The organism is Streptomyces sp. NPDC004721 (assembly GCF_053601495.1).
The window spans coordinates 113887-170308 of record NZ_JBSGBZ010000005.1 but is presented as its reverse complement, the minus strand read 5'-3'; the positions used below and the strand labels follow the sequence as shown (position 1 = coordinate 170308).

The 56422-nt window shown below is 71.2% G+C and carries 49 protein-coding genes, 1 pseudogene and 1 riboswitch (2 of these 51 running past the window's edge); of the genes and pseudogenes, 17 read left to right on the top strand and 33 right to left on the bottom strand.

All coding sequences use genetic code 11. The features are described 5' to 3' along the window. The 3 genes in view from ACWEK3_RS06295 to ACWEK3_RS06285 are tightly spaced (each overlapping or abutting the next) and all read right to left on the bottom strand, a layout consistent with a single transcriptional unit that may run on beyond the window. Positions 1-1484, bottom strand: partial view of an NADH-quinone oxidoreductase subunit C gene (locus tag ACWEK3_RS06295; protein WP_453249063.1) — the 5' portion only. The gene continues 145 nt to the left of window position 1, outside the view; the window shows 1484 of its 1629 coding nt (coding positions 1-1484); the start codon lies at positions 1482-1484; its stop codon lies beyond the left edge, outside the window. Then, positions 1481-2098, bottom strand: coding sequence for an NADH-quinone oxidoreductase subunit B (locus tag ACWEK3_RS06290; protein ID WP_453249062.1), 618 nt, complete (start codon positions 2096-2098; stop codon positions 1481-1483). Before ACWEK3_RS06290 ends, ACWEK3_RS06295 begins: the two co-directional genes overlap by 4 nt. Then, on the bottom strand, positions 2089-2496 hold the full coding sequence (locus tag ACWEK3_RS06285; RefSeq protein WP_390725174.1) for an NADH-quinone oxidoreductase subunit A: 408 nt from the start codon (positions 2494-2496) through the stop codon (positions 2089-2091). Before ACWEK3_RS06285 ends, ACWEK3_RS06290 begins: the two co-directional genes overlap by 10 nt. A gap of 216 nt (positions 2497-2712) precedes the next feature. Between ACWEK3_RS06285 and ACWEK3_RS06280 the strand changes: the two genes are divergently transcribed. From ACWEK3_RS06280 to ACWEK3_RS06260, 5 genes are all read left to right on the top strand, one after another. After that, complete coding sequence (locus tag ACWEK3_RS06280) at positions 2713-3960, top strand: sensor histidine kinase (RefSeq protein WP_453249061.1); 1248 nt, start codon at positions 2713-2715, stop codon at positions 3958-3960. Positions 3961-4080: 120 nt separating this feature from the next. Beyond that, positions 4081-5448, top strand: coding sequence for a sensor histidine kinase (locus tag ACWEK3_RS06275; protein WP_365774588.1), 1368 nt, complete (start codon positions 4081-4083; stop codon positions 5446-5448). A 184-nt stretch (positions 5449-5632) separates the two neighbouring features. Then, a complete protein-coding gene (locus ACWEK3_RS06270) occupies positions 5633-6304 on the top strand; it encodes a LuxR C-terminal-related transcriptional regulator (protein WP_141359434.1) in 672 nt (223 codons plus the stop codon). Positions 6305-6461: 157 nt separating this feature from the next. After that, complete coding sequence (locus ACWEK3_RS06265; protein WP_450545140.1) at positions 6462-8390, top strand: 2-oxoacid:acceptor oxidoreductase subunit alpha; 1929 nt, start codon at positions 6462-6464, stop codon at positions 8388-8390. Continuing rightward, on the top strand, positions 8383-9462 hold the full coding sequence (locus ACWEK3_RS06260) for a 2-oxoacid:ferredoxin oxidoreductase subunit beta (protein ID WP_450545138.1): 1080 nt from the start codon (positions 8383-8385) through the stop codon (positions 9460-9462). The genes ACWEK3_RS06265 and ACWEK3_RS06260 overlap by 8 nt, the downstream gene beginning before the upstream one ends. Positions 9463-9477: 15 nt before the next feature. Here the strand turns inward: ACWEK3_RS06260 and ACWEK3_RS06255 are convergent, their stop codons facing one another. After that, positions 9478-9936 carry a winged helix-turn-helix transcriptional regulator gene (locus ACWEK3_RS06255; RefSeq protein ID WP_453249060.1) on the bottom strand — a complete coding sequence of 153 codons (459 nt, stop codon included), beginning with the start codon at positions 9934-9936 and terminating at the stop codon, positions 9478-9480. Between the two features lie 90 nt (positions 9937-10026). Between ACWEK3_RS06255 and ACWEK3_RS06250 the strand changes: the two genes are divergently transcribed. From ACWEK3_RS06250 to ACWEK3_RS06240, 3 genes are all read left to right on the top strand, one after another. Then, positions 10027-10881, top strand: a complete 855-nt coding sequence (locus ACWEK3_RS06250) for an SDR family oxidoreductase (protein WP_453249059.1) — start codon at positions 10027-10029, stop codon at positions 10879-10881. A gap of 194 nt (positions 10882-11075) precedes the next feature. Next, positions 11076-11975 carry an EamA family transporter RarD gene (gene rarD / locus ACWEK3_RS06245; RefSeq protein ID WP_450545165.1) on the top strand — a complete coding sequence of 300 codons (900 nt, stop codon included), beginning with the start codon at positions 11076-11078 and terminating at the stop codon, positions 11973-11975. Positions 11976-12068: 93 nt separating this feature from the next. Then, positions 12069-12548 carry a VOC family protein gene (locus ACWEK3_RS06240; RefSeq protein ID WP_376401909.1) on the top strand — a complete coding sequence of 160 codons (480 nt, stop codon included), beginning with the start codon at positions 12069-12071 and terminating at the stop codon, positions 12546-12548. 9 nt (positions 12549-12557) lie between these two features. Here ACWEK3_RS06240 and ACWEK3_RS06235 read toward each other — a convergent pair whose 3' ends face one another. Continuing rightward, on the bottom strand, positions 12558-14300 hold the full coding sequence (locus ACWEK3_RS06235; RefSeq protein WP_453249058.1) for a tetratricopeptide repeat protein: 1743 nt from the start codon (positions 14298-14300) through the stop codon (positions 12558-12560). Positions 14301-14477: 177 nt separating this feature from the next. Here ACWEK3_RS06235 and ACWEK3_RS06230 point away from each other — a divergent pair, with 177 nt between their 5' ends. After that, complete coding sequence (locus tag ACWEK3_RS06230) at positions 14478-15026, top strand: DUF6668 family protein (RefSeq protein WP_450545131.1); 549 nt, start codon at positions 14478-14480, stop codon at positions 15024-15026. On the opposite strand, the gene ACWEK3_RS06225 is transcribed toward ACWEK3_RS06230, so the two are convergent. The 4 genes from ACWEK3_RS06225 to ACWEK3_RS06210 form a co-directional block, all read right to left on the bottom strand. After that, positions 15016-15912, bottom strand: a complete 897-nt coding sequence (locus ACWEK3_RS06225) for an ABC transporter permease (RefSeq protein ID WP_450545129.1) — start codon at positions 15910-15912, stop codon at positions 15016-15018. The genes ACWEK3_RS06230 and ACWEK3_RS06225 overlap by 11 nt on opposite strands. Next, complete coding sequence (locus ACWEK3_RS06220) at positions 15899-16843, bottom strand: ABC transporter ATP-binding protein (RefSeq protein ID WP_450545128.1); 945 nt, start codon at positions 16841-16843, stop codon at positions 15899-15901. Before ACWEK3_RS06220 ends, ACWEK3_RS06225 begins: the two co-directional genes overlap by 14 nt. 33 nt (positions 16844-16876) lie before the next feature. Beyond that, a complete protein-coding gene (locus ACWEK3_RS06215; RefSeq protein ID WP_450545126.1) occupies positions 16877-18091 on the bottom strand; it encodes a LolA family protein in 1215 nt (404 codons plus the stop codon). Positions 18092-18377: 286 nt separating this feature from the next. Further along, positions 18378-19388, bottom strand: a complete 1011-nt coding sequence (locus ACWEK3_RS06210; RefSeq protein ID WP_361424071.1) for a polyprenyl synthetase family protein — start codon at positions 19386-19388, stop codon at positions 18378-18380. A 484-nt stretch (positions 19389-19872) separates the two neighbouring features. After that, positions 19873-20059, top strand: a riboswitch (cyclic di-AMP (ydaO/yuaA leader). Positions 20060-20064: 5 nt separating this feature from the next. Between ACWEK3_RS06210 and ACWEK3_RS06205 the strand changes: the two genes are divergently transcribed. Then, complete coding sequence (locus ACWEK3_RS06205) at positions 20065-20550, top strand: transglycosylase SLT domain-containing protein (RefSeq protein WP_390725187.1); 486 nt, start codon at positions 20065-20067, stop codon at positions 20548-20550. Positions 20551-20633: 83 nt separating this feature from the next. On the opposite strand, the gene ACWEK3_RS06200 is transcribed toward ACWEK3_RS06205, so the two are convergent. The 3 genes from ACWEK3_RS06200 to ACWEK3_RS06190 all read right to left on the bottom strand — a co-directional run bounded on the left by ACWEK3_RS06200 (position 20634) and on the right by ACWEK3_RS06190 (position 24100). Beyond that, positions 20634-21437: an HAD family hydrolase gene (locus tag ACWEK3_RS06200; RefSeq protein WP_453249057.1), complete on the bottom strand. Its 804-nt coding sequence runs from the start codon at positions 21435-21437 to the stop codon at positions 20634-20636. Positions 21438-21572: 135 nt separating this feature from the next. Beyond that, positions 21573-22775 (bottom strand): FAD-dependent oxidoreductase, encoded by a 1203-nt coding sequence (locus ACWEK3_RS06195; protein ID WP_450540666.1) that lies wholly within the window; start codon positions 22773-22775, stop codon positions 21573-21575. Between the two features lie 86 nt (positions 22776-22861). Next, positions 22862-24100 (bottom strand): carboxylate--amine ligase, encoded by a 1239-nt coding sequence (locus ACWEK3_RS06190; protein ID WP_453249056.1) that lies wholly within the window; start codon positions 24098-24100, stop codon positions 22862-22864. Between the two features lie 214 nt (positions 24101-24314). On the opposite strand from ACWEK3_RS06190, the gene fahA reads away from it, so the two are divergent. Together fahA and ACWEK3_RS06180 are read left to right on the top strand one after the other, a co-directional pair. Then, positions 24315-25526: a fumarylacetoacetase gene (gene fahA / locus ACWEK3_RS06185; RefSeq protein ID WP_450540663.1), complete on the top strand. Its 1212-nt coding sequence runs from the start codon at positions 24315-24317 to the stop codon at positions 25524-25526. A 186-nt stretch (positions 25527-25712) separates the two neighbouring features. Next, positions 25713-26651 carry a M56 family metallopeptidase gene (locus ACWEK3_RS06180; protein WP_384432385.1) on the top strand — a complete coding sequence of 313 codons (939 nt, stop codon included), beginning with the start codon at positions 25713-25715 and terminating at the stop codon, positions 26649-26651. A 35-nt stretch (positions 26652-26686) separates the two neighbouring features. Here ACWEK3_RS06180 and recQ read toward each other — a convergent pair whose 3' ends face one another. Beyond that, entirely contained in the window at positions 26687-28687 is a 2001-nt protein-coding gene (gene recQ, locus ACWEK3_RS06175) for a DNA helicase RecQ (protein WP_453249081.1), read from the bottom strand. A gap of 195 nt (positions 28688-28882) precedes the next feature. Here recQ and ACWEK3_RS06170 point away from each other — a divergent pair, with 195 nt between their 5' ends. Then, on the top strand, positions 28883-29485 hold the full coding sequence (locus ACWEK3_RS06170; protein ID WP_450540661.1) for a Uma2 family endonuclease: 603 nt from the start codon (positions 28883-28885) through the stop codon (positions 29483-29485). Positions 29486-29550: 65 nt separating this feature from the next. Here ACWEK3_RS06170 and nuoN read toward each other — a convergent pair whose 3' ends face one another. From nuoN to ACWEK3_RS06100, 14 genes are read right to left on the bottom strand one after another with little or no spacing between them, the layout of a single operon-like run. Beyond that, complete coding sequence (gene nuoN / locus ACWEK3_RS06165) at positions 29551-31200, bottom strand: NADH-quinone oxidoreductase subunit NuoN (RefSeq protein ID WP_453249055.1); 1650 nt, start codon at positions 31198-31200, stop codon at positions 29551-29553. After that, positions 31197-32768 carry an NADH-quinone oxidoreductase subunit M gene (locus tag ACWEK3_RS06160; protein ID WP_453249054.1) on the bottom strand — a complete coding sequence of 524 codons (1572 nt, stop codon included), beginning with the start codon at positions 32766-32768 and terminating at the stop codon, positions 31197-31199. The genes nuoN and ACWEK3_RS06160 overlap by 4 nt, the downstream gene beginning before the upstream one ends. Positions 32769-32773: 5 nt before the next feature. Continuing rightward, on the bottom strand, positions 32774-34687 hold the full coding sequence (gene nuoL / locus ACWEK3_RS06155; RefSeq protein ID WP_384428753.1) for an NADH-quinone oxidoreductase subunit L: 1914 nt from the start codon (positions 34685-34687) through the stop codon (positions 32774-32776). A 15-nt stretch (positions 34688-34702) separates the two neighbouring features. Beyond that, positions 34703-35002 carry an NADH-quinone oxidoreductase subunit NuoK gene (nuoK, locus tag ACWEK3_RS06150; RefSeq protein WP_100569676.1) on the bottom strand — a complete coding sequence of 100 codons (300 nt, stop codon included), beginning with the start codon at positions 35000-35002 and terminating at the stop codon, positions 34703-34705. Continuing rightward, on the bottom strand, positions 34999-35841 hold the full coding sequence (locus ACWEK3_RS06145) for an NADH-quinone oxidoreductase subunit J (RefSeq protein ID WP_450540656.1): 843 nt from the start codon (positions 35839-35841) through the stop codon (positions 34999-35001). Before ACWEK3_RS06145 ends, nuoK begins: the two co-directional genes overlap by 4 nt. Then, positions 35838-36467: an NADH-quinone oxidoreductase subunit NuoI gene (gene nuoI, locus ACWEK3_RS06140; protein ID WP_453249053.1), complete on the bottom strand. Its 630-nt coding sequence runs from the start codon at positions 36465-36467 to the stop codon at positions 35838-35840. Before nuoI ends, ACWEK3_RS06145 begins: the two co-directional genes overlap by 4 nt. Continuing rightward, entirely contained in the window at positions 36460-37824 is a 1365-nt protein-coding gene (gene nuoH / locus ACWEK3_RS06135; RefSeq protein ID WP_361418133.1) for an NADH-quinone oxidoreductase subunit NuoH, read from the bottom strand. Before nuoH ends, nuoI begins: the two co-directional genes overlap by 8 nt. Next, complete coding sequence (locus ACWEK3_RS06130) at positions 37821-40325, bottom strand: NADH-quinone oxidoreductase subunit G (RefSeq protein WP_450540651.1); 2505 nt, start codon at positions 40323-40325, stop codon at positions 37821-37823. Before ACWEK3_RS06130 ends, nuoH begins: the two co-directional genes overlap by 4 nt. Continuing rightward, a complete protein-coding gene (nuoF, locus tag ACWEK3_RS06125; protein WP_361418139.1) occupies positions 40322-41668 on the bottom strand; it encodes an NADH-quinone oxidoreductase subunit NuoF in 1347 nt (448 codons plus the stop codon). Before nuoF ends, ACWEK3_RS06130 begins: the two co-directional genes overlap by 4 nt. Further along, the gene (gene nuoE, locus ACWEK3_RS06120) at positions 41665-42537 is read right to left on the bottom strand and encodes an NADH-quinone oxidoreductase subunit NuoE (RefSeq protein WP_450540649.1); all 873 of its coding nucleotides are present in this window, start codon (positions 42535-42537) and stop codon (positions 41665-41667) included. The genes nuoF and nuoE overlap by 4 nt, the downstream gene beginning before the upstream one ends. Continuing rightward, complete coding sequence (locus ACWEK3_RS06115; RefSeq protein ID WP_361418145.1) at positions 42534-43865, bottom strand: NADH-quinone oxidoreductase subunit D; 1332 nt, start codon at positions 43863-43865, stop codon at positions 42534-42536. The genes nuoE and ACWEK3_RS06115 overlap by 4 nt, the downstream gene beginning before the upstream one ends. After that, positions 43862-44632, bottom strand: a complete 771-nt coding sequence (locus ACWEK3_RS06110; protein ID WP_361418147.1) for an NADH-quinone oxidoreductase subunit C — start codon at positions 44630-44632, stop codon at positions 43862-43864. Before ACWEK3_RS06110 ends, ACWEK3_RS06115 begins: the two co-directional genes overlap by 4 nt. After that, positions 44629-45183 carry a NuoB/complex I 20 kDa subunit family protein gene (locus tag ACWEK3_RS06105; RefSeq protein ID WP_009190037.1) on the bottom strand — a complete coding sequence of 185 codons (555 nt, stop codon included), beginning with the start codon at positions 45181-45183 and terminating at the stop codon, positions 44629-44631. The genes ACWEK3_RS06110 and ACWEK3_RS06105 overlap by 4 nt, the downstream gene beginning before the upstream one ends. Before the next feature lie 15 nt (positions 45184-45198). Then, positions 45199-45558, bottom strand: coding sequence for an NADH-quinone oxidoreductase subunit A (locus tag ACWEK3_RS06100; RefSeq protein WP_100569667.1), 360 nt, complete (start codon positions 45556-45558; stop codon positions 45199-45201). 803 nt (positions 45559-46361) lie between these two features. On the opposite strand from ACWEK3_RS06100, the gene ACWEK3_RS06095 reads away from it, so the two are divergent. Then, positions 46362-47198: a C40 family peptidase gene (locus ACWEK3_RS06095; RefSeq protein WP_450540646.1), complete on the top strand. Its 837-nt coding sequence runs from the start codon at positions 46362-46364 to the stop codon at positions 47196-47198. 153 nt (positions 47199-47351) lie between these two features. Here ACWEK3_RS06095 and ACWEK3_RS06090 read toward each other — a convergent pair whose 3' ends face one another. After that, the gene (locus ACWEK3_RS06090) at positions 47352-48692 is read right to left on the bottom strand and encodes a geranylgeranyl reductase family protein (protein WP_361418153.1); all 1341 of its coding nucleotides are present in this window, start codon (positions 48690-48692) and stop codon (positions 47352-47354) included. A 47-nt stretch (positions 48693-48739) separates the two neighbouring features. On the opposite strand from ACWEK3_RS06090, the gene ACWEK3_RS06085 reads away from it, so the two are divergent. Then, positions 48740-49246, top strand: coding sequence for a GNAT family N-acetyltransferase (locus tag ACWEK3_RS06085; protein WP_365416646.1), 507 nt, complete (start codon positions 48740-48742; stop codon positions 49244-49246). Between the two features lie 106 nt (positions 49247-49352). Then, entirely contained in the window at positions 49353-49688 is a 336-nt protein-coding gene (locus tag ACWEK3_RS06080) for a PASTA domain-containing protein (RefSeq protein WP_450540644.1), read from the top strand. Positions 49689-49703: 15 nt separating this feature from the next. Here the strand turns inward: ACWEK3_RS06080 and ACWEK3_RS06075 are convergent, their stop codons facing one another. Then, positions 49704-50396: a demethylmenaquinone methyltransferase gene (locus ACWEK3_RS06075; protein ID WP_376551064.1), complete on the bottom strand. Its 693-nt coding sequence runs from the start codon at positions 50394-50396 to the stop codon at positions 49704-49706. Between the two features lie 170 nt (positions 50397-50566). On the opposite strand from ACWEK3_RS06075, the gene ACWEK3_RS06070 reads away from it, so the two are divergent. Beyond that, on the top strand, positions 50567-51562 hold the full coding sequence (locus ACWEK3_RS06070) for a chitinase (RefSeq protein ID WP_450540642.1): 996 nt from the start codon (positions 50567-50569) through the stop codon (positions 51560-51562). A 51-nt stretch (positions 51563-51613) separates the two neighbouring features. Here the strand turns inward: ACWEK3_RS06070 and ACWEK3_RS06065 are convergent, their stop codons facing one another. The 4 genes and pseudogenes from ACWEK3_RS06065 to ACWEK3_RS06050 form a co-directional block, all read right to left on the bottom strand. Continuing rightward, positions 51614-52060 carry an imidazolonepropionase-like domain-containing protein gene (locus ACWEK3_RS06065; RefSeq protein WP_361418166.1) on the bottom strand — a complete coding sequence of 149 codons (447 nt, stop codon included), beginning with the start codon at positions 52058-52060 and terminating at the stop codon, positions 51614-51616. 7 nt (positions 52061-52067) lie between these two features. Beyond that, positions 52068-53282: a cyclic dehypoxanthinyl futalosine synthase gene (mqnC, locus tag ACWEK3_RS06060; protein WP_361418169.1), complete on the bottom strand. Its 1215-nt coding sequence runs from the start codon at positions 53280-53282 to the stop codon at positions 52068-52070. 79 nt (positions 53283-53361) lie between these two features. Continuing rightward, positions 53362-53907: pseudogene (locus tag ACWEK3_RS06055) on the bottom strand (prepilin peptidase); the annotation flags it as partial. A 620-nt stretch (positions 53908-54527) separates the two neighbouring features. Further along, on the bottom strand, positions 54528-56422 hold the 3' portion of the coding sequence (locus ACWEK3_RS06050) for a BTAD domain-containing putative transcriptional regulator (RefSeq protein ID WP_450540639.1). The gene runs 1075 nt beyond the window's last position; 1895 of the gene's 2970 nt are visible here — the last part of the coding sequence; the start codon falls outside the window, past its right edge; the stop codon is at positions 54528-54530.

The window sequence follows — 56422 nt, the reverse complement described above, 5'->3', positions numbered from 1 at the left end:
GGCGCCGTGGGTGGCTTCGGGTCCGCTGCCTGCCCGCGCTGGGACGCCGAGCCCTCGCTCGCACTCCGCGCACGGCGAGACCCTGTGGCCCCCGCCCGCTGCGACGCCGCCCCCTCGGCCGCACGCCGACCTCCCGCGGCGGGCGCGACCGGAACGTCCGCAGCCGGCCCTTCGGCCTCCGGGGCCTGCGCTGCCGTTCCTCCGGCTGCGGCCCCCGTGCCCTCTGCGGCATCCTCGTCGGCTACAGCCCCGTCCCGCCCAGGCACGCCCTCGGCACCGACCGAAACCTCCGCCTCGGCAGCCCCGTCGCCGCGCGCCATCCGGCTCGCGCCCCGAGTCTGGCCAGCCTGCTCCGACGTCACCGCGCCCTCGGCCGTCGCCCGGCGCCGGCCGGCGTCTTCAGACGTGCTCTCAGCCCTTGCCCGCGTGTCCTCTGCGGCACTTTCGCCCGCTGCGGCCCCGGCACGCCGAGGCGCGCCTTCGGCGCGGGCCGAAACGTCCGCCGCCGCACCCTCGGGCGCAGCCGCGGATTCCGCCGCCGTACCTTCCGTGCGCTCTGCCGTCTCGCTTTCGCGCCGCGTCACCGCGCCTTCGGCCGTCGGCCGGCCGGCGTCTCCAGGCGTGCCCTCGGCGGCCGTCCCGGCCTTCGGCACCGCACCCTCCGGCGCAGCCGTCCCCTGAGACGCAGCCGCAGAGCCCGGCGCCCCCTCGTCTCGGTGAGCCGTCTGGCTTGTCGAACCCTCGCTTGCGCTGCGCATCCGGCGGGGCCGGGCGGTGGGGGCCGCGGGCTGCTCGGTTGCGGGAGTGGTCGTCGCCTGGCCGGACGAGCCCTCCGCCGCCGTGCGCGTGCGGCGGGCCGGGCGGTCGCCCGCCGCCCGGGCCGCGCCCCGCGCCGGGCGGGACGGGGCGGGCGGGAGCTGGCCCTTCTGGGGGCCCCACTCGTTGGGGTCGGGCACGCCCGGTGGCAGCATCTGGCGGCGCTTGGGACCGCCGTGGTCCGAGTCGCCCGGCTCCTTGGCCCCCGGCCAGGCCTTGGCGACGCGGGCCGCGAGGACGAAGTCCTTGCGGAGGGGGTGGCCCTCGAAGGTCTCCGGCAGGAGGAGGTGGTCCAGGCCGGGGTGGTTCTGGAAGGAGACGCCGAACATCTCGTGCGTCTCGCGTTCGTGCCAGGCCGCGCCCGCGTAGACGTCCACCGCGGTGGGCAGGACGGGCGCCTCGTGCGGAACCGTCGTACGCACCAGCAGGCGCCGTACCGGGGCGAGGGCGACGACGTGGGCCGAGACGCGGAAGCCCGTGCCCGGCTCGTCGACGGCGCTCAGCCAGTCGAAATACGTGCAGCCCAGCTCGTCGCGGGCGGTCAGCAGCGCGGAGATCCACGCGTCCGGCGGCACGTCCACCGTCAGGACCTCGTAGGACTCCTCCGCCGTGGCGCCGGTCCCGAAGAGTTCCCCGACGGGCGCGGGCAGCCAGCCGGTCCCACTCATCGCGGGTCCCCCTCGCCGGTGGCCGCAGTGGCCGGCGGCCGTACGAGCCCGCTCTGCAGCGCCGCCGTCGACGGACGGGCCGTCCCGGTGGCGTACCGCTCCCCCAGCGACTCGCGCGCGATCTTCTCCTGGAGTTTCAGGATTCCCTGGAGCAGCGCCTCGGGACGCGGCGGGCAGCCGGGAACGTAGACGTCCACCGGGATGATCTGGTCGACGCCCTTGGTGACGGAGTACGAGTCCCAGTACGGGCCGCCGCAGTTGGAGCAGGCGCCGAAGGAGATGACGTACTTGGGCTCGGGCATCTGCTCGTACAGCCGCTTGATCGCCGGGGCCATCTTGTCCGTGACCGTGCCGGACACCACCATCAGGTCGGCCTGGCGGGGCCCGGGCGCGAACGGGATCACGCCGAGGCGGATGAAGTCGTGCCGGGCCATCGACGCGGCGATGAACTCGATCGCGCAGCAGGCGAGGCCGAAGTTGAAGACCCAGAGCGAGTAGCGCCGGCCCCAGTTCAGGACGACCTTCATCGGCTCCGGGGCGAGCCGGGCGAGCGTGCCCAGCCGCTTCGGCTCCGGCAGCCGTACTGGTTCGGGGGTGATGGGGGTCACGTCCATGCCAGGACGCCCTTCTTGTATGCGTACAGCAGGCCCACGGCCAGGAAGCCGAGGAAGATGAACATCTCCACGAGCGTCGTCGCGCCGTAGCCGGGGGCGGCGAAGACCGTCGCCCAGGGGAACAGGAAGATCGAGTCGACGGCGAAGATCACGTACAGGAACGCGTACACGTAGTAGCGGACCTGGGTGTGCGCCCAGCCCTCGCCGACGGGGTCGACGCCGCACTCGTACGTCAGCAGTTTCTCCGGGGTGGGGACCACCGGGCGCAGCAGGCGCCCCGCACCGAAGGCGACGGCGACGAACAGCACGCCGACGAAGGCGAGCACTCCGACGACCGAATAGGACTGGAAGTAGTCCGCCGCGACGACGGCGGTCGACCCCCGCAACGTCTCCCGCACCGTCCGTTCCTCACTCCCTGGTCCTGTCGGACCTGTTTTTCCCCGGCCCCGTGCTGTTCGGCTGTTCGACGATCTGTACGCACGGGAGTCTAGGCCCTGATAAAGGGCGGGTAAGCAGCCCGTCACACCCTGGGGCGCGAAGGTGGGGTTTTCCCCAGGGGGTGAGGGCGGCCCACCTCATGGCGCCGTCGGCCGCCGCACGGCACGCTGGCCCCTATGACCGCTCGCATCCCCGCCGCCGATCCCGCGGCAGCAGGCGCCGAGGACCGGCTGCCGCCGGCCCGTTTCGCCTACGACCTGCCCACCTGGAGGGAGATCACGCATCTACTGGTGAACCTCCCAGTATCGCTGTTCGGCTTCGTCTATGTGGTGACGGTGCTGCTGACCGGCAGCGCGCTGACGCTCAACGTGATCGGCTTCCCGCTGCTGGCGGTCGGGCTGATGGGCTCGCGGGTGCTGGGCCGGCTGGAGCGGGCGCGGGCGCTGCTCGGGGTGCGGATCGACGAGCCGAGCCCGCTGTCGCTGCACGGCGCGAAGGGACTGCCCGGCCGGCTCTGGGCGGCGCTGAAGGACCCGGTGGGCTGGCGCTCGGCGCTGTACCACTTCATACGGCTGCCCTGGGGCGTGCTCACCTTCACGGTGACGCTGACCTCGCTGTTCGTGCTCTGGCCGGTGCTGCCCTTCCTCGCCCGGGGCCTGGCGAACGTGGACCGGGCGATGGTGCGCGGCCTGCTGTCGCCGTCCGACGAGCTGGAGCGGCGGATCGCCGAGCTGGAGTCGGACCGGGGGGTCGTGGTCGACACGGCGGCGGCGGATCTGCGGCGCATCGAGCGGGACCTGCACGACGGGGCGCAGGCCCGGCTGGTCAATCTGGCCATGGGCCTGGGCCTGGCCAAGGAGAAACTGCTGGAGGGCCGGTCCGACGAGCACGTCGCCGCGATGGTCGAGGAGGCGCACGGCGAGGTGAAGCTCGCGCTCCAGGAGCTGCGCGACCTGGCCCGCGGCATCCATCCCGCCGTGCTGACCGACCGCGGCCTGGACGCGGCGCTGTCGGCGGTGGCCTCGCGGTGCACGGTGCCGGTGCAGGTGACGGTCGACCTGGAGTCGCGTCCGGCCGCGGCCATCGAGGGCATCGCCTATTTCACGGTCTCCGAGCTGCTCCAGAACGTCAGCAAGCACAGCGGGGCGAGGTCCGCCTCCGTCGACGTCTGGCGGTCCGACGGCCGGCTGCTGATCCAGGTGGGGGACGACGGCCGCGGCGGTGCCCGGTTGGACGGCGGAACGGGCATGCGCGGTCTGGCCGAGCGGCTGGACGCGGTCGACGGCCTGTTCGTGGTCGAGTCGCCGCCGGGCGGCCCGACGGCCATCACGGCGGAGCTGCCGTGGCGGGACCGTACGGACGGCGCCGGTCCGGCCGGGTCCGGGGTGGCCGCCTCCGGCCGGGGCGCCCCCGGCACGAGGTAGGGAAAACCCCCCGCGCAAGACGCCGACGTGCTCCATGGTTCCGCCATCCGCGGCCGAGGACGCTGGGAGTACGGCGGGACAGCCGTAGAAGACACGGAACGAGGGGACGGGACGACGCCGATGGCCACCCAGTACCGATCGCAGGACGCACCGGGGTACGGGCCCTACAGCGCGGGCGGGTTCCACGACGGTGGCACCGGCCGGGAACGGCACCTGCTGCCGGCCGGGCTGCGGGCGCCGTTCGAGGCCCGCAGCTGGCGCGAGTTCGGGTACGTGCTGCTGAACCTGCCGATCGGCATCATGCTGTTCACGTACGCGGTGACGATGGTGTCGCTGGGCGCGGGCCTGCTGGTGACGTTCCTGGGCGTCCCGGTGCTCGCGGCGGCGCTGGGCGGCTGCCGCCTGTTCGGCGTGCTGGAGCGGGCGCGGGCGCGCCGTCTGCTCGGCCTGGAGGTCGCCGAGCCGCAGCCACTGCGGACGACGAAACCGGGCGTCCTGGCCTGGACGGGAGCCCTGCTGAAGAGCGGCGCCTCCTGGCGGGCCCTGCTTTACGCGATCCTGCACTTCCCGTGGGCGGTGTTCTCCTTCTCGGTCTCGCTGGTCTTCTGGACGCTGGGCTGGAGCCTGCTGACGTATCCGCTGTGGTTCTGGGTGTTCCCGATGTGGGCCGGCCAGGGCGGGCTCCAGCTCTACGGCGACGGTCAGCACGGCATCTATCTGGACAATCCGTTCGAGATCACGGTGACCGCGCTGGTGGGGCTGCTGTTCACGCTGGCCACGCCGTGGATCGTGCGGGCGCTGACGATGGTCGACCGGGTGCTGGTGTACGGGCTGCTGGGGCCGTCGCGGCTGTCGGCGCGGGTGGTGGAGCTGGAGTCGGACCGGGGGGTCGTGGTCGACACGGCCGCCGCGGATCTGCGGCGCATCGAGCGGGACCTGCACGACGGGGCGCAGGCCCGGCTGGTGGCGCTGGCGATGGATCTGGGGCTGGCGAAGGAGAAGCTGACGGAGGATCCGCAGGCGGCGGCGCGGATGGTGGACGAGGCGCACGGCGAGGTGAAGACCGCGTTGCAGGAGCTGCGGGACCTGGCGCGGGGGATCCACCCGGCGGTCCTGACGGACCGCGGCCTGGACGCGGCCCTGTCGGCGGTGGCCTCGCGCTGCACGGTGCCGGTGCGGGTGGAGGTCGATCTGGCCGAGCGGCCGGCGGCGGCCATCGAGGGGATCGCGTACTTCACGGTCTCCGAGCTGCTCCAGAACGTCAGCAAGCACAGCGGGGCGCGGTCCGCCTCCGTCGACGTCTGGCGGGTGGAGGACCGGCTGATGCTCCAGGTCGAGGACGACGGGGTCGGCAACGCGGACGTGTCCAAGGGGTCGGGCCTCGCCGGGCTGGCCGAGCGGTTGGACGCGGTGGACGGGATCCTCATCGTGGACTCGCCGTCCGGGGGCCCCACCCGGGTGACGGCGGAGCTGCCCTGGCGGCGCTGAGCGCGCCCGAAATCCCCTGATGGCGGCCTGCCGGCCGCGGCCACACCGGTCGCGGCGGCAGGCCGAAACATGTGGTCGCCTCCCTGCACTTCCCCTGGCCCGGGCGCGGCGCGGTCCGAATACTGGAATGCTGGACCGTGTCGCGCGGAAGGCCGTGGGGCGAGGCTGTGGGGGGCCGAGGATCATGGAGGACAGGGTGCGGGTGGTCATCGCCGAGGATTCAGTGCTGCTCAGGGAGGGCCTGACCCGGCTGCTGACCGACCGCGGACACGAGGTCGTGGCGGGTGTCGGGGACGCCCAGGCGCTGATCAAGACCATCACGGAGCTGCACGACCAGCAGGCGCTGCCGGACGTCGTCGTGGCGGACGTGCGGATGCCGCCGACGCACACCGACGAGGGGGTCCGGGCCGCGGTGCAACTGCGCAAGGCGCACCCGGCGCTGGGCGTGCTCGTGCTCTCGCAGTACGTGGAGGAGCGGTACGCCACCGAACTGCTGGCCGGTTCCAGCCGCGGGGTCGGCTATCTGCTCAAGGACCGCGTGGCCGAGGTGCGCGAGTTCGTGGACGCGGTGGTGCGGGTGGCCGAGGGCGGTACGGCCCTGGACCCGGAGGTCGTCGCGCAGCTGCTCGGCCGCAGCCGCAAGCAGGACGTGCTGGCCGGGCTCACCCCGCGGGAGCGGGAGGTGCTGGGGCTGATGGCCGAGGGGCGGACGAACTCGGCGATCGCCCGGCAGCTGGTGGTGAGCGACGGCGCGGTCGAGAAGCACGTCAGCAACATCTTCCTCAAGCTCGGACTGTCCCAAAGTGATGGGGATCACCGGCGTGTTCTGGCCGTGCTCACCTATCTGAACTCGTGATCGTCCGACACTGTGACGGACCGTGCGAACCGTCTCATCGGTGCGTCCAGCATGCGAACGATGCAGGGAAGGCGACCCTCACGGTCGTAGGGTTGAAGCCGGGAAGGTCTTCGGGAAGGCCGCTCCCACACAGCAGCCTCGAAGGAGGTCCAGTTCAGTGACCAGCCAGGTCAGCAGTCCAGCGGAGCAGGCCGACGGAGCCGTCGTAGGAGAGCAGCGCAGGGCGGCCGGGACGAAGGACGTCCGCCGTTTGGACCGGGTGATCATCCGGTTCGCGGGTGACTCGGGTGACGGTATGCAACTCACCGGTGACCGCTTCACCTCGGAGACGGCGTCGTTCGGGAACGATCTGTCGACGCTGCCGAACTTCCCGGCCGAGATCCGGGCCCCCGCAGGAACCCTGCCGGGTGTGTCCTCCTTCCAGCTGCACTTCGCCGACCACGACATCCTCACCCCCGGGGACGCGCCGAACGTGCTGGTCGCGATGAACCCGGCCGCGCTGAAGGCGAACGTCGGCGACCTGCCGCGCGGCGCGGAGATCATCGTCAACACCGACGAGTTCACCAAGCGCGCGATGCAGAAGGTCGGCTACGACGCCTCCCCGCTGGAGGACGGCTCGCTGGACGGCTACCACCTGCACCCGGTGCCGCTGACCACCCTGACGGTCGAGGCCCTCAAAGAGTTCGACCTGTCCCGCAAGGAGGCCGAGCGCAGCAAGAACATGTTCGCGCTGGGCCTGCTGAGCTGGATGTACCACCGGCCCACGGAGGGCACGGAGAAGTTCCTGCGGACGAAGTTCGCCCGGAAGCCGGACATCGCGGCAGCGAACATCACCGCGTTCCGCGCGGGCTGGAACTTCGGTGAGACGACGGAGGACTTCGCGGTCTCCTACGAGGTCGCCCCGGCCGCCAAGGCCTTCCCTGTCGGCACGTACCGCAACATCTCCGGGAACCTGGCCCTGTCCTACGGCCTGGTGGCGGCGTCCCGCCAGGCGGACCTGCCGCTGTTCCTGGGCTCGTACCCGATCACCCCGGCCTCGGACATCCTGCACGAGCTGTCCAAGCACAAGAACTTCGGTGTGCGGACCTTCCAGGCCGAGGACGAGATCGCCGGCATCGGCGCCGCTCTCGGGGCCGCCTTCGGCGGGTCGCTCGCGGTGACGACGACGTCCGGCCCGGGCGTGGCGCTCAAGAGCGAGACGATCGGCCTGGCGGTGTCGCTGGAGCTGCCGCTGGTGGTGGTGGACATCCAGCGCGGCGGGCCGTCCACCGGCCTGCCGACCAAGACCGAGCAGGCCGATCTGCTGCAGGCGATGTACGGCCGCAACGGCGAGGCCCCGGTCCCGGTCGTCGCCCCGTGCACCCCGGCGGACTGCTTCGACGCCGCTCTGGAGGCGGCCCGGATCGCGCTGACCTACCGCACCCCGGTGTTCCTGCTCTCCGACGGCTACCTCGCCAACGGCTCCGAGCCCTGGCGCATCCCCGATCTGGACGAACTGCCCGACCTGAGCGTGCAGTTCGCGCAGGGCCCCAACCACACGACGGCCGACGGCACCGAAGTGTTCTGGCCCTACAAGCGCGACCCCAAGACCCTGGCCCGCCCGTGGGCGATCCCGGGCACGCCCGGCCTGGAGCACCGCGTCGGCGGCATCGAGAAGCAGGACGGCACCGGCAACATCTCCTACGAACCCGCCAACCACGACTTCATGGTCCGCACCCGGCAGGCCAAGATCGACGGCATCGAGGTCCCCGACGTCGAGGTCGACGACCCGAATGGGGCACGCACCCTCGTCCTGGGCTGGGGCTCCACCTACGGGCCCATCACGGCGGCCGTGCGCCGGCTGCGCGCGGCCGGGGAGTCCATCGCGCAGGCCCACCTGCGCCACCTCAACCCCTTCCCGAAGAACCTCGGCGCGGTCCTGAAGCATTACGACAAGGTGGTGATCCCCGAGATGAACCTCGGCCAGCTCGCCACCCTGGTGCGAGCGAAGTACCTGGTGGACGCGCACTCGTACAACCAGGTCAACGGCATGCCGTTCAAGGCGGAGCAGCTCGCCACGGCTCTCAAGGAGGCCATCGATGGCTGAGACGTCCACGGAAGGCACGGGCACGGCCGAGGCGCTCTCCCTGGTGCCGAAGGCCCAGGCCCGGCAGTCCATGAAGGACTTCAAGTCCGACCAGGAAGTGCGCTGGTGCCCCGGCTGCGGCGACTACGCGATCCTCGCGGCCGTCCAGGGCTTCATGCCGGAGCTGGGGCTGGCCAGGGAGAACATCGTCTTCGTCTCCGGCATCGGCTGCTCCTCCCGCTTCCCGTACTACATGAACACCTACGGGATGCACTCCATCCACGGCCGCGCCCCCGCCATCGCCACCGGCCTGGCCACCTCGCGGCGCGACCTGTCGGTGTGGGTCGTCACCGGTGACGGCGACGCGCTGTCCATCGGCGGCAACCACCTCATCCATGCCCTGCGCCGCAACGTCAACCTCAAGATCCTGCTGTTCAACAACCGGATCTACGGCCTGACCAAGGGTCAGTACAGCCCGACCTCCGAGATCGGCAAGATCACCAAGTCGACGCCGATGGGCTCCCTCGACGCCCCCTTCAACCCGGTCTCCCTCGCCATCGGCGCCGAGGCGTCGTTCGTGGCCCGCACCATCGACTCCGACCGCAGGCACCTCACCGAGGTGCTGCGCCAGGCCGCCGCCCACCCCGGCACCGCGCTGATCGAGATCTACCAGAACTGCAACATCTTCAATGACGGTGCCTTCGACGCCCTCAAGGACCGCACCCAGGCCCAGGAGGCGCTGATCCGCCTGGAGCACGGGCAGCCGATCCGCTTCGGCGCCGACGGCGAGCGCGGTGTCGTCCGGGACGCGCGCACCGGCGACCTGTCCGTCGTGGACGTCACCCCGGACAACGAGTCCGAGATCCTCGTCCACGACGCGCACGCGGCCTCCCCGACCATGGCGTTCGCGCTGTCCCGGCTGGCCGACCCCGACACCCTCCACCACACCCCGATCGGCGTCTTCCGGTCCGTGGACCGCCCGGTCTACGACACCGCGATGGCCGACCAGCTCGACGCGGCGATCGAGCAGCGGGGCAAGGGCGACCTGGCCGCGCTGCTGGCCGGCGGGGACACCTGGACGGTCGTCGGCTGAGCGGCCTGCTCCGCCTCACGAGGCCCGGGTCCGTGCGGCCCGGGCCTCGTCGTATGTCCGGCGGACCTCGCCTTGTGCCCGGTGGGCCTCGTCGTACGTCCGCCGGGCCTGCTCCACGTCCGCCATGCGCTCCTGGGTCCACAGCGCGAGCGTCCGTACCTGTTCGGCGGCCTCCCGGCCGAGGCCGGTGAGGGAGTAGTCGACCCGGGGCGGGATCACGGGCTTGGCGTCACGGTGCACCAGTCCGTCGCGCTCCAGGGTCCGCAGCGTCTGGGCGAGCATCTTCTCGCTGACGCCTCGTTCGCTGGCCCGGCCGACGGCGCGACGCAGTTCGCTGAAGCGGTGGGGCCGCTCCAGCAGCTCGATCAGGACGAGGACGCCCCACCGGCTGGTGACGTGCTCCAGGACCAGGCGGTACGGGCACATCGCCGCTTCGACGACGTCCCTTGCCGCTCCTCCAGCGCTTACTGCCATGCCAGTACCTTACTTCAAAGTGGGTACTTTCGAAGAGTTAGCGCATCTCCTAGCGTTAGTGCACAGGCACCCCACAAGGAGACTTCCGTCATGAGCATCGTCGTCACCGGAGCCACCGGACACCTCGGCCGCCACGTCGTGGAACAGCTGCTGGAGAAGGTCCCGGCCGACCAGGTCACCGCCGTCGTACGCACCCCGGAGAAGGCCGCCGGCCTCGCCGAGCGCGGGGTGCGGATCGCGGTCGCCGACTACAACGCGCCCGAGACCTTCGACGGCTTGTTCTCGGCCGGCGACAAGGTCCTGCTGATCTCCGGCAACGAGTTCGACAAGGGCCGGGTCCGGCAGCACCGGGTCGTCATCGACGCGGCTCGCGCCGCCGGTGTCGCGCTGCTCGCCTACACCAGCGCCCCCGGCACCCTGAAGGCCGCCCTCGCCGACGACCACCACGGCACCGAGGAGGCCCTGCTGGCCTCCGGGGTGCCCTACGTACTGCTGCGCAACGGCTGGTACCACGAGAACTACACCGAGCAGCTCGCCCCCGTCCTGGAGCACGGCGCCGTCGTCCACGCCGCCGGCGAGGGCCGTATCTCCTCCGCCCCGCGCGCCGAATACGCGGCCGCCGCCGTCGCCGTCCTGACCGGCGAGGGCCACGAGAACAAGACGTACGAGCTGGGCGGGGACGAGGCGTGGAGCCTCGCCGAGTACGCCGCCGAGCTGAGCCGGCAGACCGGCCGGCGGATCACGTCCAACCCGGTCACCGTCGAGGAGTACGCGGGCATCCTGACCGGCGCCGGTCTCCCCGGGCCGCTCGCCGCGATCCTGGCGGGCGTGGACGCCTCCATCGAGAAGGGCGAGCTGGTCATCACCTCCGGCGATCTGTCCCGCCTGATCGGGCACTCCACCAGCCCGGTCTCGGAGGCGATCGCCGCCGCGCTCGGGGCCTGAGCGACACCGGGGAAACCGTCACCCGCCCGTCATGACCGTTTGACCATACGGACATGACAGGCGGGGGCGCGTGGCGCTACCTTCTTTGATGCCCGCCGCACGGTACGCGGCCGGGCACGAAGGAGGAACCAGTGAGCGAGCAGCCGAGGGGTGAGCGGCGCACAGGACTGCTGAACGGTGTCGCCGCCTACGGGATGTGGGGCCTCGTCCCCATCTTCTGGCCGCTGCTCAAACCCGCCGGGGCGGTCGAGATCCTCGCCCACCGCATGGTGTGGTCCCTCGCCTTCGTCGCCGTCGCCCTGCTCGTCGTACGCCGCTGGGCCTGGGCCGGCGAACTGCTGCGCCAGCCGCGCAGGCTGGCCCTCGTCGTGATCGCCGCCGCGGTGATCACCGTCAACTGGGGCGTATACATCTGGTCCGTCAACAGCGGGCACGTGGTGGAGGCCTCCCTCGGCTACTTCATCAACCCGCTGGTCACCATCGCGATGGGCGTACTGCTCCTCAAGGAGCGGCTGCGGCCCGTGCAGTGGGCGGCGGTCGGCACCGGCGCCGCCGCCGTCGTCGTGCTCACCATCGGCTACGGCCGCCCGCCGTGGATCTCCCTCTGCCTCGCCTTCTCCTTCGCCACCTACGGCCTGGTGAAGAAGAAGGTCAACCTGGGCGGCATCGAGTCGCTGACCGCCGAGACCGCGGTCCAGTTCCTGCCCGCTCTGGGCTATCTGCTGTGGATGGGCGCCCACGGCACCTCGACGTTCGCCGCCGAGGGCGCCGGGCACGCCGCCCTGCTCGCCTCCACCGGCATCGTCACCGCGCTGCCGCTGGTCTGCTTCGGCGCGGCCGCGATACGCGTGCCGCTGTCCACCCTGGGCCTGCTCCAGTACATGGCCCCGGTCTTCCAGTTCCTGCTCGGCGTCGCCTACTTCCACGAGTCCATGCCGGCCGAGCGCTGGGCCGGCTTCGCCCTGGTCTGGCTGGCCCTGACCCTGCTGACCTGGGACGGGCTGCGCACGGCCCGACGGGCGGCACAGCTCAGGGCCCGGCTCGCCTCCCCCAGGACCGCGACGGCGGCGAAGGCCGACCCCGTGGACGCGTAGCCGCTGCCGCGGGTGGTGCGGGCGCGGTGTGCTCGCGCCTCCTCCTTGGTGAAGTTCCAGCCCCGGGGCGAGCCCGCGCATATAACTGGTTGCATGACTCCGACACCCACGGGCGCCGCGCCCGCTCCGCTGCACTGGAAGCTCGTCATCGACGCCGCCGACCCGCACGCGCAGGCCGACTTCTGGGCCGCCGCGCTGCACTACGAGGTGGAGGACAACAGCGCGTTGGTCGAACGGCTGCTGAAGCTCGGGGCGCTGCCGGGCGAGGCCACCGTCGAGTTCCACGGCCGCCCGGCCTTCCGGGATCTGATCGGCGTGCGGCATCCCGACGACCCGTACGACGAGGAACGCGGCACCGGTCTGGGGCGGCGGCTGCTGTTCCAGCGGGTGCCGGAGGCCAAGTCCGGCAAGAACCGGCTCCACCTCGACCTGCACCCCGGCGAGGGCCGGCGCGCGGACGAGGTGGAGCGGCTGAAGGGGCTCGGAGCGCGCGTGCTGCGGCATGTGCGGGAGCACGGCGGGGAGTGGATGGTGATGGAGGACCCGGAGGGCAACGTGTTCTGCGTGGCGTAGGACGCCGGGTCAGCTCGGGAGCGGCGGGGTGGCGTCGCGGGCCCGTTCGGCCAGGCGACCCATGCGGGCGCGGGCGGACTCCAGTTGTTCGATGTCGTCGGCGGCGGGGCCGTCCTCGGCGGTGAGTTCGGTCCACAGGTCGATCAGGTCGCGGCCGAGCCGCAGGCCCTGCTCGGGGTCGCGGACCGCGCGCCAGGCGGCGGCCGCGCTCTGCACGTCGCCGTAGGCCGCCGCCGCGTCACCGGCGCGGCGGCGGATGCGGGCGAGGCCGAGCGAGATACCGAAGGAACGGAGCGGATCGCCCGCCAAGTAGGCGATGTATGCGGTGAGTTCGCGCACCCGCAGCACCTCGGGGTGCTCTGGGCCGAGCGTGCCGGACGCGTCCACGACGGTGCGTTCGGCCAGGGCCGCCGCCTCCTCGATCCGGCCCTCCTTCACCGCCTCGTTGACCCGCGCCAGGGGTTCGGCGAGCAGAACGGCGCCCGCTTCACCGGCCGCGGTCCTGGGATCCTCCCCGAGCACCGCCTCGGCCACGGCGTCGAACCCGCGGGCGGGGGTGGGGGTGGGCTTGGGCTCGGGATCGTCCAGGCCGAGGTCGGCCGGGTCGGGGTCGGCCGGGTCGGGGTCGGCCGGGTCGGGGTCCGGGCGCTGGTGCTGGTGCGAAGTCGCGGCGGACGCGGGGGCGCCGGGCGCGGGGGCGTGGTCGCCAGGCGCTGGGGCACGCTCGGCGGGCGCGGGCGGTTCCGGCCACGCGTTCACGTCGGCCGGTCCCGCGTCCATCACCGGTGGCGGGCCGAACACTCCCGTGGGGGCGACAGCCGTACCGAGGGGCGTGTCACCCACCGGTTCCGGCAGCGCCCGCAGCGCGAACGTAGGCGCCACCTCACTGAACGGCGCCTGCGACTCGGAAACCGCCCGCAACGGGAAAGTGGGCGCGCTCTCGCCGTACGGCGCACTGCCACCGGCCCGGCGCTCGCTGTCCGACCCGGACCCCGGCAACTCCCGCACCGGGAACACAGGTGCCTCTTCGGCGGTCGGCGCCTGCGACTCGGAAACCGCCCGCAACGGGAAAGTGGGCGCGCTCTCGCCGTACGGCGCACTGCCACCGGCCCGGCGCTCGCTGTCCGACCCGGACCCCGGCAACTCCCGCACCGGGAACACAGGTGCCTCTTCGGCGGTCGGCGCCTGCGACTCGGAAACCGCCCGCAACGGGAAGGTAGCCGCGCTCTCGCTGTGCGGCGCACTGCCGCCGGCCCGGCGCTCGCTGTGCGGCTCGGGGGGCGCGGGCGGCGGGAACGTGGGGGCGGGCTTCGGGGAGGGCGGCTCCGTGTCGGGCTCGTAGGCCGGTTCCGGGGTCTGCCTCAGTACGTGCGTCACCCTGTCGTCCTCCGGTCGCGGGGCCGGGCCCGGCCGCGGGGTCTCGGCCGGCGGGTCCGGCGGTGCCGTGCGCAGGGGCTCCGCCGCGAACGAGCTGGAGCCGTCGGTGTGGACCTGGAGGGGGACGACGTAGCCGATGCGCTCGTCGGTGACCGTGGCGAGGACGGGGTGGCCTGAGGCGAGGGCGATGCGGTGGAGGTGGCTCAGGACGGCCTGCTGGATCTCCTCGCCGGGAGCCGGGCGGACCGGTACGCCGCCGACCGAGGCCCCGGCGCCGTCCGCCGGCACATGGACGGCGACCGTCGTCGCCACGGGTGCCGCCGGCCACGCGGCGCGCTCGTGTTCCCGCTTCTTCCCGCGGCTCAGTCGAGACATCGGCTTCCTCACTCGGATGAGTGCCATCCGGTCGTTCGCTGCATTCGAGTCTCTCCGCCCGCCTGCCCTCCCCACGTCACCACGACGTCACAGACTCGCACCAGGAACCGCACTCCTGTGACGCGGGTAACGTTTCGCGGGCGAGGATCGTCGGGCTGACATGGGAGGGGGACGGCCATGCGAACAGACGTACGACAGGGACCGGAGATCTGGATCCGCGGGCCGGTGACCGATGCCCGTGCCGAGGCCGACGGGTGGGAGGACAGGCCCGGACGGCCCGCAGTCCGGCCCGTCATGCCCCGCCGGTTCTCCTGGCTGGCCACCCACGGCGGCGCGGGCACGACCACGCTCGCGGCCGTCTACGGCGGTCACGACTGCGGACGCGCCTGGCCGGGGCCCGGCGCTCCGGAGTCGGTGCTGCTGGTCGCCAGGACCCACTCGGCCGGCCTGGACGCCGTCACCCGGGCCCTCGACGTGTTCCGCGGGGGCGAGGCGCCCGCCGGACTCGACCTGGACGCCGTGGTGCTCGTCGCGGACGCGCCGGGCCGGCTGCCGCGGCGGCTCGCCCAGCGGGTGAAGCCGATCGAGTCCGTGATCGACGTCTACCGCGTCCCGTGGGTAGAGGCCTGGCGGCTGGGCGACCTGAGCGGAGCGCCGCCGCGGGAGAGCGAACCGCTGGCCCGTCTCACGGGGGCAGGGACCGCGCGGGCGGCCTCTAGGCCGTGATGTCCTTCGCCGTGAACCGTGCCCAGGCCGCCGAGCCGAACACGGCCGCGTACAGGGCCTGCAGCTCCAGGTTCTTCACCAGGCCGTCCCAGTAGACCGGCTCGCGCATGAGGTCGGCGAAGGACAGCCAGTAGTGCGGGAAGAGGTACGGCTGGATGGCGTGCAGTTGGGGGATCTGGTCGAGGATCTGAACGGTGATCAGCAGGCCCACGGTCGTGGCCATCGCGGCGATCCCACTGTTGGTCAGCGTCGAGACGAACAGGCCGAGGGCGGCGAGCCCGATCAGGGACGCGGCGACGACGAGGGCGATCAGCAGCGCCCGGCCCAGTCCGTCGGCGAAGCTGATCCGCGTGCCCGAGATGGTCGTCAGATCGCCGAGCGGGAACAGCAGGGCGCCCACGACGAGCGCCGAGACGGCCACCACGAGGGTGGCGACCAGGCAGAAGGCCATCGTCGTGGCGTACTTGGCGAGCAGCAGGCGGGTGCGGCCGGCGGGGGCGACCAGCAGATAGCGCAGGGTGCCCGCGTTCGCCTCCCCGGCGACGGCGTCGCCGGCGATCACGCCCACGGCCATCGGCAGGAAGAACGGCAAGGTGGCGGCCAGCGCGGTGAAGACCAGGAACAGCCCGTTGTTGGTGACCTGTGCGATGAACGCCGGCCCCTCGCCGCCCCCGCCGCCGGCGGACGAGCCGTCCCTCGTCTCGATCCTGACGGCCACCCCGACCAGGACCGGCACACCGGCCAGCACGCCCAGCAGCGCGAGGGTGCGCCAGCGCCGGAAGGTGGTCACCAGCTCGCTGCGCAGCAGCCCGAAGGTCCACAGCGGGCGCGGGGCGCGCACGGCCGCGTCCGCGACCTGCCCCGGCGCCACCTCAGCCCGCGACATCGAAGCCCTCCCCCGTGAGTGCCACGAACGCGTCCTCCAGCGAGGCTCGTTCGACCCCGAAGCCGCGTACGCGGACGCCCGCCGTCACCAGCGCGGCGTTCACGTCGGCGAGGTCGCGCTCCGGTGGGTCGCCGGTCACCCGGTCCTCGCCCGCGACGACGTCGCCGACACCCTGTTCCTTCAGCACCCGGGCCGCCTCCCCCGTGTCGGGCGTGGTCACCACCAGCCGGCCGCGCGCTCCGGCGGCCAGCTCCGCCACGGCTCCCTGGATGATCAGCCGCCCCTGCGCCATGACCGCCGCGTGGGTGCACACCTGCTCGATCTCGTCCAGCAGATGGGAGGAGAGGAAGACGGTCGTGCCGTCGGAGGCCAACTTCCGGACCAGGGAGCGGATCTCGCGCATGCCCTGCGGGTCGAGACCGTTGGTCGGCTCGTCCAGGACGAGCAGTCTGCGCGGCTGGAGCAGCGCGGCGGCCAGCCCCAGGCGCTGTTTCATGCCCAGGGAGTAGGCCTTGGCCTTCTTGCCCGCCGCTGCCGTCAGGCCCACCCGGTCCAGGGCGGCGGCGACCCGGGCGCGCCGGGTGCGGGGGTCGGCGGTCGGGTCGGCGGCGTCGTAGCGCAGCAGGTTGTCCCGGCCGGACAGGAAGCCGTACAGGGCCGGGCCCTCGATAAGCGCGCCGACCTGCGGGAGCACGGTGCGCGAGGACCGGGGCATGGGGCGACCCAGCACCCGCGCCGTGCCGGAGGTGGGCTCGATGAGCCCCATCAGCATGCGGATGGTGGTGGTCTTGCCCGAGCCGTTCGGGCCGAGGAAGCCGAAGACGCTGCCCGCCGGGACGGTCAGGTCGAGACCGTCGACGGCGAGCTGTCCGCCGCGGTAGCGCTTGGTGAGCCCGCGCGTGTGGATGACGCTGTCATCCCCTCCGTCCATCGGCTCCCTCGATTCCTCGTGCCCGTCGCGTGCTTACTGCCCGGTGTTCGCCGCCTTCACCAGCGTGTCCTTGGTGACGGCGCCGACGTACACCTTGCCGTTGTCCGTGATCAGCGCGTTGACCAGGCGGGTGGAGAAGACCGTGCCCTTGCCGAACTTGCCGCTGACCTGGTCGCCGAGCGAGCCGAGGAACCCGCTCAGGTCGCCCTTGCCGGAGGACGACGGGATGCCACCCTTGTTGCCGGTGTCGAACACGGCGATGGAGTTCCAGCCCTTGCCGAGGACCTTCGGGCCGTTCTCGGCCAGGTCCTTGTGCGACGCGCCGGGCTCGTGGAACTGCCGGCCCGGGCCGGCCTTCCGCTCGGCGCCCTGCCCGGCCTCCTTCGCGGCGTCCTTCTCCTCGGTGACCTTCGCGCCCTTGGGCGGGGTGAAGTCGAAGGTCGACGCGGCCGGCTTGGCGAAGCTGACCTGGGTGAAGCCCGCGTCCACCACGGCGGCGCCGCCGCTCGCCGGGGTGAGCGTGAACTTCAGCGGCAGCCCGGTCTTGGCGTCCACCGCGATGCTGATCGCACCGACCGTGGTGCCGGAGGCGTGCTTCGGCTCGATGACCAGCTTGTAGGCGTCGCGGCCGGCGACCTGCGCGGTGCCGTCGACCTTCACCGAGGTGGTGTCGTCGACCGACTTCAGGGCCTCGTCGGCGAAGTCCTTGGGCGTGGCGGGGACCTCGTCCCGGTGCTTCTTGCCGCCGTCGGCCGCGGTGCCGTGGAAGACCTCGTTCGACTTGCTGTCGTAGCCCCAGACGTCCTTGCCGTTGTGGATGAGGCTGTACTCGGCGGCGCTCTCGATCAGCGAGACCTTCTGCCGGTCCTCGCCGTCGGCGGCGACGCGCAGGGTGTGCGTTCCGGAGGCCAGCTCGGACAGCTTTGACGTCGGGTCGGCCGACGAACCGTCACCACCCCTGGCTGCGCCGGAGGCCAGGCCGCTCTCCAGGCCGCCGAGGTTCGGCAGACCCAGGTCGGTGCTGACCTTGACCGTGCCGGACAGCTGCTGGACGTCCGACTTGGCGATTTTCTCGATGAGTTGCTGTGCGGTGATCTTCGGCAGGCTGGGGTCGCCGGACGCGGCGAGCGCGGGGACGAGCCCGATGGTCGCCGCCGCGACCCCCACCACCGTGACCGGGACGACGTAGCGCGCGGCCTTGCGGCGCCCCGTGCGCAGGTCGTCGGCTTCGGATTCGTTCGGTGCCATGTGTGCCCTACCTCCGTCATCGGCGGCGGCTGTCCTTCTGCACTGGGGTGTCGCCCTCAGCCGCCATTCTCACCCAGATCGGTGAGGAGTGGTGTGGTCCGTTGTTTCCATCTGACCAAATCGGCGGGGCGGAAGCGTCAGACCCCGGAGCCAACTCCGTGTACGCCTGCGGTATGACACACAAAGGGCGACGCCTCCCCTACCCCGTAGGGGTAGATGTGGAGAGCGCCGCTCGAAGGGGCCGCCCGGCGGGGGCGTCCGGCGAGGTCGCGGGACCGGACGGGCATCAGCCGGCCCGGTGCACCACCGCGTCGCACAGCTGAAGCAGTGCGGCCTTCGCCTCGCACTCCCGCAGCGGCGCCAGCGCGGCACGCGCCTCCTCGGCGTAGCGCACGGTGTCCCGGCGGGCCTGTTCCAGCGCCGGGTGCGCCCGCAGCGCCGCCAGCGCCTCCGCGTGCCGCGCGTCGTCGCTCAGGTCGGAGTCCAGCAGCTCGCACAGGGCGATGTCCTCGGCCAGCCCCAGCCGGGCCGCGCGCTCGCGCAGCCGCAGCACCGGCAGCGTGGCGATGCCCTCGCGCAGATCGGTGCCGGGCGTCTTGCCCGACTCGTGCGAGTCGGAGGCGATGTCCAGGACGTCGTCCGCCAGCTGGAAGGCGACGCCCAGGCGCTCGCCGTACTGCGTCAGCACGTCCACGACCGTCTCGTCGGCGCCGGACATCATCGCGCCGAACCGGCACGACACCGCCACCAGCGAGCCGGTCTTGCCGCCCAGCACGTCCAGGTAGTGGTCGACCGGGTCCCGGCCGTCCTGCGGACCCGCCGTCTCCAGGATCTGCCCGGTGACCAGCCGCTCGAACGCCACGGCCTGCACGCGCACGGCCTCCGGGCCGAGGTCGGCGAGGATCTGCGAGGCGCGGGCGAAGAGGAAGTCGCCGGTCAGGACCGCGACCGAGTTGCCCCAGCGGGTGTTGGCGCTGGCCACCCCGCGGCGCACGGCGGCCTCGTCCATCACGTCGTCGTGGTACAGCGTCGCCAGATGGGTCAGCTCCACCACCACGGCCGAGGGCACGATCCCCGGCGCGTACGGATCCCCGAACTGGGACGCGAGCATCACGAGCAGTGGCCGGAACCGCTTCCCGCCCGCCCTGACGAGGTGCTGGGCGGCGCCCGTGATGAACGGGACCTCGCTCTTGGTGGCTTCGAGCAGCCCTTCCTCGACAGCCGCCAATCCGGCCTGGACATCGGCTTCGAGAGCCTGGTCCCGCACGGTCAGCCCGAATGGCCCGACGACGGTCACGAGGGGTCTCCTGTCTGCTGGTGTCTGCTGGGGATTACACGGTTTGTCGATAGGTCGCTGCCCTCACTCAAGTCAGCGTATCCGGTCACGTTTCGATCACCGATATCGCCCACCTATACGGGCCAGGCCACTTCACCCGACGTGACCACCATCACGTGTCAGCCACACGGCCCACACACCGTCACGCATGAAGTCCGATTCACCCCTATTAGGGTTTCAATTCTCTTTAGTGGTAATTGCCCTTCGGCCGCCCGAGCCGTGACTTGGAACACACACCCCTCCGTCCGCACCATCTCTCGCACTCCTTCACATTCCCTTTACAGGCAGCCGAGTTGAACCTTGGCAGGTGCAAAGGATCAAGCACCACATACACCCCAGACCAAGGTCAAACAGGACGAGTGTGATTCCGGCACTTGTTCGGGACATGTGCTCTCGCATACGTTCCCGGCACCGACGGGCGGACGCCGAATCCTGCCGCCGCCCGTAATCCCAACGACCGAATGACCCATGGCAGGAGCGGGGGACCCAGGTAAGTTCGCCGGGCCGGGTGTCGTACGTACCGCGTACGCCGCACCGGAACGGCTTGGGGTGAAGCCGTGCCCTTCAGGGCGCGGCCGGGCACCTCCCAGCCCGAACCCGACAGCTCACCTCGCAGGCGACGGAGAGGAATTCCCCCATGCCTGCAAACGGTCAGCGCCGCTCTACCCGCACCGCCCGCCTCATCCGCACCCTCGCCGTCACCGGCACGGGCGCAGCCGTCCTCGCCGTGCCGCTGCTCGGCGCCACGACCGCGTCCGCGGCAACTCCGGCCACCGTCCGGACGGCCGCGAGCTTCGGTTACTCGAACAACCTCGACGGCTGGATCCGGGCCTCCCTGGCGGTCATGGCGGAGAAGGGCATCCCGGGCTCCTACAACGGGATCCACCGCAACATCATCCGCGAGTCCTCCGGCAACCCGCGCGCCATCAACCTCTGGGACTCCAACGCCAGGAAGGGCATCCCGTCCAAGGGTCTGCTCCAGGTCATCGACCCGACCTTCCGGGCTTACCACGTGAACGGCACGTCCTGGGACATCTACGACCCGATCGCCAACATCACGGCCGCCTGCAACTACGCGGCCAAGCGGTACGGCTCCATCGACAACGTCTTCGGCGCGTACTGACCGGACCGTAGCCGGACCACACACCGGCTAGCGCTGTGACCGGAAAGGTCTGCCGGAGCCGGTGAACCTTTCCGGTCGCAGCACTAGACAAAAAGTCGTTCGAGGACGACGGCGATGCCGTCGTCCTCGTTCGACATCGTGACCTCGTCGGCCACCGCCTTCAGCTCGGGGTGGGCGTTGGCCATGGCGACCCCCCGGGCGGCCCACTGGAACATCGGGATGTCGTTCGGCATGTCGCCGAAGGCGAGGGCGCTCTCGCGGCCCAGTCCCAGGTGTTCGGCGGCCAGCGCCAGCCCGGTCGCCTTGGTGATGCCGCACGGCTGGAGTTCGACGGTCCCGGGGCCCGACATGGTGACCGTGGCGAGGGAACCCACCGCGCCGCGGGCCGCCGCCGCCAGCTCGTCGTCGGACAGCGCCGGGTGACGCAGCAGCACCTTGCTGATGGGCGCGCGCCACAGGTCGTCGCGCCGTTCGACCCGTACGGCGGGCAGCGCCGGGTGCGGCATGAGATACCCCGGCTCGATGAGCGTGAGCCCCTCGACCCCGTCCTGGTCGACCGCGACGTGCACCTCCCCCACCTCGGCCTCGATCTTGCCGAGCGCGGTCTCGGCCTGCTCCCGGTCCAGGGTGACCGACCACAGCAGGCGGTCGCTGCCCGCGTCGTAGAGCTGGGCGCCCTGACCGCACACCGCGAGCCCCGTGGTGCCGAGGACGTCGAGCAGTTCCCGCACCCTCGGTGCCGGCCGTCCGGTCACCACGAGGTGCCGGGCACCGGCGGCCGCCGCCCCCGCGAGCGCGGCGAGGGACCGTTCGGACACGGTGTGGTCGCCGCGCAGCAGCGTTCCGTCCAGGTCAGTGGCGATGAGGGTATATGTGAGGGCGGCCATGATCAGAGAATACGGATGGCGCGGCCCGCCGACTCGACCGGAACCGGACGACCGCGACGGCCACCGGGCTCCCGGCTCCCTCTCCTGAACTCCCTTACCTGTGAGAGCTCTTCGACACCGCAGGCGAGGTGGGTCTCAACCGTGCGCCGCCGCAAGGTGTGCGGCCAGCCGCGGCGAGGCGAACTCCGTGCCGCACACGAACCGCATCACCGGCCCGTACGAGGCCGCCGCCGGCAACCCCGTGAAGTACAGGCCGGGTACCGAGGAGACGTAACCCGCGCCGAGCCTCGGGGCGCCGCGGCTGACCGCGAGCCCGGTGCGCAGCTCGTGGCCGAGGAAGCCCATCGCGGCGATGTCGACGCGGTAGCCGGTGGCCGCTATGACGTGGTCCGCCTCCAGTTCCCGGCTCTCGCCCGCGAGGGTGCGCACCGTCAGTACCGGACGCCCGCCCGTGACGTCGGCGCGCACGATGCCGCTCACCTCGTGGACCGGCACCGCCGACTCGAAGCGCTCGCGCAGCCACCAGGCGCCGAGCGGGCCGAGGACCCGGCGCACCAGATGGTGGCGGACCCCGGCCGGGAGGTACCGGAAGGGCTGCGGGTAGTAGCTCAGCGCCCACAGCGACCAGGCGCGGCCGAAGGGCGACTCGGGCCGGAACCTCGGCTGCTCCCAGGGCGGGGCGCCGAAGGCGACCGAGCCGCGGCCCCGCGCCACCACCCGCACCCGCGCGCCGGCCTTTGCCGCGAGCACCGCCGTCTCCAGCGCGGACTGGCCGGCCCCGACGACGATCAGCTCCTTCCCGGCGAACCGGCCGAGGTCGTGGTGCTGGGAGCTGTGCGAGAGCGGCCCGGTGGGCGTGGGGCCGTCCGGCGCCGCAGTGGCCAGCTCGGGTGGCAGATGGGCCAGTCCCGACAAGCCCGTCGCCACCACGACCGCCCGGGCGGTGAACTGCTCCCCGGAGTCCGGCTTCAGCTCGAAGCCGCCGTCCGGCCGCCGGTCGACCGACACCACCCGCACTCGCTCCAGCTCGGGCACCAGCCTGCGCTGGAACCACTCGCCGTAGGCGATGAAGGTCTCCACCGGGATGATGTCCTCGTCGGTCACCAGCGGTCCGATGCCGGCCGCGGCGCAGTAGTCGGCGAGAGTGTGGCCGCGCTGCGGGCAGTCGATGCCAGAGGCGGCCGGGGTCGACTTCAGCAGCATTCCGGCGGGCATGTGGTCGCGCCAGGCGACCATGGGCTCGCCGAAGACGCGGACCGGGATGCCCCGGGCGCGCAGATGGGCGGCGGTGGACAGGCCGAACGGCCCGGCACCGATGACTGCCACCGGTTGGTTCACGAAGTCCTCCCCAGGACGTGCTCACGTCACTTCGTGGGCCGGCTCGGACGGCGGGACGTGCCGCCCGCATACGGTCGCGCTCTGCCCTAACCGGTCGTGCCGCCGCGGCGGTTGGTCCGCCACAGCTGATGGAGGTGCCGGGCGCCCGGCCGCACGAAGCGGGCGAGCATCGTGAGGAACGGCATCGGGTCGTCACCCGCGAGCCAGGCCAGCTCCGTGCCGCTCGCCCTCGCCGGCGCGTGCGGCGTGGTGTAGCCGCTGCGGCGGTAGGCGAGCAGGGCGGGCAGGTCGATGTTCTCCACGACGTACCGGTGGCCGGCGCGCTGCTTGCCCTCCGGGACGGGGCGGCCGGTCAGGTCGAGGTGCATGGCACGGACGACGTCCACGCCCGACTCGCTCTCGAAGAGCCGGAACTGCGCGCCCATGCGCGGATTGAAGTCAAGCAGCTTGTACTGCCCGTCGCGCCGGTCGAAACGCAGGTCGAGGTCGACGATGCCGGTGAAGCCGATCTGCTTGATGAACCGCGCGGCGAGGTCGGCGAGTTCCGGGTTGTCGACGACGTACGCGTTCGCCGTCATGCCCGCGTGCGGCGGCCAGGAGCGGACCTTGACGCCGGTGAACATCGCGAGCGGGGCCGAGTGCTGGTCGAAGTAGGCGTGCACGATCCAGTCCTCGGCCTGCTCCCTCGGCAGATACTCCTGGAGGATCACGCCCGGCCGCTCGCCCCAGTCCCGGGCCAGGGCCAGCAGTCCCTCACGGCTGTTGATCCTCGTGGTGCCGTTCACCGCGGGGCTGCTGCGCCGGACGAACGCCTCGCGGTTCTTGGCCACCACCGGGAAGCGGGTCTTCTCGGCGAACGCCACGATGTCGTCGTACGACTCCGGGAAGGCAGCCGTGGGGCTCGGGATGCCGTGCTCCACGCACAGTTCGTGCAGGCCCTGCTTGCTGGCCAGGCGGCGCGGCAGGCCGGGGGCGACGGGCGGAAAGAGGAAGCGGCCCTTGAGTTCGTCCTGGTGCTCGGCGATCAGGACGGCGGCCTCCTCGTCGGTGGGCACCAGGACCGTGGGCCGGCCGATGCGGCGGCCGATCCGCAGCAGACCCTCCACCAGACGGTCCGCGCCCTCCGTGCCCCTGGTCGGCCAGACGAACGCGCGTTTGAGATAACGGGAGGAGGCCGCCGGTGTGTAGGCGTCCTCGGTGATCGCGTACATCGGCACGCCCAGACGGCCGAGGCTGCGGATCGCGCCCACCCCGCCGTGGTGCAGCGGGTAGTCGCCGAACTTCACGATCAGGCCCGGGACCTCACGGTCGGCCCGGAAAGGCACACTGACGGCATTCCTGGCCACGGGTCCCCCCACGTGTCCCCCCTATGGAGCGGACCCACCCCGTCCGCGCCCCCAGAGGACGCTAAGCCGGAATTGCCCCCTCCCACAAGGCCAATTCGGACATTGCAAACTCTTTAGACACTGCCCAAGACATGCGACGCCCCCGTAACGTGTGGCCCGACCACATGGAATTCCGGAAAGGAAGGCAGTACCCATGCCCCCCTTCGAGGTCCCCGAGGGCGACCCCTTCGGTCCGCACAACCTTCCCTACGGCGTCTTCTCCCGCGCCGGGTCGCCGGAGAGGACCGTGGGCGTCCGGCTCGGCGACCACGTGCTCGACGCGGGGGCGGCGGCGCGGGCCCTCGGTTCGCCGTACGCCGGGCTGCTCGCGCGGCCGACCCTGAACCCGCTGCTGGCCGCGGGCCGCACCGCGTGGTCCGACGTGCGGCGCGCGCTGACGTCGTGGGTGACGGTGCCGGCCCACCAGGAGACCGTCGCGCCCTTCCTGCACCCGCTGTCCTCGGTGACCCTGCACCTCCCCTTCGAGGTCGCGGACTACGTCGACTTCTACGCCTCGGAGAACCACGCCCGGAACGTGGGGCAGATCTTCCGCCCGGACGCCGAGGACTCGCTGACCCCCAACTGGAAGCACCTGCCAATCGGTTACCACGGCCGCTCCGGCACGGTGGTGGTCTCCGGCACGGACGTGGTGCGCCCGTCGGGCCAGCGGAAGGCTCCCACGGACCCCGCGCCGGTGTTCGGCCCCTCGGTCCGCCTGGACATCGAGGCGGAGGTCGGCTTCGTGGTGGGCGCGCCCTCACGGATGGGGCAGCCGGTCGCGCTCGGCGACTTCCGCGAGCACGTCTTCGGGCTGTGCCTGCTGAACGACTGGTCGGCGCGCGACATCCAGGCCTGGGAGTACGTCCCGCTCGGGCCGTTCCTCGGCAAGTCCTTCGCCACGTCGGTGTCGGCGTGGATCACCCCGCTGGACGCGCTGGAGGAGGCACGGGTGGCCCCGCCGCGGCGCACGCACCCGCTGCTGCCCTACCTCGACGACTCCGCGGACGAGCCCGGCGGTTACGACCTGCGGATCTCCGTCGCGATCAACGGCCACGTGGTGTCCGAGCCGCCCTTCTCCACCATGTACTGGACGGCCGCACAGCAGCTCGCCCACATGACGGTCAACGGCGCGTCCCTGCGCACGGGCGACCTGTACGGCTCGGGCACGGTGAGCGGACCCGCCGAGCACGAGCGCGGCTCGCTGCTGGAGCTGACCTGGAACGGCCGGGAGCCGCTGGAACTCCCCGACGGCAAGCGGGCGTTCCTGGAGGACGGCGACGTGGTGACGCTCTCGGCCTGGGCGCCGGGCGCGAACGGCACGCGGCTGGGCCTCGGGGAGGTGACGGGGCGGATCGTCTCGGGCTGAGCGGAGGCCCTGCGGCCCTTCCCACGCCGGGGATTTGGTGGTGGCGGACCCCTGACTCCCGGTGCCCGTGGCCGTCATACTGGCGGCAGGCCGTGCGCGCCCGGCGCGCCGGCCGGCCGCACAGCACCGCTCCACCGCACGACCCCGACACCCGCCCACCTCCGACGAGGATCCGGAGTCCGAGGCATGACCGCCTGCCTGCTCCTGCTGAGCGCCGTCGCGCTGACGCTCGCCGTGCCGGTCCCCCGCGTGCTGGCCCGGGCGGGGTGGCCCGAACGGGAGCCCGTCGTCGCGCTGTGGGTGTGGCAGTGCCTGGTCGCCACCGTCCTGCTGTGCTGTCTCGCGGGGCTCGTGCTGGGCACCGCGGCCGTCTTCAGTACCGTTCACGACCGGGTCTTCGCCCCCGCGCCGCCGGCCGTGACAGCCGCCTACGACTCGTCGGTGGCGCCGGTCTGGGCCGCCGGCCTCACCCTGCTGCTGGCCGGCGGCGCCGCCTGGACCACTGCGATGCTCGCCCGCGAGCTCGTCGAGGCCCGCCGCCGGCGCGGCCTGGCCCGCGCGCACCTGCGCGAACGCGCCCCCGATCTGCCCGCGGGCCTTCCGGCGGCCCGCGGACCGCTGCTGGTGCTGGAGGACGAGTACCCCGACGCCTGGTGGATGCCCGGTCACCCACCCCAGCTCGTCGTCACCACCGGCGCCCTGCACCGGCTCACCGGCCACCAGCTCGACGCCGTCCTCGCGCACGAACGCGGCCACGCCCGCGCCCACCACGACTGGCTGCTGCACCTGTCGACCGCGCTGGCGACCGGCTTTCCGCGCATCCCGCTGTTCACGCACTTCTGCGAGCAGACCCACCGCCTGGTCGAACTGGCCGCCGACGACACGGCCTCCCGCCGCCACGGCCACCTCACCACGGCCCTCGCGCTGATCGAGCTCAACCAGCACCGCGGGGTGCTGTCCTGCGCCTCCAGCAACCGGCTGCTGAGCGAGCGGGTCGACCGCCTGCTGGAGCCGCCGCCGCGGCTGGACCGCAGGCGCCGGGCGCTGACCACGGCGGTCGCCGCCCTGGTGCCGCTGCTCCCGCTCCTGATCACGTTCGCCCCGGGCCTGACGGCGCTGGGCTGAGCAGCGGGCCCGTCGCCGTGACCGGCGCGGACCGCCTATATCCAGTCGTCCGGTTCCGGCTCGGGCAGGTCCTCCACCGGCTCCGGCTCACCCCCGCCGGCCGTCCCGGTCCCGGCCGTTCCTGAGCCGGCCGTCCCCGTGTCGGCCGTGGCGTCGCCGGACGGGCCGGCCAGCGACTCCAGCACCCCGAGCACGCCCTCCCCGTACGTCGCCAGCTTCTTCTCGCCGACGCCGCCGACCGTGCCGAGCTGTGCCACGGACGTCGGCCAGATCGTGACGATCTCCCGGAGCGTGGCGTCGTGGAAGATGACGTACGCCGGGACGCCCTGCTCGCGGGCCTGTTCGGCGCGCCAGGCGCGCAGGGCCTCGAAGGCGGGAAGCAGTTCCTCGGGCAGCTCGGCCGCCGCCGCCCTGGGCTTGCGGTCGTCCCGGGCCGCCGAAGCCCGCGACGCGGCCGGCTTCTTCGGCTCCTTGCGCAGCGGCACCTCCCGCTCTCTCCGCAGCACCGACCCGCTGCTGTCGGTCAGCACCAGCGTGCCGTACTCGCCCTCCACCGCGAGCAGCCCCTGCGCCAGCAACTGCCGTACGACACCCCGCCATTCGCCCTCGGTGAGCTCGTCCCCGATGCCGAACACGGACAGCTGGTCGTGGTCGAACTGGATCACCTTGCCGGTGCGCTTGCCGAGCAGGATGTCGATGATCTGGCCCGCGCCGAACTTCTGCCCCCGCTCCCGCTTCAGCCGCACCACCGTCGACAGCACCTTCTGGGCCGCGATCGTGCCGTCCCAGGTCTCGGGCGGGGTCAGGCAGGTGTCGCAGTTTCCGCAGCCGGCCGCGCCCGGTTCCTGGCCGAAGTAGGCGAGGAGCTGGCCTCGGCGGCACCGGGCCGTCTCGCACAGGGCGAGCATCGCGTCCAGGTGGGCCTGGGCCCGGCGGCGGAACGCCTCGTCGCCCTCACCGGACTGGATGAGCTTGCGCTGCTGCACGACGTCGTTCAGGCCGTAGGCCATCCAGGCCGTCGACGGCAGGCCGTCCCGGCCCGCGCGGCCCGTCTCCTGGTAGTAGCCCTCCACGGACTTGGGCAGGTCCAGGTGGGCGACGAACCGGACGTCGGGCTTGTCGATGCCCATGCCGAAGGCGATGGTGGCGACCACGACCAGGCCGTCCTCGCGCAGGAAGCGGGACTGGTGCGCCGCGCGGGTGCCCGCGTCCAGGCCCGCGTGGTACGGCACCGCCTCGACGCCGTTGCGGGTGAGGAACTCGGCCGTCTTCTCCACCGAGTTGCGCGACAGGCAGTACACGATGCCCGCGTCGCCCGGATACTCCTGGCGCAGGAAGGTCAGCAGCTGCTTCTTGGCGTCGGCCTTGGGCACGATCCGGTACTGGATGTTGGGCCGGTCGAAGCTGGCCACGAAGTGCCGGGCCCGCGGCATGTTCAGCCGCTGGGTGATCTCCTGGTGCGTGGCGTGGGTGGCCGTCGCGGTGAGCGCGATCCGCGGCACGTCCGGCCAGCGCTCGCCCAGCAGAGACAGCGCCAGGTAGTCGGGGCGGAAGTCGTGGCCCCACTGGGACACGCAGTGCGCCTCGTCGATGGCGAAGACGGAGATCTTGCCGCGGGAGAGCAGGTCGAGCGTGGTGTCCAGGCGCAGCCGCTCCGGTGCCAGGTAGAGCAGGTCGAGCTCGCCGGCCAGGAACTCCGCCTCGACCACCCGGCGCTCGTCGAAGTCCTGCGTGGAGTTCACGAACCCGGCGCGCACGCCCAGCGCCCGCAGCGCGTCCACCTGGTCCTGCATCAGCGCGATGAGCGGCGACACCACGACGCCCGTACCGGGCCTGACCAGGGACGGAAGCTGGTAGCACAGCGACTTGCCGCCACCGGTGGGCATGAGCACGACGGCGTCGCCGCCCGCCACCACATGCTCGACGACCGCTTCCTGCTCGCCCCGGAATTCCTCGTACCCGAAGACCCGGCGCAGCGTCGCCAGCGCCTCGCTCTCCGTCACTGACATGTCGGTGACACCATCCGTCCCGCCCATCGCCTCGTCCCCCACACTCACTCCTCGACCACTGCCTCCACGATAGGGGCCCCCGCGGACACCCCCGGACTTGTCCACAGGCCGGTCCTGTAACCCCCGGTCAACGACACGAAGTCGTTCACACGTACGCAGGAGACTCGTCCGTATCCGGCCGACGGTGTGCACGAACCGGCGAGACTGCCTCCTGTGGGAGCGATGAACGCCGCACCGAAGGCCTCCAAGCCCGCCTGGCCGGTCCCCCCTGAGGGCGGATGGACCGCTGATGACCTGGACCGCCTTCCGAACCTGCCGGCACATACCCAGCTGATCGACGCGAGTCTGGTCTTTCCGTGCCCGCACTCGGTTTTCCACGAGCGCGCGATGAGCTTCCTCGGCCGGGAACTCGACAGCGCCGCGCCGCCCGAGCTCGAGGCGCTCTGCAGGTTCACCGTCGACATCCACCGGCAGAACAGACCCGAACCGGACGTGGCCGTGGTACGGAGGGACGCCCTGGTCAGCCACGACCAGACCCGAGTCTCGGCGACGGCTGTCGTGCTGGTCGTCGAGGTCGTCGGACCGGATTCCGTCTCCCGGGACCGCGAGACCAAGCCGCTGAAGTACGCGCGGGCGAGGATCCCCCACTACTGGCGGGTGGAGAACGAGAACGGCCGCGCCGCGGTGCACTCGTTCGAACTGGAGCCCACCACCGGCGCCTACACCAGCACCGGCATCCACCGGGAGCGGATGAAGACGGTCGTCCCGTTCCCGGTGGATCTGGACCTGACGCGGATCAAGCCCCGCCTGGAAAAGGAGCAGTAGCCCACACACCGCTGCCCGGCGCCTCTCGCGGAGGTTCCGGGCAGCCGGGTGTGGTGCGGAGCGCCTCAGCGCACGAACACTCCCGCCTGGCTGGCCAGATCCAGGAAGTACTGCGGGGCCACGCCGAGGACCACCGTGACCGCCACGCCCACGCCAATCGCGGTCATCGTCAGCGGGGACGGCACCGCCACCGTCGGGCCCTCCGGATGGGGATCGCTGAAGAACATGAGCACGATGACGCGGATGTAGAAGAAGGCCGCGATCGCCGACGAGATCACACCGATCACGACCAGCGGCACCGCGCCGCCCTCGGCCGCCGCCTTGAACACCGCGAACTTCCCGGCGAAGCCGGAGGTCAGCGGGATGCCCGCGAAGGCCAGCAGGAACACCGCGAACACGGCCGCCACCAGCGGGGAACGCCGGCCCAGCCCCGCCCACTTGGACAGGTGCGTCGCCTCGCCGCCCGCGTCGCGCACCAGCGTGACCACGGCGAACGCGCCGATCGTCACGAAGGAGTACGCGGCCAGGTAGAACAGCACGGACGAGACGCCGTCCTTCGAGGTCGCGATGACACCGGCGAGGATGAAGCCCGCGTGCGCGATCGACGAGTACGCGAGCAGCCGCTTGATGTCGGTCTGCGTGATCGCGACGATCGCACCGCCCAGCATGGTGACGATCGCGACCCCCCACATGACCGGCCGCCAGTCCCACCGCATGCCCGGCAGCACGACGTACAGCAGCCGCAGCAGCGCGCCGAAGGCCGCCACCTTGGTCGCCGCCGCCATGAACCCGGTGACCGGGGTCGGAGCGCCCTGGTAGACGTCCGGCGTCCACATGTGGAACGGAATCGCGCCCACCTTGAACAGCAGGCCCATCACGATCATCGCGGCGCCGATGAGCAGCAGCGCGTCGTTGTCCATGGTGTTGGCGAGCGCCGGGTCGACGTTCGGCACGTTGCCGTCGACGACCTGCGCGATCCTGGCGTACGACACCGAGCCCGCGTACCCGTACAGCAGCGCGATGCCGAACAGGGTGAACGCGGAGGCGAAGGCGCCCAGCAGGAAGTACTTGACCGCGGCCTCCTGCGACATGAGCCGCTTGCGGCGGGCCAGCGCGCACAGGAGGTACAGCGGCAGGGAGAAGACCTCCAGGGCCACGAACAGGGTCAGCAGGTCGTTGGCCGAGGGGAACACCAGCATGCCGGCGACCGCGAAGAGGAGGAGCGGGAAGACCTCGGTGGTGGTGAAGCCGGCCTTGACCGCGGCCTTCTCGCTCTCGCTGCCCGGTACGGCCGCCGCCTGCGCGGCGAAGGAGTCGACGCGGTTGCCGTGCGCCGCCGGATCCAGTCGCCGCTCGGCGAAGGTGAACAGGGCGACCAGGCTCGCCAGCAGGATCGTGCCCTGGAGGAAGAGCGAGGGTCCGTCGACGGAGATGGCCCCCATGGCCGCGATGTGCGCCTTGGTGGTGCCGTATCCGTCCGCCGCGAGCGCGACGACCGCGGCGAACGCGGCGGCGAGCGCGACGACGGACACGAACACCTGCGCGTAGTAGCGCGACCTGCGCGGGACGAACGCCTCGATGAGCATTCCGACGATCGCCGCGCCCACGACGATCAGGGTGGGCGACAACTGCCCGTATTCGATCTTCGGCGCCTCGATCTTCGAGATCGGGTCGGCCGCGGTTGTCCACAGGCTGTGGACGGCTGCTCCGCTCACTTGGCCGCCTCCACTGCGGGCTTCGGGTCGGTCTTGTGTACGTCGGACATGGTCTGCTGGACCGCCGGGTTGACGATGTCCGTGACGGGCTTCGGATAGACGCCCAGGAAGATCAGCAGCACCACCAGCGGGGCCACGACCACCAGCTCCCGCACCCGCAGGTCCGGCATCGCCGAGACCTCCGGCTTCACGGGGCCGGTCATCGTCCGCTGGTACAGGACGAGCGTGTACAGCGCGGCGAGCACGATGCCGAAGGTGGCGACGATGCCGATCGCCGGGTAGCGCGTGAACGTGCCGACCAGGACCAGGAACTCACTGACGAAGGGCGCCAGTCCCGGCAGGGACAGGGTGGCGAGGCTGCCGATCAGGAACGTGCCGGCGAGCACCGGAGCGACCTTCTGCACACCGCCGTAGTCGGAGATGAGCCGGGAGCCGCGCCGGGAGATCAGGAAGCCGGCGATCAGCATGAGCACGGCCGTCGACAGGCCGTGGTTGACCATGTAGAGCGTCGCTCCGGACTGGCCCTGGCTGGTCATCGCGAAGATGCCCATGATGATGAAGCCGAAGTGCGAGATCGACGCGTACGCGATCAGGCGCTTGATGTCCCGCTGGCCCACCGCGAGCAGCGCCCCGTAGATGATGCTGATCAGGGCGAGGACGAGGATGGCCGGCGTGGCCCACTTGCTCGCCTCCGGGAACAGCTGGAGGCAGAAGCGGAGCATCGCGAAGGTGCCCACCTTGTCGACGACCGCGGTGATGAGGACGGCGACCGGCGCGGTCGACTCCTGCATCGCGTTGGGCAGCCAGGTGTGCAGCGGCCACAGCGGCGCCTTCACCGCGAAGGCGAAGAAGAAGCCGAGGAACAGCCAGCGTTCGACGTCGGTCGCCATGTGCAGCGAGCCGTTGGCGCGGGCCTGCGCGATCTCGGTGAGCGAGAAGCTCCCGGCGACCACGTACAGCCCGATCACCGCGGCCAGCATGATCAGACCGCCGGTCAGGTTGTAGAGCAGGAACTTCACCGCCGCGTACGACCGCTGGGTCGACGCCGCCTCCTCGCCGTGCTCGTGGGCACGGTCCCCGAAGCCGCCGATGAGGAAGTACATCGGGATCAGCATGGCTTCGAAGAAGATGTAGAAGAGGAAGACGTCGGTGGCCTCGAAGGAGATGATCACCATCGCCTCGACGGCCAGGATCAGCGCGAAGAAGCCCTGTGTCGGCCGCCAGCGGCGGCTTCCGGTCTCCAGCGGGTCGGCGTCGTGCCAGCCGGCCAGGATCACGAACGGGATGAGCAGGGCGGTCAGCCCGACCAGCGCCACCCCGATGCCGTCGACGCCCAGTTCGTACCTGACGCCGAAGGACGCGATCCAGGAGTGGGACTCGGTGAGCTGGTAACGGGCGCCGCCCGCGTCGAAGCGGACCAGGACGGTGACGGCCAGCGCGAGCGTGGCCAGCGAGGCGACCAGCGCGAGCCACTTCGCGGCGGTGCGCCGGGCGGCCGGCACGGCGGCCGTGGCGATGGCCCCGAGTGCCGGGAGCACCGCCGTCGCTGTCAGCAGAGGAAAGGACATCGGTATCAGACCGCCCTCATCAGCAGGGTCGCGGCGACCAGCAGTGCCGCACCGCCGAACATCGAGACCGCGTAGGAGCGCGCGAAGCCGTTCTGCAGCCGGCGCATCCGCCCGGACAGGCCGCCGACCGAGGCCGCCGTGCCGTTGACGACTCCGTCGACCAGGGTGTGGTCGACGTAGACCAGGGACCGCGTGAGGTGCTCGCCGCCGCGGACCAGGACGATGTGGTTGAAGTCGTCCTGGAGCAGGTCCCGCCGGGCGGCCCGGGTGAGCAGCGAGCCGCGCGGTGCGACGGCCGGGACCGGCTTGCGGCCGTACTGGGCCCAGGCGATGGCCACGCCGACGATCAGGCACACCATCGTCGCGCCGGTGACCGTCCACGCGCTGAGCGGCGAGTTGCCCTCGCTGTGCCCGGTGACCGGCTCCAGCCAGTGCAGGAAGCGGTCGCCGATGCTGAAGAACGCGCCGCCCAGGACCGAGCCGACGGCCAGCACGATCATCGGGATCGTCATGGCCCTGGGAGACTCGTGCGGGTGCGGCTCGTTGCCGTTCTCGTCGGGCTGCCAGCGCTTCTCGCCGAAGAACGTCATCAGCATCACCCGCGTCATGTAGAACGCCGTGATGGCCGCGCCCAGCAGGGCCGCGCCGCCGAGGATCCAGCCCTCGGCGCCGCCCTTGGCGAAGGCCGCCTCGATGATCTTGTCCTTGGAGAAGAAGCCGGACAGGCCCGGGAAGCCGATGATGGCGAGGTAGCCGAGGCCGAAGGTGATGAAGGTGACCGGCATGTACGCGCGCAGCCCGCCGTACTTGCGCATGTCCACCTCGTCGTTCATGCCGTGCATGACCGAACCGGCGCCGAGGAACAGCCCGGCCTTGAAGAAGCCGTGCGTCACCAGGTGCATGATCGCGAAGACGTAGCCGATGGGGCCGAGGCCCGCGGCCAGCACCATGTAGCCGATCTGCGACATGGTCGAGCCGGCCAGCGCCTTCTTGATGTCGTCCTTCGCACAACCGACGATCGCACCGAACAGCAGCGTGACCGCGCCGACGACGGTGACCACCAGCTGCGCGTCGGGCGCCGCGTTGAAGATCGCCGCGGAGCGGACGATGAGGTAGACGCCCGCCGTCACCATGGTCGCGGCGTGGATGAGGGCCGAGACCGGGGTCGGGCCCTCCATCGCGTCCCCGAGCCAGGACTGCAGCGGCACCTGGGCGGACTTGCCGCACGCGGCGAGCAGCAGCATCAGCGCGATGGCGGTGAGCTTGCCCTCGGTGGCGCCGCCCACGAGACCGGGTTCGGCGTGGGTGCCGAGCAGCGGGCCGAAGGCGAAGGTCCCGAACGTCGCGAACATCAGCATGATCGCGATGGACAGGCCCATGTCGCCGACCCGGTTGACCAGGAAGGCCTTCTTCGCCGCGGTCGCCGCGCTGGGCTTGTGCTGCCAGAAGCCGATCAGCAGGTAGGAGGCGAGACCGACGCCCTCCCAGCCGACATACAGCAGCAGGTAGTTGTCGGCGAGGACGAGCACCAGCATCGCCGCGAGGAACAGGTTGAGGTAGCCGAAGAAGCGGCGGCGCCGCTCGTCGTGCTCCATGTACGCGACCGAGTACAGGTGGATCAGCGAGCCGACACCGGTGATCAGCAGGACGAACGTCATCGACAGCTGGTCGAGACGGAACGTGACGTCCGCCTGGAAGCCGGACACCGGGATCCAGCTGAACAGGTGCTGGGTGAGGGTCCGTTGGTCGGCGCTTCTGCCGAGCAGGTCGGCGAAGAGGACCAGGCCGATCACGAAGGAGACGGCCGCGAGCAGGGTGCCGAGCCAGTGGCCGACGGCGTCGAGCCGCCGACCGCCGACCAGGAGGACGGCCGCTCCGAGCAGGGGCGCCGCGATCAGCAGCGCAATCAGGTTCTCCACGATTCTTCCGACCCCTTACAGCTTCATCAGGCTGGCGTCGTCGACCGAGGCCGAGTGACGGGAACGGAACACCGACACGATGATCGCGAGCCCGACCACGACCTCCGCCGCGGCGACGACCATCGTGAAGAACGCGATGATCTGGCCGTCGAGGTTGCCGTGCATCCGCGAGAAGGTGACGAGCGCGAGGTTGCAGGCGTTCAGCATCAACTCGATGCACATGAAGACCACGATGGCGTTGCGCCGGATCAGCACGCCGGTGGCGCCGATCGTGAACAGCAGGGCGGCGAGATAGAGGTAGTTCACAGGGTTCACTTCGACGCCTCCTCGGGCCGCTTGAAGGCCGTCGGCTCGATCGCGGTGCGCTCCAGGCGTTCCGCGGCGCGCTGCTCCAGGGCCTTGAGGTCGTTGAGTGCCTCGGCCGAGACGTCACGGATCTGCCCGCGCTCGCGCAGCGTCTTGCTGACGGTGAGCTCGGACGGGGTGCCGTCGGGCAGCAGTCCGGCGATGTCCACGGCGTTGTGCCGGGCGTAGACGCCGGGCGCCGGCAGCGGCGGTACGTGCCGTCCCTCGCGCACGCGCTGCTCGGCCAGCTCGCGCTGGGTCCTGGCCCGCTCGGTGCGCTCCCGGTGGGTGAGCACCATGGCGCCGACGGTGGCCGTGATCAGCAGCGCGCCGGTGAGTTCGAAGGCGAAGACGTAGCGGGTGAACAGGAGGGAGGCCAGGCCCTCCACGTTGCCGCCCGCGTTGGCCTTGCCGGTGCCGTTGAACTCCTTCAGGGAGGCGTTGGCGATGCCCGCGATCAGCAGGATGCCGAAGCCGAGCCCGCACAGCAGAGCCAGCCAGCGCTGGCCCTTGATGGTCTCCTTCAGGGAGTCCGCCGCGGTCACGCCGACGAGCATCACCACGAACAGGAACAGCATCATGATCGCGCCGGTGTAGACGACGATCTGCACGATGCCCAGGAAGTAGGCGCCGTTGGTGAGGTAGAAGATCGCCAGGACGATCATGGTGGCGGCCAGGCACAGCGCGCTGTGCACGGCCCTCTTCATGAAGACGGTGCACAGGGCGCCGAGCACCGCGACGGTGCCGAGCACCCAGAACTGGAAGGCCTCTCCGGTGGAGGTGGAGTAGGCGGCGAGCTGCGCGCTCATGCGTCAGCCCCCTGTTCTTCCGCCGCGTCCGAAGGGCCTGCCATCTGGCCCTGTTCGCCCTTGGAGACCGCGACCTGGCGCACCGTGCCGGGCGCGGCCTCCGTCACCAGGCCCCGGTAGTAGTCGTGCTCGTCCGTCCCCGGGTAGATGGCGTGCGGTGTGTCGACCATGCCCTCTTCGAGACCGGCGAGCAGCTGCTCCTTGGTGTAGATGAGGTTGGCGCGGCTGGAGTCGGCCAGTTCGAACTCGTTGGTCATCGTCAGCGCGCGCGTGGGACACGCCTCGATGCACAGGCCGCACAGGATGCAGCGGGCGTAGTTGATCTGGTAGACGCGGCCGTACCGCTCGCCCGGCGAGTAGCGCTCCTCGTCGGTGTTGTCGGCGCCCTCCACGTAGATGGCGTCGGCGGGGCAGGCCCAGGCGCACAGCTCGCAGCCGACGCACTTCTCCAGGCCGTCCGGATGGCGGTTGAGCTGGTGCCGTCCGTGGAAGCGCGGAGCCGTGGTCTTCTGCTGCTCCGGGTACTGCTCGGTCAGCCGCTTCTTGAACATGGCCTTGAAGGTCACGCCGAAGCCGGCGACGGGGTTCAGGAAACCGGGTTTGGTCTCCTTGGGCTCCTCAGCCATCGGACGCCTCCTTTCCATCCAGAGGTCCGTCACTGGCAGTGTCCGACCCGCCACTGACAATCAACTCCCGCTCGCGGCGCGAGCGGCGCCGCGGCACCGGCGGCAGCTCCTGCCCCGGCAGCGGCGGTACGGGGAATCCGCCGGCCATCGCGTCGAAGGCGGCCGGCTCGGCCTCGGGCTGCTCGGCGGTCTTCGTCCGCTGACGGAACATGTCGGCGACGAAGGACAGGACCAGCACCGTCAGTACGGCACCGACGACATAGAGGGCGATGTCGGCGAAGCCGTAGTTCTCGTTGCGCAGGACCCGGACGGTCGCGACGAGCATCAGCCAGACCACGGAGACCGGGATGAGGACCTTCCAGCCGAGCTTCATCAGCTGGTCGTAGCGGACCCGCGGGAGCGTGCCGCGCAGCCAGATGAAGAAGAACAGCAACAGCTGGACCTTGATCACGAACCAGAGCAGCGGCCACCAGCCGTGGTTGGCGCCCTCCCAGAAGGTGCTGATCGGCCAGGGGGCCCGCCAGCCGCCCAGGAAGAGCGTGGTCGACACCGCGGAGACCGTCACCATGTTCACGTACTCGGCGAGCATGAACATCGCGAACTTGATCGACGAGTACTCGGTGTTGAAGCCGCCGACCAGGTCGCCCTCGGACTCCGGCATGTCGAACGGCGCGCGGTTGGTCTCCCCGACCATCGTGACGATGTAGAGGATGAAGGAGACCGGCAGCAGCAGGATGTACCAGCGGTCGTGCTGCTGCTCGACGATCGTCGACGTCGACATCGAGCCCGAGTACAGGAAGACCGAGGCGAACGCGGCGCCCATGGCGATCTCGTAGGAGATCATCTGCGCGCAGGACCGCAGTCCGCCCAGGAGCGGGTAGGTCGATCCGGAGCTCCAGCCCGCCAGCACGATGCCGTAGATGCCGACGGAGGCGACCGCGAGGATGTAGAGCATCGCGATCGGCAGGTCGGTCAGTTGCATCGCGGTGCGGTGGCCGAAGATCGAGATCTCGTTGTTCGCCGGTCCGAAGGGGATCACGGCGATCGCCATGAAGGCCGGGATGGCCGCGACGATCGGCGCGAGGACGTAGACCACCTTGTCCGCGCGCTTGACGACGACGTCCTCCTTGAGCATGAGCTTCACGCCGTCGGCGAGCGACTGGAGCATGCCCCAGGGCCCATTCCGGTTGGGGCCGACGCGCAGCTGCATCCAGGCGACGACCTTGCGCTCCCAGACGATGGAGAACAGCACCGTCACCATCAGGAAGGCGAAGCAGAACACCGCCTTGACGACGACCAGCCACCAGGGATCGGTGCCGAACATCGACAGGTTCTCAGCGGCGAGGTACGGACTCATGCCTCCACCTCCTTGGGGGCCTCGGTCGAGGACGTCGCCGGGCCGATGCGGACGAGGGAGCCGGGCAGCGCCCCGGTGTCGGAGGCGACGCCCCCGCCGACGGAGTTCAGCGGGAGCCACACCACCCGGTCGGGCATCTCGGTGATCTCCAGCGGGAGTTCGACCGTGCCGGCGGGACCGGTCACGGCGAGCGCGGCGGAGTCCGCGACGCCCGCCTCGGCGGCCGTGGCGGCCGACACGCGTGCGCGTGCGGCGTGCCGGGTCCCGGCCAGCGCCTCGTCGCCCTCCTGCAGGACACCCTGGTCGAGCAGCAGCCGGTGACCCGCGAGCAGAGCCTCCCCGGCGGCCGGGCGCGGCGTCGCGCCCGCGCTGTGCACCGGGTCGTCGGCGCGCGGTCCGGTCCAGGCACCCAGCCGGTCCAGTTCCGCGCGCACGGTCCGCAGGTCCGGCAGGCCCAGGTGGACGTCCATGGCGTCGGCCAGCATCTGCAGCACGCGCGCGTCGGTGGGCGACAGGGTGCGCGTCATCTGCTCCGGCTTGAGCGCGGCCTCGAAGAAGCGGACCCTGCCCTCCCAGTTGAGGAAGGTGCCGGCCTTCTCGGCGACGGCGGCGACGGGCAGGACGACGTCCGCGTGTTCGGTGACCTCGCTGGGCCGCAGCTCGAGCGACACCACGAAACCCGCCTCGGAGAGGGCCGCACGCGCGCGTGCCGGATCGGGCAGGTCGGCGACCTCCACTCCGGCGACGAGCAGGGCCTGGAGCTGGCCCGCGGCCACGGCCTCGACGATCTGCCCGGTGTCGCGGCCGTAGCGGTGCGGGAGTTCGGCGACGCCCCAGAGCGCGGCGACCTCCTCCCGCGCACGCGGGTCGGTGGCCGGACGCCCGCCCGGCAGCAGCGACGGCAGCGCGCCGGCCTCGACGGCACCGCGCTCACCGGCCCGGCGCGGGATCCACACCAGCTGTGCGCCGGTCGCGGCGGCGGCCCGTACGGCGGCGGTCGGGCCGCCGGCCACCCCGGCGAGCCGCTCGCCGACGACGATGACCGAGCCCTCGGCCCGCAGGGCCTCGGCGGCCCGGGTGCCGTCGTCCTCCAGTCCGACGCCGCCCGCCAGCGCGTCCAGCCACTCGTTCTCGGTGCCCGGCGCGGCCGGCAGCAGGGTGCCGCCCGCCTTCTCCAGGCCCCGCGTGGCGTGCGTGGCCAGTGCGAACACCTTCTGCCCGTGCTTGCGCCAGGCCTTGCGCAGCCGGAGGAAGACGCCGGGTGCCTCCTCCTCGGACTCGAACCCGACGAGCAGCACGGCGGGCGCCTTCTCCAGCGCGGTGTACGTGACACCGCTGCCGTCGAGGTCCCGGCCGCGGCCGGCGATCCGGGAGGCGAGGAAGTCGGCCTCCTCGGCGCTGTGCACGCGCGCGCGGAAGTCGATGTCGTTGGTGTCCAGCGCCACGCGCGCGAACTTGCAGTAGGCGTAGGCGTCCTCGACGGTGAGCCGACCGCCGGTGAGGACACCGGTCCGCCCGCGGGAGGCGAGCAGGCCCTGGGCGGCGATCTCCAGTGCCTCCGGCCAGGACGCCGACACCAGCTCGCCCTCGGGGTTGCGCACCAGGGGCGTGGTCAGCCGGTCCTTCATCTGCGCGTACCGGAACGCGAAGCGCCCCTTGTCGCAGATCCACTCCTCGTTGACCTCGGGGTCGTTGGCGGCGAGCCGCCGCATGACCTTGCCGCGCCGGTGGTCGGTGCGGGTGGCGCAGCCGCCCGAGCAGTGCTCGCACACCGACGGCGAGGAGACCAGGTCGAACGGGCGGGAGCGGAAGCGGTACGCCGCCGAGGTGAGCGCCCCGACGGGGCAGATCTGGATGGTGTTGCCGGAGAAGTACGACTCGAAGGGGTCGCCCTCGCCGGTGCCGACCTGCTGGAGCGCGCCCCGCTCGATCAGCTCGATCATCGGGTCGCCGGCGACCTGGTTGGAGAACCGGGTGCAGCGGGCGCACAGCACGCACCGCTCCCGGTCGAGCAGCACCTGTGTGGAGATCGGCACGGGCTTCTCGTAGGTCCGCTTCCTGCCCTCGAAGCGGGATTCGGCGTTGCCGTGCGACATGGCCTGGTTCTGCAGCGGGCACTCGCCGCCCTTGTCGCAGACCGGGCAGTCCAGCGGGTGGTTGATGAGCAGCAGCTCCATCACACCGTGCTGGGCCTTCTCGGCGACCGGCGAGGTGAGCTGGGTCTTGACGACCATCCCGTCCGTGCAGGTGATCGTGCAGGAGGCCATCGGCTTGCGCTGGCCCTCGACCTCGACGATGCACTGGCGGCAGGCGCCGGCCGGGTCGAGGAGGGGGTGGTCGCAGAACCGGGGGATCTCGATGCCGAGCTCTTCGGCGGCCCGGATGACCAGGGTGCCCTTGGGCACGCTGATCTCGGCCCCGTCGATCGTCAGCGTCACGAGATCTTCCGGCGGGACCGCCGCCTCTCCCCCGCCCGCGGGAGCGTTGGTGGTCACGGTCATGGGTTCACCTCCGTGCGATCGGCCCAGGCCGTGGACTTGGCCGGGTCGAAGGGGCAGCCCCGGCCCGTGATGTGCTGCTCGTACTCCTCGCGGAAGAACTTCAGGGAGGAGAAGATCGGGGAAGCGGCACCGTCACCGAGGGCGCAGAAGGACTTGCCGTTGATGTTGTCGGCGATGTCGTTCAGCTTGTCGAGGTCGGACATGACGCCCTTGCCGGCCTCGATGTCCCGCATCAACTGCACCAGCCAGTACGTTCCTTCACGGCACGGCGTGCACTTGCCGCAGGACTCGTGGGCATAGAACTCGGTCCACCGGGTCACCGCCCGCACCACGCAGGTCGTCTCGTCGAAGCACTGGAGGGCCTTGGTGCCGAGCATCGAGCCCGCGGCGCCCACGCCCTCGTAGTCGAGCGGCACGTCGAGGTGCTCGTCGGTGAACATCGGCGTCGAGGAGCCGCCCGGCGTCCAGAACTTCAGCCGGTGCCCGGGGCGCATGCCGCCGCTCATGTCGAGCAGCTGACGCAGCGTGATGCCGAGCGGGGCCTCGTACTGGCCGGGGTTGGCGACATGGCCGCTGAGCGAGTACAGCGTGAAGCCGGGGGACTTCTCGCTGCCCATCGACCGGAACCAGTCCTTGCCGTTGTGCAGGATCGCGGGAACCGACGCGATGGACTCGACGTTGTTCACCACAGTCGGGCACGCGTAGAGGCCCGCGACGGCGGGGAAGGGAGGACGCAGCCGCGGTTGACCACGGCGGCCTTCGAGCGAGTCCAGCAGCGCGGTCTCCTCACCGCAGATGTACGCGCCGGCGCCGGCGTGCACGGTGAGGTCGAGGTCGAGGCCGCTGCCCAGGATGTTCTCGCCGAGGTAGCCGGCCGCGTAGGCCTCGCGCACGGCCTCGTGCAACCGCCGCAGTACGGGGACGACTTCACCCCGCAGATAGATGAAGGCATGCGACGACCTGATGGCGTAGCACGCGATGACGATGCCCTCGATGAGGCTGTGCGGGTTCGCGAAGAGGAGCGGGATGTCCTTGCAGGTCCCGGGCTCCGATTCGTCGGCGTTGACAACAAGATAGTGCGGCTTGCCGTCGCCCTGGGGAATGAACTGCCACTTCATTCCCGTGGGGAACCCCGCGCCGCCGCGGCCGCGCAGACCGGAGTCCTTGACGTACGCGATCACGTCGTCCGGCGACATGGCGAGCGCCTTGCGGAGTCCCTCGTACCCCTCGTGCCTCCGGTACACGTCCAGCGTCCAGGACCTGTCCTCGTCCCAGAAGGCCGACAGCACGGGTACGAGAAGCTTCTCGGGGCTGCTCTCGTCGATTTCCGGTGCCAAGGTCATCCCTCCCCCTCCTCTCCGACGTCTCCGACGGGTCCCTGCGGATGGGACGGATCGGAGGCCGATGTGGCCTGCGGCGCGTCGTGCGAGCTCAGGTGCTCGGCCGGCGACGGCTGGTGCACGGCCGCGTCCTGCGGTCCGCCGTCGCGCGGGTGGACCACGCGCGCGGGTGCGGCCTCCCCCTTGGCCAGGCGGAGGCCCACCAGCGAGGCGGGTCCCGCGCTGCCGCCGGCCTCCGTCGCCCCTTCGCGCTCGTCGGGGAAGCCCGCCAGGATCCGGGCGGTCTCCTTGAACGTGCACAGGGGCGCGCCGCGCGTGGGCGTCACCGGCCGTCCCGCGCGCAGGTCGTCGACCATGCGCTTGACGCTCGCCGGGTTCTGGTTGTCGAAGAACTCCCAGTTGACCATCACGACCGGCGCGTAGTCGCAGGCCGCGTTGCACTCGATGTGCTCCAGCGTGACCTTGCCGTCGTCGGTGGTCTCGCCGTTGCCGACGCCGAGGTGCTCCTGGAGAGCCTCGAAGATGGCGTCGCCGCCCATCACGGCGCACAGGGTGTTGGTGCAGACGCCCACCTGGTAGTCACCCGACGGCTTGCGCCGGTACATGGTGTAGAAGGTGGCGACCGCGGTGACCTCGGCCGTGGTCAGGCCGAGCACGTCCGCGCAGAACCGCATTCCGGTGCGCGTGACGTGGCCCTCCTCCGACTGCACCAGGTGCAGCAGCGGAAGGAGAGCGGACCGGGAGTCCGGGTAGCGGGCGATGATCTCGCGCGCGTCCCGCTCGAGCCGGGTGCGGACGTCGTCCGGGTAGTCGGGCGCGGGCAGTTCGGGCATGCCCAGGCTGACGCCCTGCTCCGAAGAACTGGTGGTCACCGGTCGACGCCTCCCATCACGGGGTCGATGGACGCGACGGCGACGATGACGTCGGCGACCTGGCCGCCCTCGCACATCGCCGCCATCGCCTGAAGGTTGGTGAAGGACGGGTCCCGGAAGTGGACCCGGTACGGGCGGGTGCCTCCGTCGGAGACGACGTGCACCCCGAGTTCGCCCTTGGGCGACTCGACCGCCGCGTACGCCTGCCCCGGCGGGACGCGGAAGCCCTCGGTGACCAGCTTGAAGTGGTGGATCAGGGCCTCCATGGAGGTGCCCATGATCTTCTTGATGTGGTCGAGGGAGTTGCCGAGTCCGTCCGGTCCCAGGGCGAGCTGCGCGGGCCAGGCGATCTTCTTGTCGGCGACCATGACCGGGCCCGGCTCCAGCCGGTCCAGGCACTGCTCGACGATCCTGAGCGACTGGCGCATCTCCTCCAGGCGGATCAGGAAGCGGCCGTAGGAGTCGCAGGTGTCGGCGGTCGGGATGTCGAAGTCGTACGTCTCGTAGCCGCAGTAGGGCTGCGTCTTGCGCAGGTCGTGCGGCAGGCCGGTGGAACGCAGGATCGGGCCGGTGGCGCCGAGGGCCATGCAGCCGGCCAGGTCGAGGTAGCCGACGTCCTGCATACGGGCCTTGAAGATGGGGTTCCCGGTGGCGAGCTTGTCGTACTCCGGGAGGTTCTTCGTCATCTTCTTCACGAACTCGCGGATCTGGTCCACCGCGCCGGGCGGCAGGTCCTGGGCGAGTCCGCCGGGCCGGATGTACGCGTGGTTCATCCGCAGGCCCGTGATGAGCTCGTAGAGGTCGAGAATCATTTCACGATCACGGAATCCGTAGATCATGATCGTGGTGGCGCCCAGTTCCATACCGCCGGTGGCGATGCACACCAGGTGGGAGGAGAGCCGGTTCAGCTCCATCAGGAGTACCCGGATGATCTTGGCGCGCTCGGTGATCTGGTCCTCGATGCCGAGGAGTTTCTCGACGGCGAGGCAGTAGGCGGTCTCGTTGAAGAAGGACGTCAGGTAGTCCATGCGCGTGACGAAGGTGGTGCCCTGCGTCCACGTGCGGTATTCGAGGTTCTTCTCGATGCCGGTGTGCAGATAGCCGATGCCGCAGCGGGCCTCGGTGACCGTCTCGCCGTCGATCTCCAGGATCAGCCGGAGCACGCCGTGGGTGGACGGGTGCTGGGGGCCCATGTTGACGACGATGCGCTCGTCGTCGGCGCGGGCCGCGGACCGGGCGACCTCGTCCCAGTCGCCACCGGTGACCGTGTAGACCGTGCCCTCGGTGGTCTCGCGCGCGGAGGCCGACGACGGGGTGTGCGTGCTCATGAGTACGACCTCCGCTGGTCCGGAGCCGGGATCTGGGCGCCCTTGTACTCGACGGGGATGCCGCCGAGGGGGTAGTCCTTGCGCTGCGGATGGCCCTGCCAGTCGTCCGGCATCATGATCCGCGTCAGGGCCGGGTGGCCGTCGAAGACGATCCCGAAGAAGTCGTACGTCTCGCGCTCGTGCCAGTCGTTGGTCGGGTAGACGGGGACCAGCGACGGGATGTGCGGGTCGGCGTCGGGGGCGCTGACCTCCAGGCGGACCAGCCGGTTGTGGGTGATCGAGCGCAGGTGGTACACGGCGTGCAGCTCGCGGCCCTTGTCGTGCGGGTAGTGGACACCGCTGACGCCGGTGCACAACTCGAAGCGCAGGGCGGGGTCGTCGCGCAGGGTGCGGGCGACGCGCACCAGGTGCTCGCGTTCGATGTGGAAGGTCAGTTCGCCGCGGTCGACGACCGTCTTCTCGATCGCGTTCTCCGGGAGGAGGCCCTGCTCCTCCAGCGCGCCCTCGAGTTCGTCGGCGATCTCGTCGAAGCATCCGCCCGGGCCGCCGTAGGGACGGCTCGCCGGTCCCGGGAGCCGGACCGAGCGGACCAGGCCGCCGTATCCGGAGGTGTCGCCGCCGTTGTTGGCCCCGAACATGCCGCGCTGGACGCGGATCTCCTCGCCGCCCTGGCCGCGCTGGCCGGGGAGGTTGTCGGCGGACAGGTCCTTCTCGGGGTTCACCCCGTTCGCGGACCCGTTGACGTCCTTGCCGTGTCCGTCGCTCATCGCAGCAGCCCCTTCATCTCGATCGTGGGCAGGGCCTTGAGCGCGGCCTCCTCCGCCTCGCGGGCGGCCTCCTCGGCGTTCACGCCGAGCTTGGTGGACTGGATCTTCTGGTGCAGCTTGAGGATCGCGTCCATCAACATCTCGGGCCGCGGCGGACAGCCCGGCAGGTAGATGTCGACCGGGACGATGTGGTCGACGCCCTGGACGATCGCGTAGTTGTTGAACATGCCGCCCGAGGAGGCGCACACGCCCATCGAGATCACCCACTTGGGGTTGGGCATCTGGTCGTAGACCTGCCGGAGGACCGGCGCCATCTTCTGGCTGACCCGGCCGGCCACGATCATCAGGTCCGCCTGACGGGGCGAACCGCGGAAGACCTCCATGCCGAAGCGCGCCAGGTCGTAGCGGCCGGCGCCGGTGGTCATCATCTCGATCGCGCAGCAGGCGAGGCCGAAGGTGGCCGGAAAGACGGACGCCTTGCGCACCCAGCCCGCGGCCTGCTCGACGGTGGTCAGCAGGAAGCCGCTCGGCAGCTTTTCTTCGAGTCCCATGTCGTTAAAGGCCCCTCAGTCCCATTCCAGGCCGCCGCGCCGCCATACGTACGCGTACGCGACGAAGACGGTGAGCACGAAGAGCAGCATCTCCACGAGCCCGAAAACACCCAGGGCGTCGAAGCTGACGGCCCACGGGTAGAGGAAGACGATCTCGATGTCGAAGACGATGAAGAGCATCGCCGTCAGGTAGTACTTGATGGGAAAGCGCCCGCCGCCGGCCGGCGTGGGGGTCGGCTCGATACCGCACTCGTATGCCTCGAGTTTGGCGCGGTTGTACCGCTTCGGTCCGATCAGCGTGGCCATGACCACGGAGAAGATCGCAAAGCCTGCCCCGAGGGCTCCCAGTACGAGGATGGGCGCATATGCGTTCACCGCTCCTCGCTCCTCTCAGTCGGCACTGACTGCTGGCGGTCGCTGGGCCCACGGCTGCCTCACCCGTCCCCCTGTTCCCGGCTCGTCCGGCCAAGATCGAGAACATGTGAAGCAGGTCACAAGCCCAACTGCCTCGCATCTTATGCCCGACGCTCTGTGATCTGCGACACGGGGTATTGCATGAGCTTTGTGATCTCCACCACCTGACGAACGATCATCAAGTCGGATGAGCGGTGATCTTCGCACGCGAAGCACCTGTGTGATCACTACTGGTCACATTTTACCTCGTAATTGCAGGTCGGAGGGGGTGTGCACTATCAGATACCCGGCGTCTGACGCAAAGTGGCGAACAATGTCAAGACCTTGATATGGGCCTGCTTTTCACACATCAGAGGGACGGCGACGCGAGATGTGGACGCGTTCACCCGTTCACAAGCCGGATGTGCGATCGGAGAGGCTTCTCGGGCGCAGTTTCACCAATGGGACTCAAGTGACAAATGGGACCAGTGAGTCCATCGCACGGACGGGCCGCGACATGGTGACCGTTCCGTGACCTCCGTCACGTTCATGAGAGGAGCCTGAGAGTCGGGCTTGGCCAATGATCCGCACGGATGGTAGGCCGAGGGCAATTCGGGCGTAACAGCGAAAGACCATGATCAAAGGCATGATCGCGCGCGCCCGCAATGTCCGTTACGGCGTCAATAAGGAAACTCGGCCCTGGGATTTGGCCGCCTCGTTGAGCAAATGTGGCGCACCACACGTTCCTTGAAGATATGAAGGAGCCCCTGGTACCGGTTGTTCCCATGTCCCACACCGCTCACATACGCAGCCACCGGAAGCCACGCCGTAGCGCGTCGAGAGTCGCGATGCGGGCCGGAGTTGCCGGCGGCGTCCTCGGCACCCTGGCAGTGGCCGGCACGTCGGCCTCGTCGGCCAACGCCGCCGAGCCGGTGACCCAGACCCTCGAACTGCCCACGCTGACCTCCGACCTGGCCGCCCAGGTGGCCCAGTCGGCGGAGGCCACGGAGCAGGCCGCCGCCAACTACCGGCTGGGCGCCGAGCGCGACGCGGCCGCCGCAAATGCCGCCAAGCAGGCCAAGGCGGACCTGGCCGACGCCAAGAAGAAGGCAGAGGCCGCCCGCAAGAAGGCAGAGGCCGCCCGGAAGAAGGCCGCCGACGCCGCCCGCAAGGCCGCCGCCGAGCGGGCCTCGCGCACGGCCGAGCGGCCCACGCTCACCGCCTCGGCGAGCGTCGGCGGCACCTCCACGAGCGTGTCCGCGTCGACCGGTTCGGCCGCGTCGGTGGTCTCGTTCGTCAAGTCCCAGGTCGGCAAGGCCTACGTCTCCGGCGCCACCGGCCCGTCCGCCTACGACTGCTCCGGACTGGTGCAGACCGCCTTCAAGCAGGTCGGCATCAGCCTGCCTCGCGTCTCCCAGGACCAGTCGACCGCCGGCACTCAGGTGTCGCTGTCCAACCTCCAGCCCGGCGACATCCTCTACTGGGGCGGCGCGGGCAGCGCGTACCACGTGGGTATCTACGTCGGTAACGGTATGTTCGTCGGTGCGCAGAACCCGTCCACGGGCGTCGTCGAGCGTCCGCTGTCCTACGACCCGCCGTCCGGCGCGGTCCGGGTGCTCTGAGGACGCCCGCGGACAGCCGTAACGGACTGAAGGGCCGCAGCCGCTCGGGGGCAGCGGCCCTTCCGTCGTTCCCGATTCGCCCGCTTCACCCCGTATGACACGGCCGGGGCCGGCTCGAAGGCGAGCCGGCCCCGACGTCGTGCCCGCGTGTGCTCACGCCTTCGGGGCCACCTTGCTCAGGCCGTTGATGATGCGGTCCATCGCGTCGCCGCCCGTCGGGTCGGTGAGGTTGGCCAGGAGCTTGAGGGTGAACTTCATCAGCACCGGGTGGGTCAGCCCGCGCTGGGCGGCGATCTGCATGACCTTCGGGTTGCCGATGAGCTTCACGAAGGCGCGGCCCAGCGTGTAGTAGCCGCCGTAGGTGTCCTTCAGGACGCGCGGGTAGCGCCGCAGGGCGAGTTCGCGCTGCGCCGGGGTGGCCCGCGAGTGGGCCTGGACGATGACGTCGGCGGCGAGCTGGCCGGACTCCATCGCATAGGCGATGCCCTCGCCGTTGAAGGGGTTGACCAGACCGCCCGCGTCGCCGACGAGCAGCAGGCCCCGCGTGTAGTGGGGCTGGCGGTTGAAGGCCATGGGCAGGGCGGCGCCGCGGATCGGGCCGGTCATGTTGTCCGGGGTGTAGCCCCAGTCCTCGGGCATCGACGCGCACCAGGCCTTGAGCACCTCGCGCCAGTCCAGTTCCTTGAAGGAATCGGAGGTGTTGAGCACGCCCAGGCCGACGTTGGAGGTGCCGTCGCCCATGCCGAAGATCCAGCCGTAGCCGGGCAGCAGCCGGTCCTGGGGGCCGCGCCGGTCCCACAGCTCCAGCCAGGACTCCAGGTAGTCGTCGTCGTGGCGCGGGCTGGTGAAGTAGGTGCGCACCGCGACGCCCATCGGGCGGTCCTCGCGGCGGTGCAGGCCCATCGCCAGGGACAGCCGGGTGGAGTTGCCGTCGGCGGCGACGACGAGCGGCGCGTGGAAGGTGACCTCGCGCTTCTCCTCACCCAGTTTGGCCTTGACCCCGGTGATGCGGCCGGTGCGGTCGTCGACGAGCGGCGCGGACACGTTGCAGCGCTCGAACAGCCGCGCCCCCGCCTTCTGCGCCTGCCGGGCGAGCTGCTCGTCGAAGTCGTCGCGCTTGCGCACGAGTCCGTAGTCCGGGAAGGAGGCGAGGTCGGGCCAGTCGAGCTGGAGGCGGACGCCTCCGCCGATGATCCTCAGGCCCTTGTTGCGCAGCCAGCCGGCTTCCTCGGAGATGTCGATGCCCATCGCGACGAGTTGCTTGACGGCGCGCGGGGTGAGGCCGTCGCCGCAGACCTTCTCCCGCGGGAACTCGGTCTTCTCCAACAGGAGTACGTCGAGTCCGGCCCGGGCGAGGTGGTAGGCGGTGGTGGACCCGGCCGGCCCCGCGCCCACGACGATCACATCGGCGGTGTTCTCGGAGAGGGGCTCAGTCACGGTCACAGCGGGATCTCCCCAAGGTTCGGAATCTGCGTGCCGACCGGCACTGGACATGGGCAGTCTATGCAGGAGAATTGATCACCCGGCTGAAGGGCTGCCCCGTGAACCGAGCTCTCCCCGTCGTACGTCTGCGTGTGCCCACCGATGAGGACGCCGTGGCCTGGCACCGGATCTTCGCCGACCCGGACGTCATGGAGTTCCACGGCGGCAGTCCCGCGGAGCTTTCCGTCTACGAGGAACTCACCGCCCGTCAGCGGCGGCACGACGCCGAACGCGGCTTCTGCCTGTGGACGATGCTCGACGAGACCGGCCGCGTCATCGGCTTCACCGGCGCCCAGCCGTGGGAGCGGGACTGGGGCCCCACCGGCGAGATCGAGATCGGCTGGCGGCTCGGCCGCGAACACTGGGGCCGCGGATACGTCACGGCGGCGGCCCACATGACCCTGGAGCGGCTGCGCGCGACCGGCCTGACGAGCGTGGTGGCCATGGTCGACTCCCGCAACAAGCGCTCCATCGCGGTCACCGAGCGCCTCGGCATGCGGCTTGCGCAGACCTTCATGACGCCGGTGTCGCAGCGGCAGGGGCACTGCTACCGGCTGGAGCTGTGACCGCGACCGATTACCTTGTGTAATCGACTGTCACAGAAAGGCACTTGGCGCTTCCGGGTGGCACCCCTGGCCGGTTACCCTGCCAGTACCGCTGGGGGTGACGTCTGTGTTCATAACACCCAAGACACCCGAAGTACGCGTGCCGCGCCTGGTCGGGCTGATGGCCGTGGACGCGCGCGAGGCCGCCCGCGCCCAGGGCCTGTTCCTCAATGCGCCGGACCGCCCGGACTTCCATCTCGCAGTCGTCGACTACGTCGTCCGCCAGTACCCGCAGCCCGGTGCCGAGGTGCCACGGGACTCCATGGTGTACGTGTGGTTCGACTTCGGCACGGGCGAGGGCGGCGGAGGGGTCCGCGAGCCGCGCGTCCCGCGGCCGCCCACGGGCGGTCTCCAGCGCGAAGTCGACGAACCGGACGATCCGTACGCGGTCAGTCCCGTGTGACGGCCCGCGCGGCCGTCAGTCCTTGAAACCCCGGTGCAGGGACACGATCCCGCCGCTGAGATTGCGCCAGGCCACCTTCGACCAGCCGGCCGTGCGCAGCAGCCCGGCCAGCGCGGGCTGGTCGGGCCAGGCCCGGATGGACTCGGCGAGGTAGACGTACGCGTCCGGGTTGGAGGACACCGCGCGCGCCACGGGCGGCAGGGCGCGCATCAGGTACTCGGTGTAGACGGTGCGGAACGGCGCCCAGGTGGGGTGCGAGAACTCGCAGATGACCACGCGGCCGCCGGGCCGGGTCACCCGGTACATCTCGCTCAGGGCCGTCTCGGTGTCCTGCACGTTGCGCAGCCCGAAGGAGATGGTGACGGCGTCGAAGGTGTCGTCCTTGAACGGCAGCCGCGTCGCGTCGCCCGCCGTGAACGGCAGCCAGGCGTGCCGCTGCTTGCCGACCCGGAGCATCCCGAGCGAGAAGTCGCAGGGGACGACGTAGGCGCCGGCGCGAGTGAAGGGCAGCGAGGAGGTGGCCGTGCCGGCGGCGAGATCGAGGATCTTCTGCGCGGGCCGGGCGTCGACCGCCCTGGCGACCTCCTTCCGCCACCGCCGGTCCTGCCCCAGGGACAGCACGTCGTTGGTCAGGTCGTACCGTTCCGCCACGTCGTCGAACATCGAGGCGACGTCGTGCGGCTGCTTCTCCAGGGATGCGCGGGTCACCGGCCCATTGTGGCAGGCGGGGGTGGCGCTTGACGGAAGTGCCCCGGCGGCACGGCTTTCGATGGCAGGCTCGGAACGCGGTTCCCGGTCCGAGGGCAGGCGCTCTCCGGTCCGGGATCCCGCTGTGTTTGGCTTCCAGGACGGACATCACGAGGGCTGGTGCATGCGCAATGAGGAGTTTCCTGACGCCGGTGGCCGGGCTCACCTGCCTGTTCGCCCTGGCCGCCACGGGCTGCTCCTCGATGTCCGACGGCACCTCCGACGCGGCCCCCAAAGCCTCGGAGTCCAGCACCTCGTACGCCCCGTACGTGAGCGCGACGACGGCCACGGGCACCGACTCCGCGGGCTCGCCCGAGACGTACAACCTCGCCTTCGTCATCTCCGGCGGCAGTGACTGCACACCGCGGTGGGACGGCATGTCCGGGATGGACGACGCCGAGGTGAAGTCCCGGATCGGGAAGCTGAGGAAGTCCGGCGCCACGGTGCGCGTCTCCTTCGGCGGGGCCTCCGGCAAGGAGCTGGCGACGACCTGTGGGAACGCCTCCGCGCTGGCGGACGCGTACGGGAAGGCCCTGGACGCGGCGGGCTCGACCCAGGCCGACTTCGACATCGAGGGCCGCACGCTGACCGACTCCGCCTCCGTCGACCTGCGCTCGCGGGCGATCGCGCGGCTGCAGAAGCAGCGCCCCGGGCTGGAGGTGTCCTTCACCCTGCCCGTCATGCCGTCCGGGCTGGACTCCCACGGTCTGGCGCTGCTGGAGTCCGCGAACGTGCACGACGTGCAGGTCTCGACCGTCAACCTCATGACCATGAACTACGCCGAGTCCTACACCGGCGACATGGGCGACTACGCCCTCACCGCCGCGAAGGCCGCCCACACCCAGCTGCAGAAGGTCTTCGGGTTGTCGAACGCCGCCGCCTGGGAGGGCATGGCGCTCACCTCGATGATCGGCGCCAACGACATCCCAGGCGAGACCTTCACGCTCGAGGACGCGGCCCAGGTGCGGTCCTTCGCCGAGGAGAAGCGGATCGCCTGGGTCTCGATGTGGTCCACCTTCCGCGACCGGCAGTGCGAGAAGGGCGTCCCGTCCCGGGAGGACGCGGCGACCGACTGCAGCGGCGTAAGGCAGAAGCCGGGGGCGTTCGCCCGGGAGTTCGGCGGCTGAGGCGGGCGCTCGGCGGCCGAGGCGGGCGCTCGGCGGCCGAGGCGGGCGGCCTCAGCGTCTGCGGTGCACCAGGCGCCCCGCGCACACGGTGGCGAGGCAGGCGCCGCCGCCGTCGAAGACGGCGAGGTCGGCACGGCCGCCCTCCACCACCGCCGCCGGCCGGGGTCCGGCAAGGACGGCGACGTCGTTCCGGGCTGCGGCCTCCCGCAGTCCGGGCGCGTCCGCGTGCCCGGCGAGGACGGCCGTCGCGCCGAGCTTGAGAACCGCGTGCACACGCTCGCGCGGACTCGGCGCGTCGGGCAGCGGCCCTTCGTGGACGCGCGCGGGCCCGAGCACGCCCGGCCAGCGCCGCACGCGCGCGTGCGGAAACCGCCGCTCCAGCTCGGCGAGCGTCCCCACGGCCGCGACCCGGGCGCCCTCGACGGCGACCGCACCGCCCTCGACCGGTTCCGCGTCCCAGTCGGCGCGGACCTCGTCCGCCGCGTGAATCGTCAGCACCCGTACCTCAGTTGGGGGCGAGCAGCTTCAACTCGGGGTGGGCCGTCCCGCCCGCGATCGCCGTCGACGAGATGTGGGACATCACGCGGTCGTCGACCGGGTCGTTCGCCGGGTCGTCGTGGACGACGAGGTGCTCGTACGTCGTCGCCCGCTGCGCCGGAACCCGCCCCGCCTTCCGGATGAGCTCGATGATCTCCATCCGGTTGGAGCGGTGCTTGGCGCCGGCCGACGACACGACGTTCTCCTCGAGCATGATCGAGCCCAGGTCGTCGGCGCCGTAGTGCAGTGTCAGCTGGCCGACCTCCTTGCCCGTGGTCAGCCAGGAGCCCTGGATGTGCATCACGTTGTCGAGGAAGAGGCGCGCGATCGCGATCATCCGCAGGTACTCGAAGAGGGTGGCCTGCGTACGGCCCTTCAGGTGGTTGTTCTCCGGCTGGTAGGTGTACGGGATGAACGCCCGGAAGCCGCCGGTGCGGTCCTGCACGTCACGGATCATCCGCAGGTGCTCGATCCGCTCGGCGTTCGTCTCACCGGTACCCATGAGCATCGTCGAGGTGGACTCCACGCCCAGCCGGTGCGCGGCCTCCATGATCTCCAGCCAGCGCTCCCCGGACTCCTTCAGCGGGGCGATGGCCTTGCGCGGCCGCTCCGGCAGCAACTCGGCGCCGGCGCCGGCGAAGGAGTCCAGGCCGGCCTCGTGGATGCGCGTGATGGCCTCCTCCACCGACACACCAGAGATCCGCGCCATGTGGTCCACCTCGGAGGCACCCAGCGAGTGGATCACCAGCTGCGGGAAGGCCTCCTTGATGGCGCTGAAGTGCTTCTCGTAGTACTCGACGCCGTAGTCCGGGTGGTGGCCGCCCTGGAACATGATCTGCGTGCCGCCGAGTTCGACGGTCTCGGCGCAGCGCCGCAGGATGTCGTCGAGGTCGCGGGTCCACCCCTTCTCGACGTCCTTGGGGGCGGCGTAGAAGGCGCAGAACCTGCACGCGGTGACGCACACGTTCGTGTAGTTGATGTTGCGCTCGATGATGTACGTCGCGATGTGCTCGGTGCCCGCGTACTTGCGGCGGCGCACGGCGTCGGCGGCGGCGCCCAGCGCGTGCAGCGGCGCGTGGCGGTAGAGGTCGAGCGCTTCCTCGGGGGTGATCCGTCCGCCCGCGGCGGCACGGTCGAGGACGGCTGTGACATCAGGAGATGTGAGGTCGGCCTTCTCGGTCACCGGCGTCCCTTTCGCAGGATTCGTAAGGGGTTGTGGACAGACCGAACCAGCCTACGTCAGCCGTTTCGCGATGCTGACCTCAGGTTCCGTACGCGCCGATCAGGACCCCGGCGAACGCCCCCGCGATCAGAAACGGCCCGAACGGGATGGCCGTCTTGCGCCCGGCCCGCCGTACGACGACGAGGGCGCCGCCGTACAGCGCGCCGAACAGGAAACCGGCGAAGGTGCCCAGCAGGACGACGGGCCAGCCGTACCAGCCGAGGACGGCGCCCGCCCCGAGGGCCAGCTTCACGTCGCCGAACCCCATCCCGGCGGGGTTGACGAGGAACAGCACGAAGTAGCCGCCGCCGAGCGCGAGGGCGCCGTACAGCGCGGTCGGCCAGTGGCCGGCGTGCCCGGGGACCAGGGCGGCCAGGCCGAGGAGCGCGAGGGCGGCGCCCGCGAGGGGCAGGGTCAGCACGTCGGGCAGCCGCCGCACCCGGAAGTCGACCACCGCGAGCAGCACACCGACCGGCGCGAGCAGCAGCCAGACGGCGAGTTCGGGCCGGCCACCGGTGACGGCGGCGAGGGCTGCGCAGACGAGGGCGGTGGCAGCGGCTGCCGGCAGGGTGCGGGGGCCGTAGGAGGCGTGGGGGCGGGCGGGGGTGGTGGCCGGGGTGGTGGCCGGATCGGCGACGGGGGGTGCGGCCGGGGCACCCGCAGGGGTGGCGGCCGGATCGCCAGCCGGCGTGGCGGCCGGACTGCCGACGGGGGTGGCAGCCGAGTTACCGGCAGAGGTGGCGGCCGGGTCGTCGGCGGGCGTGGCGGCCGACTCGCCAACGGATGCGGCAGCCGGGTTACCGGCAGAGGTGGCGGCCGAGTTACTGGCGGGGGTCGCGGCCGGGGCACCCGCAGGGGTGGCGGCCGGATCGCCAGCGGGCGTGGCGGCCGGACTGCCGACGGGGGTGGCAGCCGAGTTACCGGCAGAGGTGGCGGCCGGGTCGTCGGCGGGGGTCGCGGCCGGATCGCCAGCGGGCGTGGCGGCCGGGTTACCGGCAAAGGTGGCGGTCGAGTTGGTGGTGCACTGCACGCATCGCCCGCGACCGATCCAGCCGCGTACCGGATGTCCGCCCGGGCAGCGCTCGCGCCACGGCTCTCCCGACGGGACGGAGAACCGGTACGCGGCCCGCGGCAGCGACGCGCCCGCCACCGCGCCCCACAGCGCGGCGGCGGCGACCAGCGGCAGACCGGTCGACGGCACGGTACTCATCCCGCCGCGGCGACGGCGCTGCGCCAGGCCGGCAGCAGTTCGTCGAGCAGGGCCTCGGTACGCGGCGGCAGGCCGCGGGCGCCGCCGCGGCCGACGAGGTCGGCGGCGAGCGCCTCGAGGCGGGCGGTGTCACCGGTGGCGTGCGTGGCGCGCAGCAGCTCGTTCCACAGGCGCTCGTCGGACGGGGCGGTGCGCAGCGCGGCGTCCAGCGCCTCGATCGCCTTCTCCGCGCGGTCCCTCTCCAGGTGGAAGGAGGACAGGGCGAGCCCGATGTCCGCGACGATGAGGGGCAGTTGGGCGTCGACGATCTCGTGGGTGAGCCACCGGTAGCGGCCCTCGGGCCGGTCGGCGAGCAGCGGTCCGCGCACCACCACCAGCGCGTCGGTGAGCAGCCGGCCGCGTACGGCCCGGTTGTCCGCGCCCTTGCCCTGCGTGGCCTCGTGGTACAGCGAGCGCAGCACGTCCAGGTCGGAGACGACGGACTTGGCGAGGGTGAGCCGCCCGGTGTCGTCCGTACCGAGCCGGGGGGTGCCGTCGGGGTCGGTGCCGAGCCAGGAGCGCAGCCGCTCGACCAGCGCGTCCCGCACGTCGTCGGTGACACCGCGCGGCCACAGCGCGGAGGACAGCACCCGCGGATGCACGCCCTCCCGGTGCAGGAGCAGCAGCGCCAGCGCCTCGTGCAGCAGCGCGCTGCGCTCGTCGTCCGGGGTGTCGAGGCCGATGATCTCGTACGGGCCAACGAGCCGCGCGTACACCGCGGGCCGCCCCTGCTCGCTGATGTCGACGAGGAACGGCGGGGTGGGCGTCGGCCCCTCGGACCCGCTCCCCGGGTCGGCCTCGACGAACAGCTCCACCACCGCCTGCTGTTCGGCCGACGGCAGCATCTGCGCGTCGAGTTCGAGCCCGAGCAGCGGGGCGAGCAGCCTGCCCTCGCTGGTGATCTCCATCTCCCAGGCGGCGCCGGGCAGTTCGTCGGACTCGGTGCCGACGAGGTAGCCGACGCCCAACCGGCTGGCGTCGGCGGCGAGTTCGGCGAGCCTGCGGGCGTCCTCGGCCGAGGGCTGAGCGGCCAGCAGCACCAGGTGCGGGGCCCAACGGGTGTGCTGCGCGGGCCCGGTGCGACCGGTGAGCACGGAGTCGTGCCCGGCGGCGCCCAGCGCGCCGCGCCGCTGCCGCGTCTCGGCCTCCATGGTCTCAAGGAGCGCCTCGATGCCGTCGAGGTGGCGCAGGCGGTTGGGAGCGAGCGGGGTCAGGTCCTGACCGAAGCCGACGAGGGTGACGGTCATGCGGTCCGACCAGCCGTTGGTGGCGAGTTCGGCGGCGACCGAGGCGAACACGGCGGCCCGGTCGGAGGCGCGGCCGCTCAGCGAGACGATGCCGGGCACGGCCTCCAGGTTGAGCAGCAGGCGGGAGTCGTCCATGGTGCCGAGGCTGACCAGCCCGGGGTACGGGGCGGCGGTGTCGGCGTCCTCGTACTGCTCGGCGTCGGCGCGCGCCAGCATCCAGAACGTCTCGTCCTGCCCGGTCTGCCAGGGCGCGGGCGGCTTGCCGGCCGGTTGTGCGAGCTGGAGGTGCAGGTCGCCTCCGGTGAGCCAGGCCGCGTAGACAACGGGCAGCGGCCGGGACTCGGCGGCGAGGGCGGCGGCGAGGGCGCGCAGGGACCGGTCGAGCCGCCGTACGCCCTCGGGGTCGGCGCCCACCAGCAGCGCGTCCTGCACGTCCAGCGCGTCCCCGGTCGGCGTCGGCGGCTCCATGCCGCGCCGCCCGCCGACGGCGCCGAGCGCCGACTGCCACAGTGCCTGCCGGCGCCGGTGGCCGAGTGCGCCGAGGAGACCGGCGGCGAGGAGCGGGGCGCCGAGGAGGGCTTCGGGCAGTCCGAAGGAACGCCCGG

Excerpts from the sequence above, each read along its gene's own strand:
- ACWEK3_RS06215 (WP_450545126.1), bottom strand. The coding sequence starts at position 18,091 with ATGGCACCGAACGAATCCGAAGCCGACGACCTGCGCACGGGGCGCCGC.
- nuoF (WP_361418139.1), bottom strand. The coding sequence starts at position 41,668 with ATGACCTTGGCACCGGAAATCGACGAGAGCAGCCCCGAGAAGCTTCTC.
- ACWEK3_RS06280 (WP_453249061.1), top strand. The coding sequence starts at position 2,713 with ATGACCGCTCGCATCCCCGCCGCCGATCCCGCGGCAGCAGGCGCCGAG.
- nuoH (WP_361418133.1), bottom strand. The coding sequence starts at position 37,824 with ATGAGTCCGTACCTCGCCGCTGAGAACCTGTCGATGTTCGGCACCGAT.
- ACWEK3_RS06180 (WP_384432385.1), top strand. The coding sequence starts at position 25,713 with ATGACCGCCTGCCTGCTCCTGCTGAGCGCCGTCGCGCTGACGCTCGCC.
- ACWEK3_RS06200 (WP_453249057.1), bottom strand. The coding sequence starts at position 21,437 with ATGGCCGCCCTCACATATACCCTCATCGCCACTGACCTGGACGGAACG.
- ACWEK3_RS06095 (WP_450540646.1), top strand. The coding sequence starts at position 46,362 with ATGTCCCACACCGCTCACATACGCAGCCACCGGAAGCCACGCCGTAGC.
- ACWEK3_RS06225 (WP_450545129.1), bottom strand. The coding sequence starts at position 15,912 with ATGTCGCGGGCTGAGGTGGCGCCGGGGCAGGTCGCGGACGCGGCCGTG.
- ACWEK3_RS06230 (WP_450545131.1), top strand. The coding sequence starts at position 14,478 with ATGCGAACAGACGTACGACAGGGACCGGAGATCTGGATCCGCGGGCCG.
- ACWEK3_RS06070 (WP_450540642.1), top strand. The coding sequence starts at position 50,567 with ATGAGGAGTTTCCTGACGCCGGTGGCCGGGCTCACCTGCCTGTTCGCC.
- ACWEK3_RS06130 (WP_450540651.1), bottom strand. The coding sequence starts at position 40,325 with ATGACCGTGACCACCAACGCTCCCGCGGGCGGGGGAGAGGCGGCGGTC.
- ACWEK3_RS06270 (WP_141359434.1), top strand. The coding sequence starts at position 5,633 with ATGGAGGACAGGGTGCGGGTGGTCATCGCCGAGGATTCAGTGCTGCTC.
- ACWEK3_RS06260 (WP_450545138.1), top strand. The coding sequence starts at position 8,383 with ATGGCTGAGACGTCCACGGAAGGCACGGGCACGGCCGAGGCGCTCTCC.
- ACWEK3_RS06115 (WP_361418145.1), bottom strand. The coding sequence starts at position 43,865 with ATGAGCACGCACACCCCGTCGTCGGCCTCCGCGCGCGAGACCACCGAG.
- ACWEK3_RS06220 (WP_450545128.1), bottom strand. The coding sequence starts at position 16,843 with ATGGACGGAGGGGATGACAGCGTCATCCACACGCGCGGGCTCACCAAG.
- ACWEK3_RS06105 (WP_009190037.1), bottom strand. The coding sequence starts at position 45,183 with ATGGGACTCGAAGAAAAGCTGCCGAGCGGCTTCCTGCTGACCACCGTC.
- ACWEK3_RS06240 (WP_376401909.1), top strand. The coding sequence starts at position 12,069 with ATGACTCCGACACCCACGGGCGCCGCGCCCGCTCCGCTGCACTGGAAG.
- ACWEK3_RS06160 (WP_453249054.1), bottom strand. The coding sequence starts at position 32,768 with ATGTCCTTTCCTCTGCTGACAGCGACGGCGGTGCTCCCGGCACTCGGG.
- ACWEK3_RS06205 (WP_390725187.1), top strand. The coding sequence starts at position 20,065 with ATGCCTGCAAACGGTCAGCGCCGCTCTACCCGCACCGCCCGCCTCATC.
- nuoI (WP_453249053.1), bottom strand. The coding sequence starts at position 36,467 with ATGGCTGAGGAGCCCAAGGAGACCAAACCCGGTTTCCTGAACCCCGTC.
- ACWEK3_RS06090 (WP_361418153.1), bottom strand. The coding sequence starts at position 48,692 with ATGTCCAGTGCCGGTCGGCACGCAGATTCCGAACCTTGGGGAGATCCC.
- recQ (WP_453249081.1), bottom strand. The coding sequence starts at position 28,687 with ATGGGCGGGACGGATGGTGTCACCGACATGTCAGTGACGGAGAGCGAG.
- ACWEK3_RS06235 (WP_453249058.1), bottom strand. The coding sequence starts at position 14,300 with ATGTCTCGACTGAGCCGCGGGAAGAAGCGGGAACACGAGCGCGCCGCG.
- ACWEK3_RS06290 (WP_453249062.1), bottom strand. The coding sequence starts at position 2,098 with ATGGACGTGACCCCCATCACCCCCGAACCAGTACGGCTGCCGGAGCCG.
- ACWEK3_RS06145 (WP_450540656.1), bottom strand. The coding sequence starts at position 35,841 with ATGAGCGCGCAGCTCGCCGCCTACTCCACCTCCACCGGAGAGGCCTTC.
- ACWEK3_RS06250 (WP_453249059.1), top strand. The coding sequence starts at position 10,027 with ATGAGCATCGTCGTCACCGGAGCCACCGGACACCTCGGCCGCCACGTC.
- rarD (WP_450545165.1), top strand. The coding sequence starts at position 11,076 with ATGTGGGGCCTCGTCCCCATCTTCTGGCCGCTGCTCAAACCCGCCGGG.
- ACWEK3_RS06255 (WP_453249060.1), bottom strand. The coding sequence starts at position 9,936 with ATGGCAGTAAGCGCTGGAGGAGCGGCAAGGGACGTCGTCGAAGCGGCG.
- fahA (WP_450540663.1), top strand. The coding sequence starts at position 24,315 with ATGCCCCCCTTCGAGGTCCCCGAGGGCGACCCCTTCGGTCCGCACAAC.
- ACWEK3_RS06170 (WP_450540661.1), top strand. The coding sequence starts at position 28,883 with ATGAACGCCGCACCGAAGGCCTCCAAGCCCGCCTGGCCGGTCCCCCCT.
- ACWEK3_RS06110 (WP_361418147.1), bottom strand. The coding sequence starts at position 44,632 with ATGAGCGACGGACACGGCAAGGACGTCAACGGGTCCGCGAACGGGGTG.
- ACWEK3_RS06275 (WP_365774588.1), top strand. The coding sequence starts at position 4,081 with ATGGCCACCCAGTACCGATCGCAGGACGCACCGGGGTACGGGCCCTAC.